The organism is Alteromonas sp. LOR (assembly GCF_000753865.1).
Taxonomy (GTDB): Bacteria; Pseudomonadota; Gammaproteobacteria; order Enterobacterales; family Alteromonadaceae; genus Alteromonas.
In genome coordinates, this window is record NZ_JQFW01000020.1 from 1 (window position 1) to 57,671 (window position 57,671).

The 57,671-nt window shown below is 45.1% G+C and carries 46 protein-coding genes; 32 read left to right on the plus strand and 14 right to left on the minus strand.

Annotated features, from left to right (window positions below; all coding sequences use genetic code 11):
* Nucleotides 1-147: 147 nt before the first annotated feature.
* The 6 genes from JV36_RS0108945 to glpK form a co-directional block, all read right to left on the minus strand.
* Nucleotides 148-2,277, minus strand: a complete 2,130-nt coding sequence (locus JV36_RS0108945) for an alpha-galactosidase (protein WP_032094789.1) — start codon at nucleotides 2,275-2,277, stop codon at nucleotides 148-150.
* A 205-nt stretch (nucleotides 2,278-2,482) separates the two neighbouring features.
* Entirely contained in the window at nucleotides 2,483-3,991 is a 1,509-nt protein-coding gene (locus JV36_RS0108950) for an SLC5 family protein (protein ID WP_032094790.1), read from the minus strand.
* 19 nt (nucleotides 3,992-4,010) lie between these two features.
* The gene (locus tag JV36_RS0108955; RefSeq protein ID WP_032094791.1) at nucleotides 4,011-4,775 is read right to left on the minus strand and encodes a SapC family protein; all 765 of its coding nucleotides are present in this window, start codon (nucleotides 4,773-4,775) and stop codon (nucleotides 4,011-4,013) included.
* Between the two features lie 12 nt (nucleotides 4,776-4,787).
* On the minus strand, nucleotides 4,788-6,320 hold the full coding sequence (locus JV36_RS0108960) for a tryptophan halogenase family protein (RefSeq protein WP_032094792.1): 1,533 nt from the start codon (nucleotides 6,318-6,320) through the stop codon (nucleotides 4,788-4,790).
* A gap of 108 nt (nucleotides 6,321-6,428) precedes the next feature.
* Entirely contained in the window at nucleotides 6,429-9,206 is a 2,778-nt protein-coding gene (locus tag JV36_RS0108965) for a TonB-dependent receptor (RefSeq protein ID WP_032094831.1), read from the minus strand.
* Between the two features lie 340 nt (nucleotides 9,207-9,546).
* Nucleotides 9,547-11,031 carry a glycerol kinase GlpK gene (gene glpK / locus JV36_RS0108970; protein WP_032094832.1) on the minus strand — a complete coding sequence of 495 codons (1,485 nt, stop codon included), beginning with the start codon at nucleotides 11,029-11,031 and terminating at the stop codon, nucleotides 9,547-9,549.
* A gap of 182 nt (nucleotides 11,032-11,213) precedes the next feature.
* On the opposite strand from glpK, the gene JV36_RS0108975 reads away from it, so the two are divergent.
* From JV36_RS0108975 to tldD, 28 genes are all read left to right on the plus strand, one after another.
* A complete protein-coding gene (locus JV36_RS0108975) occupies nucleotides 11,214-11,972 on the plus strand; it encodes a DeoR/GlpR family transcriptional regulator (RefSeq protein ID WP_032094793.1) in 759 nt (252 codons plus the stop codon).
* A 174-nt stretch (nucleotides 11,973-12,146) separates the two neighbouring features.
* Complete coding sequence (glpD, locus tag JV36_RS0108980) at nucleotides 12,147-13,682, plus strand: glycerol-3-phosphate dehydrogenase (protein WP_032094794.1); 1,536 nt, start codon at nucleotides 12,147-12,149, stop codon at nucleotides 13,680-13,682.
* Between the two features lie 222 nt (nucleotides 13,683-13,904).
* On the plus strand, nucleotides 13,905-14,420 hold the full coding sequence (locus JV36_RS0108985; protein ID WP_032094795.1) for a hypothetical protein: 516 nt from the start codon (nucleotides 13,905-13,907) through the stop codon (nucleotides 14,418-14,420).
* A 135-nt stretch (nucleotides 14,421-14,555) separates the two neighbouring features.
* On the plus strand, nucleotides 14,556-15,470 hold the full coding sequence (locus JV36_RS0108990) for a hypothetical protein (RefSeq protein ID WP_032094796.1): 915 nt from the start codon (nucleotides 14,556-14,558) through the stop codon (nucleotides 15,468-15,470).
* Nucleotides 15,467-16,093 (plus strand): PilN domain-containing protein, encoded by a 627-nt coding sequence (locus JV36_RS0108995; protein WP_032094797.1) that lies wholly within the window; start codon nucleotides 15,467-15,469, stop codon nucleotides 16,091-16,093. The genes JV36_RS0108990 and JV36_RS0108995 overlap by 4 nt, the downstream gene beginning before the upstream one ends.
* Nucleotides 16,068-16,715, plus strand: coding sequence for a type II secretion system protein GspM (gspM, locus tag JV36_RS0109000; protein WP_032094798.1), 648 nt, complete (start codon nucleotides 16,068-16,070; stop codon nucleotides 16,713-16,715). The genes JV36_RS0108995 and gspM overlap by 26 nt, the downstream gene beginning before the upstream one ends.
* Entirely contained in the window at nucleotides 16,693-17,025 is a 333-nt protein-coding gene (locus tag JV36_RS0109005) for a hypothetical protein (RefSeq protein ID WP_032094799.1), read from the plus strand. The genes gspM and JV36_RS0109005 overlap by 23 nt, the downstream gene beginning before the upstream one ends.
* Entirely contained in the window at nucleotides 17,009-18,784 is a 1,776-nt protein-coding gene (gene mshL / locus JV36_RS0109010) for a pilus (MSHA type) biogenesis protein MshL (RefSeq protein WP_032094800.1), read from the plus strand. The genes JV36_RS0109005 and mshL overlap by 17 nt, the downstream gene beginning before the upstream one ends.
* Before the next feature lie 2 nt (nucleotides 18,785-18,786).
* Nucleotides 18,787-19,686, plus strand: coding sequence for an ExeA family protein (locus JV36_RS0109015; protein WP_032094801.1), 900 nt, complete (start codon nucleotides 18,787-18,789; stop codon nucleotides 19,684-19,686).
* The gene (locus JV36_RS0109020) at nucleotides 19,683-20,966 is read left to right on the plus strand and encodes a tetratricopeptide repeat protein (protein WP_032094802.1); all 1,284 of its coding nucleotides are present in this window, start codon (nucleotides 19,683-19,685) and stop codon (nucleotides 20,964-20,966) included. The genes JV36_RS0109015 and JV36_RS0109020 overlap by 4 nt, the downstream gene beginning before the upstream one ends.
* Nucleotides 20,966-22,678 carry a GspE/PulE family protein gene (locus tag JV36_RS0109025; RefSeq protein ID WP_032094803.1) on the plus strand — a complete coding sequence of 571 codons (1,713 nt, stop codon included), beginning with the start codon at nucleotides 20,966-20,968 and terminating at the stop codon, nucleotides 22,676-22,678. The genes JV36_RS0109020 and JV36_RS0109025 overlap by 1 nt, the downstream gene beginning before the upstream one ends.
* The gene (locus tag JV36_RS0109030; protein ID WP_032094804.1) at nucleotides 22,678-23,910 is read left to right on the plus strand and encodes a type II secretion system F family protein; all 1,233 of its coding nucleotides are present in this window, start codon (nucleotides 22,678-22,680) and stop codon (nucleotides 23,908-23,910) included. The genes JV36_RS0109025 and JV36_RS0109030 overlap by 1 nt, the downstream gene beginning before the upstream one ends.
* 31 nt (nucleotides 23,911-23,941) lie before the next feature.
* Nucleotides 23,942-24,430: a hypothetical protein gene (locus JV36_RS0109035; RefSeq protein ID WP_032094805.1), complete on the plus strand. Its 489-nt coding sequence runs from the start codon at nucleotides 23,942-23,944 to the stop codon at nucleotides 24,428-24,430.
* A 32-nt stretch (nucleotides 24,431-24,462) separates the two neighbouring features.
* Nucleotides 24,463-25,050, plus strand: coding sequence for a prepilin-type N-terminal cleavage/methylation domain-containing protein (locus JV36_RS0109040; RefSeq protein ID WP_032094833.1), 588 nt, complete (start codon nucleotides 24,463-24,465; stop codon nucleotides 25,048-25,050).
* A 22-nt stretch (nucleotides 25,051-25,072) separates the two neighbouring features.
* Nucleotides 25,073-25,573, plus strand: a complete 501-nt coding sequence (locus JV36_RS0109045) for a type II secretion system protein (protein ID WP_032094806.1) — start codon at nucleotides 25,073-25,075, stop codon at nucleotides 25,571-25,573.
* 1 nt (nucleotide 25,574) lies between these two features.
* The gene (locus JV36_RS0109050; protein ID WP_032094807.1) at nucleotides 25,575-26,033 is read left to right on the plus strand and encodes a type II secretion system protein; all 459 of its coding nucleotides are present in this window, start codon (nucleotides 25,575-25,577) and stop codon (nucleotides 26,031-26,033) included.
* Complete coding sequence (locus tag JV36_RS0109055; RefSeq protein ID WP_032094808.1) at nucleotides 26,023-26,529, plus strand: type II secretion system protein; 507 nt, start codon at nucleotides 26,023-26,025, stop codon at nucleotides 26,527-26,529. Before JV36_RS0109050 ends, JV36_RS0109055 begins: the two co-directional genes overlap by 11 nt.
* Entirely contained in the window at nucleotides 26,529-27,266 is a 738-nt protein-coding gene (locus JV36_RS0109060) for a type II secretion system protein (protein ID WP_032094809.1), read from the plus strand. Before JV36_RS0109055 ends, JV36_RS0109060 begins: the two co-directional genes overlap by 1 nt.
* Entirely contained in the window at nucleotides 27,256-27,714 is a 459-nt protein-coding gene (locus tag JV36_RS0109065; RefSeq protein WP_032094810.1) for a hypothetical protein, read from the plus strand. Before JV36_RS0109060 ends, JV36_RS0109065 begins: the two co-directional genes overlap by 11 nt.
* Nucleotides 27,711-31,457, plus strand: coding sequence for an H-type lectin domain-containing protein (locus tag JV36_RS0109070; protein WP_052010052.1), 3,747 nt, complete (start codon nucleotides 27,711-27,713; stop codon nucleotides 31,455-31,457). Before JV36_RS0109065 ends, JV36_RS0109070 begins: the two co-directional genes overlap by 4 nt.
* 342 nt (nucleotides 31,458-31,799) lie before the next feature.
* Nucleotides 31,800-32,843 (plus strand): rod shape-determining protein, encoded by a 1,044-nt coding sequence (locus JV36_RS0109075; RefSeq protein WP_032094811.1) that lies wholly within the window; start codon nucleotides 31,800-31,802, stop codon nucleotides 32,841-32,843.
* A 37-nt stretch (nucleotides 32,844-32,880) separates the two neighbouring features.
* A complete protein-coding gene (mreC, locus tag JV36_RS0109080) occupies nucleotides 32,881-33,789 on the plus strand; it encodes a rod shape-determining protein MreC (RefSeq protein ID WP_032094812.1) in 909 nt (302 codons plus the stop codon).
* Complete coding sequence (mreD, locus tag JV36_RS0109085) at nucleotides 33,782-34,258, plus strand: rod shape-determining protein MreD (RefSeq protein ID WP_032094813.1); 477 nt, start codon at nucleotides 33,782-33,784, stop codon at nucleotides 34,256-34,258. Before mreC ends, mreD begins: the two co-directional genes overlap by 8 nt.
* Before the next feature lie 66 nt (nucleotides 34,259-34,324).
* Entirely contained in the window at nucleotides 34,325-34,915 is a 591-nt protein-coding gene (locus tag JV36_RS0109090; protein WP_032094814.1) for a Maf family protein, read from the plus strand.
* Entirely contained in the window at nucleotides 34,912-36,378 is a 1,467-nt protein-coding gene (gene rng, locus JV36_RS0109095) for a ribonuclease G (protein WP_032094815.1), read from the plus strand. The genes JV36_RS0109090 and rng overlap by 4 nt, the downstream gene beginning before the upstream one ends.
* Before the next feature lie 26 nt (nucleotides 36,379-36,404).
* Entirely contained in the window at nucleotides 36,405-40,403 is a 3,999-nt protein-coding gene (locus JV36_RS0109100; protein WP_032094816.1) for a YhdP family protein, read from the plus strand.
* Nucleotides 40,396-41,214: a carbon-nitrogen hydrolase family protein gene (locus JV36_RS0109105; RefSeq protein WP_032094817.1), complete on the plus strand. Its 819-nt coding sequence runs from the start codon at nucleotides 40,396-40,398 to the stop codon at nucleotides 41,212-41,214. Before JV36_RS0109100 ends, JV36_RS0109105 begins: the two co-directional genes overlap by 8 nt.
* Complete coding sequence (tldD, locus tag JV36_RS0109110) at nucleotides 41,207-42,649, plus strand: metalloprotease TldD (RefSeq protein ID WP_032094818.1); 1,443 nt, start codon at nucleotides 41,207-41,209, stop codon at nucleotides 42,647-42,649. The genes JV36_RS0109105 and tldD overlap by 8 nt, the downstream gene beginning before the upstream one ends.
* A 165-nt stretch (nucleotides 42,650-42,814) precedes the next feature.
* Here the strand turns inward: tldD and yjgA are convergent, their stop codons facing one another.
* A complete protein-coding gene (yjgA, locus tag JV36_RS0109115; protein WP_032094819.1) occupies nucleotides 42,815-43,372 on the minus strand; it encodes a ribosome biogenesis factor YjgA in 558 nt (185 codons plus the stop codon).
* 72 nt (nucleotides 43,373-43,444) lie between these two features.
* Here yjgA and pmbA point away from each other — a divergent pair, with 72 nt between their 5' ends.
* Nucleotides 43,445-44,776 carry a metalloprotease PmbA gene (pmbA, locus tag JV36_RS0109120; protein ID WP_032094820.1) on the plus strand — a complete coding sequence of 444 codons (1,332 nt, stop codon included), beginning with the start codon at nucleotides 43,445-43,447 and terminating at the stop codon, nucleotides 44,774-44,776.
* A gap of 48 nt (nucleotides 44,777-44,824) precedes the next feature.
* On the opposite strand, the gene JV36_RS0109125 is transcribed toward pmbA, so the two are convergent.
* Entirely contained in the window at nucleotides 44,825-45,688 is an 864-nt protein-coding gene (locus tag JV36_RS0109125; protein WP_032094821.1) for a helix-turn-helix transcriptional regulator, read from the minus strand.
* 133 nt (nucleotides 45,689-45,821) lie between these two features.
* On the opposite strand from JV36_RS0109125, the gene JV36_RS0109130 reads away from it, so the two are divergent.
* Nucleotides 45,822-49,004: a beta-galactosidase gene (locus JV36_RS0109130; RefSeq protein ID WP_032094822.1), complete on the plus strand. Its 3,183-nt coding sequence runs from the start codon at nucleotides 45,822-45,824 to the stop codon at nucleotides 49,002-49,004.
* A 192-nt stretch (nucleotides 49,005-49,196) separates the two neighbouring features.
* On the opposite strand, the gene arcA is transcribed toward JV36_RS0109130, so the two are convergent.
* From arcA to JV36_RS0109160, 6 genes are all read right to left on the minus strand, one after another.
* Nucleotides 49,197-49,904 (minus strand): two-component system response regulator ArcA, encoded by a 708-nt coding sequence (arcA, locus tag JV36_RS0109135; protein ID WP_032094823.1) that lies wholly within the window; start codon nucleotides 49,902-49,904, stop codon nucleotides 49,197-49,199.
* Nucleotides 49,905-50,061: 157 nt separating this feature from the next.
* Nucleotides 50,062-51,717, minus strand: a complete 1,656-nt coding sequence (locus JV36_RS0109140) for a sensor histidine kinase (protein ID WP_032094824.1) — start codon at nucleotides 51,715-51,717, stop codon at nucleotides 50,062-50,064.
* Nucleotides 51,718-51,823: 106 nt separating this feature from the next.
* Nucleotides 51,824-53,248: a glycogen synthase GlgA gene (gene glgA, locus JV36_RS0109145; protein ID WP_032094825.1), complete on the minus strand. Its 1,425-nt coding sequence runs from the start codon at nucleotides 53,246-53,248 to the stop codon at nucleotides 51,824-51,826.
* Nucleotides 53,249-53,406: 158 nt separating this feature from the next.
* The gene (locus JV36_RS0109150; RefSeq protein WP_032094826.1) at nucleotides 53,407-54,489 is read right to left on the minus strand and encodes a methyltransferase; all 1,083 of its coding nucleotides are present in this window, start codon (nucleotides 54,487-54,489) and stop codon (nucleotides 53,407-53,409) included.
* Nucleotides 54,489-55,208, minus strand: coding sequence for a tRNA (guanosine(46)-N7)-methyltransferase TrmB (trmB, locus tag JV36_RS0109155; protein WP_032094827.1), 720 nt, complete (start codon nucleotides 55,206-55,208; stop codon nucleotides 54,489-54,491). The genes JV36_RS0109150 and trmB overlap by 1 nt, the downstream gene beginning before the upstream one ends.
* Before the next feature lie 85 nt (nucleotides 55,209-55,293).
* The gene (locus tag JV36_RS0109160; RefSeq protein WP_032094828.1) at nucleotides 55,294-56,004 is read right to left on the minus strand and encodes an alpha/beta fold hydrolase; all 711 of its coding nucleotides are present in this window, start codon (nucleotides 56,002-56,004) and stop codon (nucleotides 55,294-55,296) included.
* Between the two features lie 140 nt (nucleotides 56,005-56,144).
* On the opposite strand from JV36_RS0109160, the gene mutY reads away from it, so the two are divergent.
* Together mutY and JV36_RS0109170 are read left to right on the plus strand one after the other, a co-directional pair.
* Nucleotides 56,145-57,200 carry an A/G-specific adenine glycosylase gene (gene mutY, locus JV36_RS0109165; protein ID WP_032094829.1) on the plus strand — a complete coding sequence of 352 codons (1,056 nt, stop codon included), beginning with the start codon at nucleotides 56,145-56,147 and terminating at the stop codon, nucleotides 57,198-57,200.
* A gap of 54 nt (nucleotides 57,201-57,254) precedes the next feature.
* Nucleotides 57,255-57,527 (plus strand): oxidative damage protection protein, encoded by a 273-nt coding sequence (locus tag JV36_RS0109170; protein ID WP_032094830.1) that lies wholly within the window; start codon nucleotides 57,255-57,257, stop codon nucleotides 57,525-57,527.
* The last annotated feature ends 144 nt before the right edge of the window (nucleotides 57,528-57,671 follow it).

Consider the following 57,671-nt stretch of genomic DNA (forward strand, 5'->3'; position numbering starts at 1 on the left):
ATGCTCATCGGATTTTTGCATCTATAAAAGATCGGTCAACCGATCGCTAAAATATTTCTTAACTGATCGGCATTAGGCTTAAAGCCGTTTTATTAAAAACAGCCTGAACGCAGTAAACATAACGTTCAGGCTGTTAGTTTTTTCGATTTACACCGCTTTCACTGAATAGATAAGCGCTGTTTCTGGGAAGAGCACGGGTAACTGCATGCCGTACTTCATTAGCACCTCACCAGTAAAAACCTTTCCATCTAGCTGTTGTAAGATAGAGGGCGTGTACTCTTTGAGTACCTCAGGCCACACTCTTTCAACCGCATATTGCTTATTGGCATCTAGCCCAGCAAAGTAGAAGCGAGTAGGGGTAGTACGACGGGTTTCTTGTACACTGTTATAAGCAAAAACACCTTCCTCTTTATTCTTAGACACATAACCAAACTTAACGTTGAGGCCATCGTCATCCATGCGGAACAAGTCGCCGCTATGAGTAAGGGGACGTATGCGCTTATAAAGTGAAATGGCGTCGGTAAGTACGCTTTCTTCGTGCTCAGTCAGTTCACGAGGGTCCATTTCAATACCCATGTGGCCAAACATTGCGACAGCAGAACGAATTTCGATGGGTAAGTGTCTACCGGTAATGTGGCAGTCACGTGGGCCTACATGGGCACCCATTACCTCTGAGGGGAAAAAGAATGAGCAGCCACGCTGAATATACAGCCTATCTAAGGCATCGTTTGAATCTGAGGTCCAAAAGCGATCAGTATGAGGAAGTATGCCTAAGTCGATACGTCCACCGCCCGAGCAGCAGCTCTCAATTTCAAGCCCTGGGTGTGCGCCCTTTACGCGGTCGATTAGCGCATATAGCGCTGCCATTTGGCCATGCATGGCAGGCTTGCCGTGCAGATTACCAGGGTGATTAACGTCGCGGTTCATATCCCATTTAATGTAGCTAATTTTAGGGTAGGCGGCGAGTATATCGGTAATCACCTTATACAGATATTCAACAACGTCGGTGTTGGTCAGATCAAGTACATACTGATTTCTAAACGGCACGTGAGGATTGTTTTCACTTTGCAGTGCCCATTCAGGATGATTGCGATACAGGTCACTATCTGGGTTCACCATTTCAGGTTCAAACCAAATGCCAAACTCCATTCCCAACCCCGTTACGTGGTCTATTAACCCGTCAAGCCCCTCTGGATAAATCTCTTCATCTACAAACCAGTCGCCAAGGCCTGCTTTGTCATGACGTCGGCCCTTGAACCAGCCGTCATCAAGCACAAAACGCTCAATCCCCAACGGCGCCACCTTGTCAGCAAGGGCTTTTAAGGTTGCTTCGTCGTGGTCGAAATAAATGCCTTCCCACGTGTTGTAATGCACAGGGCGAGGCTTAGACTCAGCGCTGTGCTGCAAAATATTGCTACGTATATATTGATGAAACTGCTGTGAAAGAGAGGAGAAACCATCACTGCCAAAGCCGGTGTACAAAACGGGGGTGGTATAGCTTTCACCTTCACAAAGTACGACTTCACCTGGGAACAATAATTCGCCAAACTGGACATAGCTTCTACCATCTGCCATAAGCTCTGCACGCAATTTGTGATTGGCTGATGCACCTAAGTGGTAGCCGTAACATTCACCCTGCAATTCCCCCGTGCCTTGAGGGTAGGCAATTAAACCTGGGAAGGTGTCGTGGGAGGTTTTACCGCGGCGGTTTTCTCTCACGTAACTGCCAAAAAAGAGGTCGTGATCGCTTGTTTGAAATTCTGCTGACCATCTACCTTCAAAGGTTTTAATTTTATTAACCAAAGTTGGAAGCGGCAGGCTTGCAGCATTTAAATAGCCAAGGTGAAGCGCTGTGTCACCCGTATTTTCTATACGCGAGCAAAAAGACGCTACGGTAGTATTGGCGTCTAAACTCACCGTTGTAACTAGTCGCATGCCTCTACGTTGGTCTTCACCAACAAATTCTACTGACGTGCCGTTCTGTTTTGTTTCTACAAGGCTAAAGCCGGCAGACCATTGGTCTTTATCGCCAGACACTTCAAGGCCTGGTTGTCCGGTCCATCCTTCACCATGAGTAGGCACCAAGCTGATAGGAGGCTCGATAACCGGTGCACACTTGGCTTCTTGACGGGTGTTTAAAATACTGAGCATTTCAGGCGTGGTGGAATCGCTGAGTGGGGCGCCGTAATAGATGACTTTTGGCATACGGCCTTGGCAGTCAAAGATGAGCGTTGTGAACTCATTACATAATCTTACGAATGAAGGTGAAGAAGACATATAAACCTCGGCGTTAAAAATAGGTTGAACACAGATGCTGGCGGATTAGCTATCCATTGTGCGAAAAAGAGAGCGAAATAGTACGTGGCAGTAACGTCAATCCAGCGCAAAAGTTCTCTAGCAACAACAAAGCATAGTTAATGCATCGCTTGATAAACAAAAGAGGGTACGCAGCGTACCCTCTTAAAAGATACTTACAGAAAAGCTAGGCGTTTTTGTTTTCAACAGTGCTTTGATTTTCAATAGTGCTTGCTTCAAAAGGACTATCGCTATTTAGCGCCATTGAAAATTCCGCTTTTTGTCTAAAGATGACCCTGTTCACAATGAGTGCGAATGACACACAGCCTATAAGCGTTGCAAACATAAGGTGGATATAATGCAAGCCAAATGGTGCGTAAAACGGCGATGCTTCAAAACTGACAAATGCATAAAAAGAAACGCCAAAGGTAACAGCGCCAATAGCAGCAAACGCATGAACGTTTCTAAACAAGAGACCAACAATGAACACAGAAAGGATTGGCATACTTAATAGACCATAAAGTTTCTGTACTAGATTGATAATACTGTCGGCCTGCTGATAAACAGGGATCAGCGCTAATGAAATTAAACACAGTAATACAGTAACGTAACCGCTTAATTTAGGTACGTTAGGCGTTTTGTTAACGTAACTCTCATGAATATCGCAAACATAAAGCGCAGTGGCTGAGTTCAGGTTGCTGTTAAAGGTAGTCAGTACTGCCGCTGCCATTGCCGCAGCAAATACACCGGATAACCAGTCTGGAAGAACGGTTGCTACAATCTTGCCGTAGGCACTATCGCCAATGTCGCCGAACAACTTGTAAGACACTATGCCAGGAATCACGATGATTGCAGGAACAATTAATAAACGAATGCCTGCTGCTGCGAATACACCTTTTTGCGCCTCTTTTAACGATGGCGCGGCCATCGCTCGTTGCGTAATTACCTGATTCGTACCCCAGTAAAACATCTGAATAAAAATCATGCCCGTTAGCAGGGTGTGCCATGGAATAGGGGAGTCATTATCGCCGATAAGCGTAAGGCGTTCTTGTGGAATACCGTCAAAGTTGTAATCAATGGCTTGTAACGCGAGAATCAAAACAATTACCGCCATGGTCAGCAGCAGAACACCGGAGTAAGTATCTGAAACGGCAACAGCTCGTAGGCCGCCAAAGATGGCATACAGTGCGCCAACAACCACAAAGATAACCGCGATATACATCAATGGTAGCTCTACATTAAACATTGATTGCATAAATAGGGAGCCAGAATAAATGACCGCTGGACAAAAGATAAGTGCGCTGCCCGCAAAAAATAATACGCTGATCACTGCACGAATGTGCTTATCGTTATACCGAAGCTCTAGCAATTCGGTAGTCGTAGTGCATTTAAACTTGTAGTAAACAGGAAGAAACACTTTTGCCAATACAAATAAACCAACCACCGCAGAAAACTCCCACAGCGAGAGAAGCGCCATTTGGTTTCCGTTCATACCAACAAGTTGATCGGTACTTAAGTTTGTTAACGTAATACTGCCCGCTATGAAATACCAGGCTAATCCGCCACCGGCAAGAAAGAACTCACGGTTTTGGTTTTGCGCATTTCTATTTTGTCCACGACAACTCAAATACGTTAAAAAACCAATTAGCGCGGTAACGAACACAAAAACAGACACTTGAATCGTGCTGGAAAACATTCACGTACTCCTAGAAAAATTACGGTTTGCTAATCTCGAACTTCACATTGCTTATGAGGCGAGTAGGGAATTTTGTGTTGTGGAGCCTAATAACACGGTTTATTTGAAACACTGAGCCCAGAATATTAAATAGAACTGAGAGCAACCCTTTCTTATTGAGAGCAGAGAGCGTTTCTGGTGAGAGCTGTTGGAGCCGTTCTTCGTTAAGCATGGCTAGGCCGCCAACGCGCTGCTGCGTTTTATCTGCATATTCAATCAGTAAGTCGGTAGGTTGAATAAGCGCTAACTCAGCAAGCTCACTTAACAAGGATGCAGTTTGCTGCATTGCATCAACGCGCTCTTTAAGCAGTTTTTGTTTATTATCTAAATAAGCAGTTGGACGACCACTTGATAAGAACAAGGCGTCTCCACTGTCTTTTTCAGTATTGTTTTTCGCAACTGCCGGTGAATCCATATCCAACAAGGTTTCGGGAGTCGTGGGGTTGCTTTCAAAACTCAAGGTGAAGGGCAAGGTACGCAAACTTATCGGTGTAACGTGCGCAAGCCATGTGCCTTGAGTTTCAAACACGTTTTCTTTCGGCGCAAAGCCGCAAAGTGCTGAAATAGTCCAGCGCTGCTGATTACTCACTTTACTGAAAAAAAGTGGGTATTCACTAGAGGCTTGAACCGCTTCTTTAATCTCTATATTAACTAAGTGGAAGTTAGCAAATGTCTTGGCTAACTTGTCTTCGTCGACACGAACATCGCTGTGTTTATCAGCAGTTAAAACTTCAAAATTTGGCATTCTTATTCTCTTTTAGCTAGCTAACCACTGCTCTATGTAGTCTCTATGATTCGGTAAGCTACTCAGTTTTTGCTGTGTTATCAGTTGATTCTGTTTCATGACTTTGTCAGCTAAGTCCCGTTCGGTATAAAAATGCGACTGCAGTGAGAAATCAGGTGAGAAGCCCATTCCATAAAGCACGTACTGATAGCTTGCAGCGGGAAATAGTTCTATTGCTGCTGAAAAATCAGCTATTTGCGGCCCACGATACTTCCAAATTTCGAGATCTTCTTTCAACGAATCAGGAATTGACGCAATGTCTCGATTGGCTTGCCAGTATGGCTCGTTACGTTGGTTGAAAATGTAGTGCAGCTTTAAAAAGTCGATAATACGTTGCCATCTGTACTGCATTTGTTTGTTAAAGCGCTGGCTAATTATTGGCATTGCTGAAGCTGGCGTCGGCATTTGCTCGGCAATATACCTCGCTGAGATTTCTATTAGCATAAGTGCTGTGGCTTCTAGAGGCTCAACAAAGCCAGCGGACAAACCAATACCGATACAATTACCTTTCCAAATTCTCTTTTTATAACCTGAGTCAAACCGAATAACACGTGCATTTAGCTTGCCCTTTTCATCACCCACATAGCGACGGAGCAACTCTTCAGCCCGCCCATCATCGGTAAAGTCAGTGGAGTAAACGTGACCCACGCCTCTTCGAGAAGAGAGGCCAATATCCCATATCCACCCGGCTTCCTGAGCGGTAGCTTGCGTGTATGGCTTAATCTCAAAGTCATCTTCGTAAGGTACATGTAGCGCGATTGCAGAGTTGTTAAACAGTACATCGTTTGCAGACACTACGGGCTCTTGAAGTGCTTCGCCTAGCAGCATAGAGCGAAAACCAGAGCAGTCTACGAAGAGGTCTGCATGAAGCGTGCTGTTGTCATCCAGCGTAATACTTTCTATATGCTCTGACGAGGTCGCCGACACTTGCTCAACGGTGGCAACTTTATGCTGCACGCCCAACTCTTCTTTGCAAAAAGACTTTAGCATGTCGGCAAATGCACCTGCGTCTAGGTGGTAGGCGTAGTTTGATTGTGCGCTACTGTATTCTTCTTCATTCAGCGTACGCGGCGCCATATTCTGCTCGCATACGTGCTGCTGGAAGTTGGTAGTATTAGCAAAGTCGGCAATGTTATTAATATAAGGTGCCATTTCAACACGGCCATACCCTAGCGGTACGGTGAAGGGATGATAATAAAAGTCGCCATTGCCATTTACCCAGTTAACAAATTTGCCGCCTTGTTTAAATGCTGCAGAGCATCGCTTGAATACTTCTTTTTCTGACAACCCTATGTCTTTCAACGTATTTCGCATGGTAGGCCAAGTGCCTTCGCCAACGCCTACGGTAGGAATATCGCTAGACTCAACTAGGGTGATGTCTAAACCACACTGACCTTTCGCCACTTTGTGTTTTGCCGCAACAATGGCTGCAGTTAGCCAACCTGCAGTGCCACCGCCAACAATGACAATACGTTGTTTGGATGATGTGTTGGTCGAAAAATTCATGAGAGATTACTGCCAATTTGTTTTGCTACATTTATTCATAAACTTATTCATTTTCCAATAAGCTTGTGAATAAAAGGCAGGGTTTTCACCCTGCCAAAACACACACTATTAGAATGAGCCTCGAATACCTACTGCGTAACGAGAGCCATTATCTTCAATTGAATAAATTTGATCTGGGAAGCGACCAACTTGAGTAAGTTCTTCCTCAGTCACGTTGATACCTTCAAAGAATACTGAGAAGTTTTCATTGATGTCGTAGCTAGCACTCACATCCCACTGACCGTAAGTTTCAGTAGTCACCGGCTCGCCAGTAGCACCGCCAACAGACGTGTTATCAAGTGCAAACAAGAATGACTCTCTGTTGTTGAATGCAACACGGGCTTGGAACGCGTCACGCTCATAGAACACAATGAGGTTTTGCGAATCACCAAGGCCTGGTAAGGCAAACGTTTGTGCAGTGTCGCCACTAACACCTATATCACTGTTTACTACCGTCGCGTTCGCAGTAACACCGAAACCGTTATCCCAAATGTGAGTTAGCGCAATTTCGTAACCGTTAACTGTTGCTGTTTCACCGTTTTGAGGACGAGTAACGGTATAAACCTCACTCTCGCCGTTCAATTCTTCAGTCTCTGCAACCACATCGCGGTCAGGGTTTTGCGCGTCTAACGATAAACCTTCAGCACAGTTTGCTTCTGCACAACGGTAACCATTAGCAGCGCTTCTATCAGTCATTGAATAAATTTCATCACCCGATAGCGTTACGATAAAGTTTTGAACGTCTTTGCTGAAGAATGCAAAAGAGAAAACTGAATCGTCACTGTAATACCATTCAAACGATAAATCCCAGTTCTCTGCTTCAAAAGGTTGCAGTCCAGGGTTACCGCCACTCGCCTGTAGATTCTGTCTACGCGGCTCGTTAAATGTTGTCGCTGGCGACATCTGTGCCATTGTTGGACGAGTTAGTGAGTCGTAGCGAGAGAAGCGAACCAACATATCTTCCTGCACTTCTAACTTCACGTTCAAGCTAGGTAGCAAGTTTGAGTACGACGAGGTACCGGTAATGTCATTAGCCGGAGCAAATCGATTCGCAAACAATGTTAAATCGGTGGTAGGTACAACATCCGAGATGAACGCTTGTACTGCTGATACTGCAACGTCGGTTTCTTCGTAGCGAGCACCGAAGTTCATAGTAAGCGGCATATCGCCAATGTCATAGCCGAACTCAAATTGTGCGTAAAGCGCCGTTACGTCTTCTTCAATGTTGTAGTAGTTTGGCTGTAATGTTGGGATTACTGGCGCACCTTGTGATGCTAAAAAGTCAAGGTATGCATCACCATCGTAGGTGTACCATGTATCAATTAGTCCGCTGAAGAAGTTTTGAGCCGTAAACGGACGGATGTTTAATTCATCAACTGGCGCAGGTGTCGCGTAACCACAGAATGCGCATTGTGAACCAAATTCTTGGTAAACATACTTCTCACGCTCAGATAATAAAATACCGAAGTCAGCTTTGCGGAACACATCTGAGTCAGAAATATAGGTGAAGTCTGCTTTGTATTCAGTCACTTCATCTTCAGTCGCTTGGGTATTCCCTAAGTCATTGTAGTGAAGACGGTTAAGAGAAATGTCAGGTAGTTGGCCATTACCAAAACCATCGTGTGCAACCGTTGGCGTACTGCCAGTTCCGTCAAACGAGTAGTTGTTAATAATACCTACAACGTTAAAACGGCCTTCGCCTGCAATGTCGTTTTCAGTTGTTGAATTAGAGATATCGAAGGTTGCTGATAATGCATCACTTACCTGCCATTCAACGTTGATACCGAAGCCTTCAGTAGTCACATCACGAACGCCACGGCTTGATGACACAAAGTCAGACGCTGGGTTACCGCTACCTTGGTGTAAGTCAATTTCTTGAGTGAACTGTATCGCAGTTCCATTATCAGAGATTTGTGCAGAGCCTACGCGATCAGGCTCAAACCATGATGCTAAATCTGTCACTTGTGAGTCTACTTCGAACTTAGACACAAAGCCGTCTAGTGTAATTGTTACGTCATCTGAAGGCGCGTATTGCGCAACAAGTGAAACGTTAGTACGTGTTCTGTCTTGCTGATCAACAAGCTGATCCCAGTTTCGAGGAAGGTATACGTTATCCGCAATAATGCCATCGTTTCTGTTAGACAGAGTAAGACCTGGACGCCAGCCTGCCGTTTGAATACGGTTTATCTGAACTTGGCGTTCTTGATGTGAAGCGGCAAGAAGTACACCAAATTTGTCATCAGCAAAAGTGTTGCTAACTAAAAACGAGGCTTGTGGCGAGGTTTCTTCAGAAAGGCTTTCGTACATGCCTTTCACCATACCAACCGCTTGGAAACCATCGTAGTTGAATGGACGAGCAGTAGAGATATTTATTGTTGAGCCGATACCACCAGATTGTAGGTTGGCAACAGCACTTTTATAAATACTTGCGCCCGTAATTTGATCAGCAGCAAGAATATCAAAGTTAAAGGCACGACCAGCTGCATCGGTTGCTAGCTGACGACCATTCACTAAAACTGTATTGAACTGTGGGCCAAAACCACGAACTGTTACTTGTTGGCCTTCACCACCGTTTCTGTCTATCGACACACCAGTGATACGTTGCAATGACTCTGCAACGTTAAGGTCTGGAAATTTGCCTAAGTCTTCGGCAGCAATGCCATCGGAAACGGCTAGGTTTTCTTTCTTGTCGGCCATTGCGCGTTTTAAACTGCTAACAATGCCGCGCACTTCAATAATTTCAACGGGTGCATCTTTTACATTTTGTGACGCAGAATCTTGCGCCAACACGATGGGCGAATGCAGGGCAGCAGCGATAGCAACACCCAATAGGGAGCGTTTTGCCATTGGGCTGAATTGTGATGTGTTTGTTTTATGTGTCACTGTGTTTTCTCCGTGAGTAGGCTACGTATTAACGTATTTTTCACTCAAATTACGTTTTAGTGCGCGCCTTTCGAGCTTGTTAACATTACTTTTACACATTGAGTGCTATATTTTTCTAATTTTAATTTTGTAACATTATGAAAAATATACGCTAATTTTTACAAGGTAATAGGTGAAACGTTTACCTTGTTTTCAATACTAGCACAAAAAGACAATGTAATTACAATGTTATAAAAACTTTTTTTGTATAAAAAAAGGACATCTTATTACAACGCTTTATTAACATTTGGAAAAATAAGGAGTTTTAGTTACAGCGAATTCGCTCTACAGCTTCTTTCCAACCACCATAGGCTTGATCCCGTTCTGCTTTCGATAAACGAGGGGTAAATACTCTGTCGCTTTTCCAGCACTGGGTTAAGTCATCGATGGAGTCAAAAATACCGTGTTGCAAACCAGCAAGGAACGCGGCGCCTAGTGCCGTAGTTTCAGTGACCTCGGGTCTTTCAACTTCTGCACCTAGCACGTCAGAAAGAAAGCCCATTACCCAATCGTTTTGAGACATACCGCCATCTACGCGAATGTTGGTAGGCCGCGCGCCATCACTTTCCATGGCTTTTTGAAGATCTTTGGTTTGATAGCAAACCGATTGCAAGCCTGCTGCGACAATTTCACTGATACCCGTATCTCGAGTAAGACCCAAAATTGCGCCTCGGGCATCCGGATCCCAATAGGGAGCGCCTAATCCAGTAAAGGCGGGTACTAAGAACACGCCGTTGTCTTGTCTTGCACGTTGCGCTAATGCCTCAGATTCTGCGGCATCGCCAATCAGCTTGAGGCCATCTCGTAGCCACTGAACTGTGGCTCCGGCCATAAAAATACTGCCCTCTAGTGCATAAGTGGTTTCACCATTAATGCGATACCCAACTGTAGTAAGCAGTCTGTTTTTAGACTGAAGGGGAGTGTTTCCTGTATTGAGGATCATGAAGCAACCTGTGCCGTAGGTGCTTTTCGCCATCCCCTTTTTAAAGCATGCCTGCCCTACAAGCGCCGCTTGCTGATCGCCGGCTACACCTTGTATAGGAATGGCTTTTCCTAAAATTTCCTCGTTTATTACGCCGTAGTCAGCGGCGCAATCCATTACCTCTGGTAACATGCTGCTAGGAATATTAAAGCGCTCTAGTAAACGTTTATCCCATTGCTGCTTATTAATATCAAATAGCATTGTGCGAGAGGCATTAGTGGCATCAGTCTTATGCGACTGACCATCGGTTAATCGCCATATCAAGTAGCTGTCTACCGTGCCAAACAACAAGTCTCCGTTTTCAGCCTGTTCTCTTGCACCTTCTACGTTGTCTAAAATCCACGCCACTTTTGTGGCTGAAAAATAGGGGTCTAATAGAAGCCCTGTGGTGGAGTTGATATAAGAGACAAACTCCTCATCAGTGCTTAAGTCTCGGCATTGCTGAGCGGTGCGTCGGTCTTGCCATACAATGGCGGGGTATACCGTTTTACCTGTCGACTTGTTCCACACTAATGTGGTTTCACGTTGGTTGGTAATGCCAATTGAGGCAATATCCGATGGCGCAAGTGAGCACTTTTTAAAAACATCTTTAAGAGTAAATAGAACGCTTTCCCAAATTTCCTCTGGTTCGTGTTCTACCCAGCCGTCTTTAGGATACTTTTGCGAAAACTCTTGTTGTGCGACAGCTTCAATCTTGCCACTAGAAGAAAAAATAATACTGCGAGAACTGGTTGTGCCTTGATCAATGGCAAGAAGATACTGACTCATGCTGTCACCTTTGAAAATAATTTTCATAGAGTTTGCATCATTTACTTCTATTTAACAATGCTGTGTTTTCGAAAACGAACATTGTGATGTTCGAACGAACGTATGAACTTACATTGGAACCACGTATACTATTAAGGTGGCATGTACAGGTAACAGTAGGGTGACCTACTTTAGGGAGCATAATGAACCAAACACAACGACACGAAAAAATAATCGCGCTAATAAAACAACACGGTTTTATGTCTATTGATGATTTAGTGTCTACCTGTGCCGTTACGCCTCAAACTATTAGACGAGATTTGAATCAGCTTGCTCACACGGGTGTGATCAGTCGTTATCACGGTGGCGCTGGATTAAATCGCAGCTGGGAAAATACGCCCTATCAAGAACGCAAGACTCAAAATAGCGATGTAAAAGAAAAAATTGCCGACGCAGTCGCTGCTATGATCCCAGATGGGGCGTCTTTATTTATCAATATAGGAACGACGACAGAGTTAATTGCCACTAAGTTACTCAACCACAGCAATTTACACGTTGTCACCAATAACATTCACGTTGCCACAATTTTATCTGCAAAAGAGGACTTTTCAGTCATTATTGCTGCTGGTGAAGTACGCTATCGAGATGGCGGTATCATTGGTGAGGCTACCTGCGATTTTATCAGCCAGTTTAGAATGGACTATGGCATTATCGGTATCAGCGGAATTAGCGCTGATGGCGCTTTGCTCGACTTCGACTTTCGTGAAGTAAAAGTATCTCAGGCCATTTTAGAGCATACTCAGCACGTTATTTTAGCCGCTGATTACAGTAAGTTTGAGCGCCGCGCTATGGTTGAGCAGGGTCATATCTCTCAAGTTGACTGCTTGGTTTGCGACCAAGCACCACCGCCAGCGATTAAAAAAATCATAGAAGAAAATAACATCAAATTTGTGAAAGCATAACTATCGAGCTATTGCCTTTTCATCCTGTACCACTCTCATTATTAGCAGTGAATAAATTCACACTGGTTCATCTACTTTTTCTTTTAATGTTCGTTTATGTTCGTTTTGTGTTGACATGATTTCTTTTTGGTTGTCAAATGAGCACATAGGCGATTCGTTCTTAAAGGGTAAGTGATGAGCAAGAGTAAAGAAGACAGTAACATTGTTGATGTATTAGTAGTTGGCGGGGGCGTAAACGGCGTTGGTGTTGCACTAGATGCAGCGGGTCGTGGGCTGTCAGTCACCTTATGCGAAAAAGGTGACCTTGCAGGCGCAACGTCTTCGTCTAGCAGTAAACTGGTACACGGTGGTCTTCGCTATCTTGAGCATTATGAATTTCGCCTTGTAAAAGAGGCGCTTGCAGAGCGCGAAGTACTACTTCAAAAAGCGCCCCATATAATGTGGCCATTGCGCTTTCGCTTGCCCCATCAAAAGCATTTACGCCCAGCGTGGATGATAAGAATCGGGCTTTTCCTTTACGACTCTCTTGCCAAACGTAACTTACTCGCCCGCTCTAAAAAGCTTAAAACATCAAGCGAAGGGCCGTTAGTCAAAGATATTTCTACGTGTTTTGAATATTCAGACGGTTGGGTGGACGATGCGCGCTTAGTGGTGTTAAACGCTATAGCAGCGCAAGATCAAGGCGCTACCATACACACGCGCACTGAGTGTGTGAGTGCTCAGAAAGAGGGGGCATTGTGGAACGTTGTTTTACGCAACGAACAAGGTAAAACGTTTACCGTGAAAGCGAAGTCGATTGTTAATGCAGCAGGGCCTTGGGCGGTATCGTTCCTCGACAGATTGGTGGATATTAAAAACCCTAACGCAATGCGCATGGTCAAAGGCAGTCATTTTGTTGTGCCTAAACTATACGACACCGATGAAGCCTATATTCTCCAAAACAAAGACGGTCGCATTGTTTTTGTTATTCCTTACGAAGAAGACTTCTCATTAGTAGGCACTACTGATGAAGATTTTCAAGGAAACCCATTAGATGCGGCGATTTCACAGGAAGAAACCGACTACCTAGTGGATGTAGTGAACACCTACTTTAAAACAAAAATTACTACCGACAATATTGTTCACAGCTACAGTGGCGTTCGTCCGTTGTTAGAGGAAAAAAATGCATCGGCGCAAGAGCTTACCCGAGATTATAAAGTTGAGCTTAAAGGTGAAGCAGGCGAACCTGTTTTACTCAACATATTCGGTGGCAAGATAACCACGTATAGAAAATTAGCTGAACACGCGGTAGATAAGCTGGTGTCTTGTTTTCCGCGAGCGAAAAAAGCGTGGACAAAAGAAGTACCTCTTCCTGGCGGCGCATTTTCTGATAAAGTCTCGCTGAAGAGCGAGCTGCAATCTAGCTATCCTTGGTTGTCAGCTTCGGTAATCGAGCGTTATGTCCGTCAATACGGACTGCTTTGTCACAAGTTCCTGACAGGCGTTTCGAATGTCGATGGCTTGGGTCAAGATTTTGGTGCACAGCTATATCAAGCTGAAGTAGATTATTTGATAAGTTTCGAATGGGCGCAAACCGTGGAAGACGTGTTGTGGCGTCGTACAAAGCACGGTTTGCGTCTTAGTGATGCACAAAAGCAGGTATTGTCTCACTACATCGAGGGGAAAGTAACATCACTGCAGCAGCGCAGTGAAATGCGAGAAATCGCGTGATTTAGTTTTAAATAAGGTTCAAATCAGGTTCAGATTTGATGCAGTCTAGGCCGAGCTTAGGTCCAAAGCAGACTAAGCTCAGGCCCCGTATCGATAAAGTTTCTACCTCGCTCAGACAGAACCTCGCTCTCAATCACTTTATCTTTTGGCTTAAGCGGCCGATAATCGTTTAAATAAGCAAATTGTAATTTGCGGGCATAAGATGGTTATTGGGCTAGAAAAATGAAAAAGCGACAAGATAATTCGCGTTCAACCGCATTCAAACTATTAACGGTAGTGGTATTTATTGGTGTATTGGTTTTTTTTATAAACAACCTGTATACCGGTGAGCCCGATACCACGCTAACGGCATTTTCAAAGCAAGCGCAAAAGTTTGAGCGCCACACCATCTCTTCTCACTATCAATGGCGAGTTCGCCAACCTACCTCCATGATAATGCTTATACACTTTGATGACACTGGCAGTGAAATAGACAGAAAGCCTGTCAGAATGAATCATAAAGGGTGGCCATCAGCACAGGACAGCGACGAGGGATGCGCAACTGTGTGGACATCGTTGGTGGGAAGTCCACTCAGGGTGGATGGCTTTAATGTAAAGGCGCGCTTTTACTCCACGGCTTCAAATGATGAAGCAGTTAGAAGAAATGATAACGAGTATTGGTGCCGTTATAGTATAAGTAAAGGTGGTGAATTCGATTACTTTCCAGGGTTGGGCAAAGTAACACAACCTCAACTTTAGGATAATAATAAATAGCGCATCTATTTGTTATTCATACATAATTAGTCTACTTTCTTTAAGTGCCTGTATACCTTGTCATTGTCGTGCGCTATGGTGGCAAAATGCTTGTGGGACCATTTACGTATAAGAAGGTATATGCTAACTCGATTCTTCTCTTCAGCAACAAAAAGCCATACTCATTTAGTGGGTATGTCTATTAGTGCATCTGCGCTTCATGTTGTTGCCATTGATATATCGGGAGATACGCCTTCACTGCATTCCTCTACATCACACCCGCTCGAAAAGGGAATGGCAATAGGTGAGCAGCTCAGTAAGTACCTTACCTCCTTTGACAAGCTTCATTGCCACGTGGCCATCGCGATAGAGCAAGACGCCTACCAGTTAGTACAGACCGATAAACCCGATGTGCCAGATGAAGATATACGCACTGCATTGCCATGGACTATCAGTGAGATGGTACCCTTTGATGCATCGAATATGGTGCTTGATTACATAGACTACCCTGCTGCCTCAAGAGGCGGGAAGAAAAAGGTAAATGTCTTTGTAGCAGAAAGAGCGCCTATGGCTGATATTGTATCCACATTAACTAAGCTAAAGGCGAAAGTGCTTACTCATATTCATGTGAAAGAAGTACTCGCTACATCTATGATGCCCGATGATGAATATGCCCGTTTGTTAATAATACAAGAGCCCGACAGTGAACCCTTTTTGCTGATTGTTCGCTCCCAAGTCATTTGGCTTGCAAGGCGACTTCGAGGTTTTGTAGATAAAATGCAGGGGCAGACAGACATGACGCAATTTAGCGATGCGTTAGGGTTGGAAATTCAGCGCTCAATGGATTTTTATGAATCACAACTTAAGCAGCCTCCGCTAAAAGAGGTGCTGTTTAAAACCCAATTCGATTGTGCGCCAGTTATTGAGCAATTAAAACCTTTCCAGCCAGCCGCAATGGCGCCATTTAAAACCGATTTGTTATTTTCCGATGTGGTGCATTCAGATAATCATTTCGCTTTGGCCAGTGCATTAGACTTGTTGGGTGAACGTCAATGAAACAGAGCGTTAACCTTTATCACCCCTCGCTGCTGCCAAGCAAAGAGCGCTTGCCGCTTAGCACCGTACTGTGGGTGAACGGCATTGCGTTATTGTTACTCTCAGTACTCACTGTTGGTATGGGCCAGTTTATAGCGCTTAAGCAACGAAAATCAGATGACGTTGCTGCGTCAGTCAAAGCCATTGATAAGGATATCAATACGCTAACAGATAAGTTAGCGGCCAAGCGAGATACTCAATCTTTGCAAAAAGACCTAGATGCACTGCGCGTGAAAGTTAAAAACCGCGAGCAGCTGCTTGACTATATGCAAACCGGAGAGTTGTCTTTGCGCACAACGCAATATCAAAATGTAATGGATGACTTGGCAAATTTTCATAATCCGAATCTCTGGCTCACGTCGATCACCATCACACGTGATGAGCTTCGTTTAACGGGTAATACGATAAAGCCGTCAGCTATTCCCCAGTGGTTACAGAAACTGCAGGGTTCAACTTTCTTTAAGGGCAAAACGTTCTCCACGGTAAAATTTGAGAATGAGAGTGACGATAGCGACGTAAAAACATTTACCCTTTCAACTGACTTTGATGGAGAGGCTGATGACACAGTGGCAAAAGCTCTCTAGCGCTTACGCTCAACTTCAGTTAAGAGAGAAGCAGCTCATTTTTTGGGTTGGCTTAGCCCTTATTGTGTATTTATTTTTTTGGTTTGGCATTTCCCCTCAATTAGACAAACTTGCCCGTTTAGACAAAGACCTTGTGCGCAAAGAGAGTCAGCTTAGTGCGCGGGTTATTCAAAAGGATGCTCTAAATCAAGCGCTTTCTATGGATTACGCGGCAAGAACAAAGCGTGAAATAGATATTGAAAACAAGAAGCTTCTCGAATTAGATACCCAATTATCCGCGTTAAACGATGGCTTTGTTGCTGCGGATAAAATGCCTGAGTTGCTCATCACCTTACTCAATGAGCAAGGCAACGTGAGAATGGTGGAATTTAATGTGGCGCCGAGGCAAACCGTGCAGTTTGGTGATGGGGAATTACAAAGCGCGGCGTTATTTAGGCATAACATGACGCTGAAAATAGAGGGTAGCTTTTTTAACTTGCGAGACTATTTGGCGAGAATTCAGGCATCTGATGAAAAAGTGGTTGTCACTAAATTCCGCTACACTGTAGAGGAATACCCTAACGCTATCCTCACATTACATTTGGCAACGGTAAGTAATAATGAAACCTTCATTTCTTTGTAAAATCTGGCTGCTGATGGTGTTAGCTGCCGTATTTTCAATGCCAGCTGCTAGCCAAGTTGACCCTACTAAACCTGCCATTTCTGGGGTGTCACAAAGAGCAACAAATGATGAGCAAGATGGAGCGCTTAGGCTTCAGTCAATTTTAAAGCGACAAGACAGTTTTACCGCCGTGATTTCCGGTCGGTCTTATCGTGAAGGTGATTCAGTGGGCGACCATCGCATCGTTAAAATTAATCCCAAAGATGTGGTTCTTGATGACGGACGACAGATAATGACGTTGAAAATGTATTCCTATGAAATTAAAAAATAACTTAGCTTCAACAGCAACATTACTTTTACTTGCTCTTGTTATCGCTGGCTGCCAAACCTACGGAGTGGGCGATGAAGTTAAGCCGCACATTCGCGACGAGCTAAGCGCTTCAAATAAGAGTGCTCAACCTGATGCCACAAAAAGCGCTTCAACTAGGCGAATGTCTCCCTCGCAGCTTAACAATGAGTTACTCGCTGGCGTAGAGCAATTTCAACTATTACCTGCTGTATCGCAGCAAAATACATTCGATGTTTCGGCAAATGCTATTGAAGTCCGTCCGTTTTTTGATGCCTTAGTGACTAACACGCCCTACAGCGTGGCGGTTCACCCTGACGTGTCGGGTCAAATAAGTCTTACGCTAAAAGAGGTTGCGCTAAGCGAAGTCTTGAAAATTGTTTCAAGAATGTACCCACTGGATGTGTTTTTAGAAGGAAAAGTTATACAGGTTATGCCTGCGCAACTTAAAACCGAATCAATTCCCGTTAATTTCCTAATGATTAAACGCTTTGGCGTATCAAATGTGAGCGTTATCGCCGGTGGTGTAAGCGAGCAAGATCAAAATAACGGCAACCAGAATAATGGCGGTTTAAACGGCATTAACGGCAACAATAATATTGGCGGTAATGGTCAAGCCGGAATGATGGGACAAAATGGGATGGCTGGAAATAATATTCAGCAGCTCAATGGCTCGAATATTCAGACCACCAGTGAAAACGACTTCTGGAAAGACTTAAAAGAGGCCCTTAAAGTGCTGGTAACGCCGACAGACGGGCGTCACGTTGTGGTGTCTCCTCAAGCTGGCTTGGTCACTATCAAAGCGCTGCCTAGCGAGATTGCGGTGGTGAAAGATTTCCTCATGCAAAGCCAGGAAAGTCTGCAGCGACAGGTTGTGCTAGAGGCAAGAATAATTGAAGTTACCCTAAACGATGGTTATCAGCAGGGCGTGCGATGGGATCGTATAGCGAGCGGCCTAACGGGAAGTCTTAATTTTAGTCTTAGTGGCGGCAGCGTTGCCACAAATTTTGCTGCAAATACCGCGGCGGGTATTAACCCAGCCATTAATGCAGTAAATGGTATTGGCAATAGTATTTCTACTGACATCGGCGGTGTATCTACCCTGCGTATTGCTCGCGGCGACTTCGACGGCGTGATTAATATGCTGCAAACCCAAGGTGATGTGCAAATGCTCAGTAACCCCAGGGTGACGGTAACCAACAATCAAAAGGCCGTCATTAAGGTAGGACAAGATGAGTATTTTGTTACCGATGTATCTACCAGTGAAGACTTAAACGCTACCGGGACGCAAAATGAAAACGATATCGAACTTACCCCGTTCTTTTCAGGTATTGCGTTAGACGTTACACCGCAAATAGATAAAAGCGGTTCGGTTATTTTACATGTTCACCCCTCGGTAACAGAGACGGCAGAACAAACGAAAGTTATTCAAGTAGGCGACCAGCAAATTCAGCTGCCCCTGGCACAAAGTAATATTAGAGAGTCAGACACAGTGATCCGAGCCCGCGACGGCGAGATTGTGGTTATTGGCGGTCTTATGGAAACAGTAACCAACGAGAAAGAGTCTAAAACGCCATTTTTAGGAGATATTCCCGTGTTGGGCAATATGTTTAAAAATATTGCTAAAACGCAGACTAAGCGAGAGCTCGTTATTCTTCTTCGCCCTTCCGTTGTGCAGCCTGACTCATGGGAAAAGCAGCGAATGCGCACTCAGTCTTTATTAGATAAGTGGTATCAAAACTAGCTATGTATAAGGACTTTTTTCACTTCAACGAAATGCCGTTTTCGCTTACGCCGAATACCGATTTTTTTTGTGCGTTAGCACCGCACAATGAAGCGTTAAAAGTTATCCTTACCGCGCTAAGCATGTCCGAAGGTTTTATAAAAGTGACTGGCGAAGTTGGGACGGGAAAAACGTTGCTTTGCCGCAAACTTATCAATCATTTATCAGACCGATTTGTAGCGTGTTATTTGCCAAATCCGTACTTGTCTCCTGACGAATTACGCATCGCTTTTGCCAAAGAGTTGGGAATTAAAACGGGTAAGACGAAAGAGCGGGTTAACCTGCACAACAATATTGAAGAAAAGCTGTTGAGCCTAAAAGCCGAAGGGCGTCAGGCAATTCTTATTATTGATGAAGCACAGGCGTTAAGCTGGGATTCGCTGGAAATACTTCGACTGTTTAGCAATTTAGAAACTGAGAAAAGCAAGCTGCTTCAAATCGTACTCTTTGGCCAGCCAGAATTAAATGACAATCTTGACAACCAAAGAGTGAGGCAGATTCGCCAAAGAATTACCTTTTCTTACTCGCTAAGAAAAATGACTCGCACTGAAGTAGACTATTACATTGGACACCGATTAGTGACAGCCGGCGGTGATGAAGGGCTGATCCCTCGTTATTTGCGTCCTTTCATTGCGTTTACCAGCTCAGGTACCCCGAGATTAGTGAATATTGTATGTCATAAACTCCTTCTCTCTGTATATGGAGAAGGAAAGACGGCGGCAACATGTAAACATTTGGTCAGCGCTATTTTGGACACTGAAGACTGCAGGCGACGGGTGCTGCCTCAAAAGCGTTTATTTTTTCTCTCTCTTGCGCTCGTTGCAGCGCTGGGCACTTGGCAAATGACGCTAGGTGGCTTATGAGTATTTTAAACAACACGTTAAAGTCGCTTGACGATAGAAATCAAGAAAGTGATTTTGGTTTACCGCCCACTGTACAGCTTCGTAAGTCTTTTTCTATACGCAAAGTATTCGCGCTAATTGCCGTGCTAGTTTTGGTGGTGTGGTCGGCACTTTACTTTATAGGTGATAAGCCAGAGAGCTCGCAAAATTCAACAATTTCCAAAGAGCCTTCTGCAAACGCTTCTGAAACGCCCTCCAAAATCGCTTCTGAAGCTCTTCCCCAAACGGCTTATGACACGTCCGACTCGTCGCCGAGTGAAGGCATGCAGAGCGTGCCTTTGTCTGATAAGGACAGAGCATTACTAGCCCAATCTACGCCCGTCGTTGAGCAAGTGTTTGAGCAAGAGTCTGAGCAAGTGTTTGAACAAGTGCCTGATCAGTTAGAACAAGACGCTTTAGAAGAAAGCCAAGCAGAGCAGTCAGCCTTTGATGATGAGGCCGAATACAGAAAGGCTAGAGAGGCGGCGATTCAAGAAGAAAGGCTAAAAGAGGCCGCTACCCAAGCTACGGCGAGTGTAACAGGTATAAAAACTGCCACTGCTGACAACAATGCGGATGATAGAGACGCTGTTGAGAATATTATTGCTGATAGAAAGAGAACGACAACAAACAGCACGGTAGTAAACAGCACACCCGCAATAACACCTAAAACTCAGAAACAGCAGAGTGCGGTTCACTTAGACGCCGGTTTAAACGCTTATCAATTTGGTATGTTTGAAGATGCCGAACAGAATTTTCTACTGGCACTTCAGGTTGAGCCTAAAAACCATGAGGCCCGCAAGCAACTTGCCGCTTTATACTTCGGACAAAATAATATTCCAATGGCGCTGTCTGTTTTATCAAAGGGTGTGAGCATTGAGCCTCAAAACCTAATGTGGCGAGAGCTAATGGGTAAAATTCTTATCGCAAAAAGTCGCTTCGAAGAAGCGTTAAGCGTTATGCCTGAAGCATTTAATCAACAGGCGGTAAAAGAGCAGCGCAGCGACTATCTCATTATTATGGGTACTGCCGCTCAAGCAATCAATAAGCCGGAGGTTGCGATATCAGCATTCTCTGCCATGACGGTCTTACAGCCACAAAATGGAAAGTGGTGGTTGGCCTTAGGGGTTAATTATGACCAGCTAGGGCAAGACGATGAGGCCATTAAGGCGTTTGAAGCCGCACTCGCCCAAGGAGGCGTTTCTCCTGCATCTAAGCAGTATGTCATCGAAAGGTTGAATGCATTAAAGGAGGTACGTTAATGCAACCACGGTTAAAAATGCGATTAGGTGACTTACTTGTTCATGAAAATATCATCACAAGCGAGCAGCTTAACCAAGCACTGTCAGCACAGCGAAGTACAGGGCGTAAACTGGGCGACACATTAATCGATCTCAATTTTATTGGCGAGCCACAGTTATTACGCTTTTTAGCGCAGCAGCTAAATGTACCGTTTTTAGATATTTCCCACCGCCAAATTACGCCGGAACATGCTCAGCTTTTACCGGAAACCTACGCTCGGCGGTATCGCGCGCTGGTACTTGAAGTAGACGATAAAACCGTATTGCTCGGTATGAGCGATCCTACTGATTTAGGCGGGCTTGATCAGTTAATGCCCCTATTCGAGCCACGTACTGTAGAGCTGGCTATTGTGCAAGACAATCAAATTGTTGAGGCATTCGACTCGGTTTACCGTCGTACGCAGGATATCGCTTCATTTGCAGAAAAGCTTCATGAAGAATACGAGGACGATGTTGAATTTGAGCTATCTGCGTTAGATGACAATACGTCAGACGCTACGGTGGTTAAATTACTGCATTCTATTTTTGAAGATGCAGTACAGGTGCGGGCGTCAGATATTCACATAGAGCCGGATGAAAATATATTGCGCATTCGCCAGCGCGTAGATGGTGTGCTGCAAGAGAACACCTTAGATCAGGTGAAGATTGCGTCGGCGCTCGTTCTGCGTTTAAAGCTGATGTCAGGTTTAGATATTTCAGAGAAGCGTATACCTCAGGACGGCCGTTTTAATATTAAGGTAAAGGGTCACACCATAGACGTGAGACTCTCAACCATGCCGGTGAGTAACGGCGAATCGGTAGTAATGCGTTTATTAGATCAATCCGCAGGGTTACTTACCCTTGATCAAACCGGTATGCCCGACGCAATGGTGCGCAAATTCCGCGCTGCCATACATCGCCCTCACGGGATGATTTTGGTCACAGGTCCAACAGGGTCCGGTAAAACAACCACTTTGTACGGCGCCTTAAGCGAACTGAACAAACCTGATTTAAAGATTATTACTGTCGAAGACCCCATTGAATACAGGCTGCCTCGAATAAACCAGGTACAGACTAACGCCAAAATAGGGTTGGATTTTGCCTCTATTTTACGGACTACGTTACGTCAAGACCCAGACGTTATCATGGTAGGAGAAATGCGCGACCAAGAAACCGTGGAGATAGGCTTGCGGGGCGCACTAACTGGCCACTTAGTGTTAAGTACGCTGCACACCAATGATGCAGTAACCAGCGCTATTCGTCTTATCGATATGGGGGCGGCGCCATATCTTGTGGCTACCTCGCTAAGAGGCATTGTGGCACAGCGATTAGTAAGGCGTATATGCGAAAACTGCAAAACCACCAGCGCCCCGAGTGTTCAAGAGCAAGCATGGGTTCGCTTCTTAATGCCTGAACTTGAAAACGCCACCTTTTACAAAGGAACCGGATGTAACACCTGTAATCATACGGGGTACAAAGGCCGTATTGGTGTATTTGAAATGCTGGAAATGAATGAAGATATGATGGAGTCGCTGCGGGAAAATAACACCCAGGGCTTTGTTGATGCCACAAAAGCGAATAAAGATTTCACACCGCTTTCTCATATGGCCCTCGATTATGCCGCACAGGGTAAAACGTCTCTTGATGAAGTGTTTAAAGTGGCGGAGTTCGTGCCAGAGGTAATTAATCACTAATGCCACAGTTTGAATATGCTGGTAAATCTGCACAAGGTAAACCTATGAAAGGTTTTATCGAAGCTGCCTCTCAACAAGGGGCGGCGCAGGCATTACTGGCGAAAAGAATTGTGCCGTTGACCATACAAGAATCGAAAAAACAGCCATCTAACTCTGGGCTTAATGTTGATGTAAGTGCTTGGTTTGAATCAAAGATTGGCCTTGATGAGATGATTATTTTCTCTCGTCAAATGTACTCTTTGTTAAAAGCGGGTATCCCTATTATTCGAGCCATAAGAGGGTTGTCTGAAAACGCATCGCACAAGCGTTTTCAAGCAGTATTAAAAGACATTGCGGAACAGCTTGAACAAGGAAGAAGCCTGTCATCAGCCATGTCCAAATATGAAAACATTTTTTCCAGGTTGTCTATTTCCGTTGTGGTAGTAGGGGAGAACACCGGTAAGTTAGACGATGTGTTTTTGCAGTTGGCCCTTTACTTTGAAAGAGAGCAGGAAACACGTAAGCGTATAAAATCAGCTCTGCGGTATCCCACCTTTGTGATTATCGCGTTGGTTATCGCCATGTTTATACTTAACCTGTTTGTGGTTCCCGTTTTTACGCAAATGTTCGCACGGTTTAATACTGAGCTGCCGTTGATGACGCGAATACTAATCGGTACTTCTGATTTGTTTGTTAACTACTGGTGGGTGATGCTGGCGGCCCTTGTTGGTGGAATAATTGCGGTGAAACAGTACCTTAATTCGACTAATGGACGGTTGAAATGGGACAAATTTAAACTAAAGTTGCCTATTGTTGGTGGCATTATTGAGCGATCATTGTTGTCACGTTACAGCAGAAGTTTTTCGATGATTTTGCGTGCAGGTGTACCACTAACCTCCGGTTTATCGTTAACCGCAGATGCTGTTGATAATGCTTATATGCGTACTCGTATTATCGAAATGCGAAAAGGCATCGAGAAAGGCGAGAGTCTGCTGCGGGTTTCTAAATCGAGTGAGCTGTTTTCAAATTTAGTACTGCAGATGGTGGCAGTAGGTGAGGAAACCGGTCGTCTAGAGCCGCTTCTTGATGAAAGCGCAGACTATTACGAGCGTGAGGTAGATTTTGATTTAAAAAGCCTCACCGCAAAAATTGAACCTATACTTATAGGGTTCGTTGCGGTGATGGTGTTAGTGCTAGCACTAGGTATTTTTACCCCAATGTGGGACATGATGTCAGCGGTAAAAGGCGGCTAACGTGATGAATACTCATGTGGTCAAACGTTAAGTGAAAGTGGCGCGAAGCGGGCTTCTCAACTTTATTACCATTGGTATTTTATTAGCGCTAGTGACGATGGCTTATGTCAACCACATGATGCCTGTTTTAGAGGAAGCTGAAACGGTAAAAAAAGAAGCGTTATTAGGTAATTTTCAGCGCATTGTTATGCAAGCCAGAGCGCAGTGGATAAGAACAAAAAGCTCACCCGTTTCTATTTATGAAACCCAGGTGGACCCCCGCGGCACGCTGTCACAAAACAAACACGCTGGAACGAGTGTGGCAATAAACACAAAGGGTTGGCCAATGGGTTCAGCGAAAGGCAGCACTAACCCATGTGACTATTTACTTTCGCTAGCCGGGGATGAAGTTGGCAGTGAGATGCACAGTAAGATGCGTAAGCAAAATGGATTCTTAGTGTGTGAATATTTTATCGATGAGCAACCGTGGTTTACCTATAGCGCTGAGAATGGCGCAATGAGAAATCACTATTCATATTAACGTTGGCGGGTTACCGCAAAAAAAAAGAGGGCGTGGCAGTGAAACAGCAAGGTTTTACACTCATTGAGTTGATCATTGTGGTCATTATTTTAGGGCTACTGGCGGCTACGGCATTACCTCGTTTTATTGATGTAACCGATGAAGCGCGAGAAGCCAGTGTTGAAGGCGTTGCTGGTGGCTTTGCTGCCGCTGTAGGGCTAGTGCGCGCGCAGTGGGAAGTGGAAGGTAGACCAAATGGCAATAACGGTAGTGCCAACGGAACAGCGATCACTTATGACCAAACCCCAGTGGGTGTGGATGGCACTGTGGGTTACCCAACGGGCAGTGCCGCGGGCAATACGCTGATAACGTCGGTAGACGTAAATCAGTGTAAAAACGTGTTCGACTTAATACTTCAGTCTGCACCTACCAATACTACATCAACTAATGATGCTGTTATTGCAGATTTTAGGTATGCAGTGCGTATTAATGGCTCAGGCGCAAATACGATATGTAACTATTATTTGGTGCAGTCTATGGGGTTACCCAATAACTCTGCGCCAGCTGACGGTGTACCAGATGGTACAACTAACGATGGATTTACTTACAACCCGGCCACTGGCCAGGTAACTGTTTTTTAAATAACGCATAGGACGTTAAATTATGCAAAAAGTATCAAAGCAACAGGGTTTTACCCTAATCGAACTTATCATAGTTATTGTATTACTTGGCATCCTTGCGGTTACCGCGGCGCCAAAGTTTTTAAACCTACAAGATGATGCCAGAGACTCTGTTCTGCAGGGAATAGCGGGCTCGCTAGAGTCTGCGTCATCGGTTATATATGGCAAAGCGTTAATCAATAATGAAGCTGCGGCAACTGGCGCAATTGATTTGAATGCTGATGGTAATGACGATATAACAACTGTTTTTGGGTATCCGGATGCAGGGGTTGTAGATAACATTACTAGTATCATCGATTTCGATTCATCTGAATATATTGCTGCGCTCGCCACAGACGAAGACCCAGGCACATTATTAATTTATTACACAGGTGCTCATGATACGGCTCCAACAACTGCGGGAGCCGTTTGTTCGGTAGTGTATACAAACTCCGCTGCTGAGGGCGAACGCCCAGCGATCACCGTTAACACGTGCGTTCAGTAATGTGAAAAAGTTAGGTTTTACACTTGTAGAACTTATCATAACCATATTGGTTATTGGGGTGCTGGCAGCTACTGTCGCGCCCCGTTTTTTAGGCAACGACAGCGAAGAGGCTACCGCCCTTCGAGATAGAACACTGCAAGTAGTGCGCAACATTCAGCTGCGTGCCATGCAAAATGTCAACGACACTAGCTGTGTTAAAATTACCCCATCTACCCTAGCGCCGCCTGCAGGACATGACTGTGGTAATGCTGTTTCTACTGCATTTGATAGCGACCAAGTTGTTAATGCCCCTTCCGGTTTTTCGTTTCAGACTATTGATGAGAATGACGCTGCGTTTACGCAAATTCAATTCGATAATATGGGAAAGCCAAGCAATATTGCGTGTAATAACCCGTGCAAAATTCAAGTAAAGAATGTGGCGGTATGCCTACAGCAAGAGGGCGCGATATATGCGTGTTAACTCTTTTGTGGCAAGTCGCGGATTTACCCTTCTTGAGCTGATAATCGGTATTGTTGTTTTTTCAATTAGTCTTACCGTTGTACTTTCCCTTATTGCTCCACAAGCAGCACAAACGGCTGAGCCTTTGCGGCAAGTCAAAGCAGCAAAGCTAGGTCAGTCATTGTTAAATGATATTTTAAGTCGCTCCTTTGACGAAAACAGTGACAGAAGCCCGCCATTTGAAACCTGTAACGAAAAAGGAAACTGTTCTACTACTCTAGGCCCTGAAGAAGCCAATGAGAGCGACTATGACGATGTAGATGATTACAACGGGTTTGCACTTGCTGATGTTGGAGGCATTTATGCAAGCTACAGCGTGAGTGTAGCAGTTGAATATGACAGCGATTTTAGCGACAGCACGGCAAATGACGGTGATACGTTTAAGCGCGTGGATGTTGCAGTAACCGCGCCCGATGGTCAAACCTATGGCTTTAGCGCATACAGGGGCAGCTATTAATGAGCGGGCCTTCTTCTCAAAAAGGTTTCACCCTTATCGAGCTAATCCTAGTGATAACTATTTTAGGCGTGATTAGCGTATCTATCGCTCAGGTTATTTCTTTAAGTGCGCAAATATATGTTACCGGTGCTGAGCGTACAAGATTAGTCTCTGAGGCGAGGTTTATCATCCTTCGCCTCGAAAAAGAGCTGCGAAATATAGTGCCTAACTCGGTTTCCTACGACCCGACTCTTGGCTGTTTAACCTATTACCCAATAAAGCAAAGTGGCACTTACGTGGATGATGCGTTCGACAACCCCATGCACGTGGTGGTGTTTAACAGCACTCTTGCTGTAAACGATACGCTGGTGGTATATCCAACTAACCCACAAAGTGTTACCGATAATGGCCGTACGATAGATGCTATCAACAGTGCCGCCGATGCCCCTACAAGCGTAAACCAATACGATCTAACCCTGAACACACCAGTAAATCAAACGTCACCGGGTAAGCGTTTTTTTGTACCTGAAGCTCAAGTTTCTGTGTGCAAAGCGACCAGCACCGCCGGAGAAGCGTTAGTAAGAACCCAAAACGGAACCAGTGGCCTTATTGCCACCAATGTGTCCCAATGGAGCGCAAATATTAGTACTGCAGGGTTACAGCAAAATGGCTTAATAGAGTTACAGTTAACCCTTCAAGCACGCGGCGACGAGCCCCTTTCAATATTGCACGAGATTCACTTTCCCAATGTTCCCTAGCCGAAGCGTATTGGCGCAGCGTCAAACATTACCCAAAAAGCAGCGTGGCTCTACAATTGTGGTGGCGCTTATTATAAGCATCGTGCTTTTAGGGTTAGGTATTGCACTTTCCAATCAGATTTCATCTACCGTTCGCCAGCAGTCTATCGAATATTACGGTGCAAGAGCTTACTTAACGGCGCAAAGCGCGTTGGAGGTGGCTATATTCCGGGTTGTCAGCGGCGGCAATCCACAGTGCAGTGTGGTCACTACACCCGTAACATTTAGTACCACGAATATGCAAAACTGTTCGGTCAGCCTCTCTTGCGAGGTTGAGATTAATGTGGATGAGCCAGAAGTGAGCGGTGGCGCAATAAGGGTTTATTCACTCGGGGCTCTTGCTGCTTGCAATAGTGGTCAACTCAATACGTCCCGTGAGCTGTTAGTAGAAATAAGGCAAGAAGAATGATGTACACCAAATTTCAATTGGCTTTGCGTTTGGCAGCCACGCTGACAGTTTTATTTTGCTTTAACGCTTTTTCGGTGCCTCAAATTGAGGGGCGTTTTATTGAATTGCAAAATACCTACAATAAAGCAGAGTGGACAACGATCAGTTTTTCTCAAGTTTACGACGAGCCGCCAGCAGTATTTATGCTCTCTACAAGCCAAGGGGCAAACCCTGCAATTGTTAAAATTCGTAACGTGACTCGAACTGGGTTTGAGGCTTTGCCCCTTGAGCCGTCAGGCGAAGATGGCCCGCATGTCACAATGGGGGCGCACTATCTCGCCATAGCCTATGGTGTTCATGAATTTCCAGACGGCGATATTGTAGAAGTGGGTAAGATACAGCTAGGGCCCGACACGATTCAGGCGGCCCCAAACTCTCCCTGGTACGGTGTAGGGGGGCTGACAGGGTCAGATGAGTCCCGTTATGCCCAGGTGCAATTAGAGACTGATTTTGGCGAACAGCCGGTATTCTTTCACTCCATCCAAACACTTAACAATCAAATAGACGTTAATGGAAAAAAACCGCCCAATGAGCACTTGTTGCCCTATTTAACCATTGCTGCCAAATACGATGCGGTTGGGAGTAATTTAACACCTGCGATACCGCTGCTCGACATGGCGTACTTTATCGCGCTGGAGGCGTCTGAAACTGAATTCGGGCCTGTATCTAGGGATGAAACCGTTGCCTACATGGCAACGACAGAAGGTTTTGGACGCAGCTTTTTTGATGATAGTGGCAAAGAAGTGGAGTGGGAAGCTGACTTTGCTGACACGCTTATTTCTGGTTGGGCCGATGGTTGCTTCCAAAATGACTTTAAAAATAATTATTCATTAACGCCGTTAGTAGCGGCAAGCAAAATAAGTCGAAATGGGGCTGATGGCGGATGGTTGAGAAGTTGCACCGTAAACAAGAATCGCCTAGGTCTAAGGGTTGATGAAGACAGAAGCGAAGATAGTGAGCGAAATCATTCCCCGGAAGAGGCGAGTATTCTGGCGATGACCTCAGAATTTGTGTTTAGCGGAAATCTTCCAAGCTGCGATGTTGCATTCCCCGGTGCACTGGCTACCTTTGGTGGTAGCGATATCTTTCTTTCTGCTTCATCACGAGTTATCGATGAAAACAATGGTGTGTTAACCACATTTGACTTAAGAAGCGATGTTGATAGAAGCGATGATAGTTTTCCTGACTGTGGTGTTAATGGCCAAAAATGCACTACTACCAACACCGATGCATTAACCGAATCACAATCCAGAGCTATTCCAACCCTTGCTATTCAGGACACTGGACCCGAGTTGGGCACTACGCTAGCCGGCGATTATTTTTTCAAGCGCCAAGCAGTGGTAATTGGGCCAGGAAATTATGATGTTGTTGCACCTACGAGAATTTATATTGCCGATGCTGGTGGCGTTATGCCAACGCTTCTCACTATCGCCGCTGCTTCGATTAATGTGGAAGATGGCGCGTATTTGGCGATTTATGTAGACGGTGACGTTGTCATTGATGGGGCAAACCCCAATGCACTCATTTTGGCTAAAGGACAAATCAGGTTTACTAATGTGCTAAGCGGTAACCTTGTCGGCCGATTTACCGCAGGTGCAGGGATTACGACCGACGACACGCTGCTGCTTACTGCGAATAATGTTCCTGCGTCTATTCCCGGAATTTGCGGGCGAGAAGTCATTGAGGTGCTTAACCATTACCGTTTTGAAATGGCCGATAACAAGGGAAGCAGTTGTGCAGCAAAAAGCGTGACGCTTAAAGCATGTGCTGACGTCGACTGCAATCTTCTTTATTCCCAACCCTCTACAGTCGGCTTATTGCCAGCGTCGGGTAACAACTATACGTGGTCTCCCGCTGATAACGTTTCATTTACTGGGCAGACAAGCCTTAATATCGAAAGCTTAAAAGGTAACGACCCGGTTTTAGCGACCTCTGGCGAAACACCATCTTCACAGCTGCGCTGTTTTATTGGCGGTAAAGAGGTGGCACTGGGAAGCTGCAAAATAAACTTTGAAAAAGACGGGATGGTCTTTAAAAATATCACCGATGGTAACGACGTTATTGTTTCTCAAATTTCCGGTAAGCCATCAGATGTTGGGTTTAATAAGAAGACGTATGCAGTTGAAGCCTGCGAAACTTCTGACTTGCTGCGAGATAAGGAAATTGAAATAGACATGAACTACAACTGCTCAAGCAGCGGCAATTGTTCAAATCAAATGCTCATTAGTAACAATAACAAAGACTTCACACTAGGACTCTCACCAACTGCCGTGCCGCTTTTATTTAATAGCGACTCACAAGCCATCATCACCGTGCAATACCCCGATGCTGGTGAGGTATCGCTGTCAGCAAGTATAACTGGGCGCTCAGGTGTGGCAGGCTCATCAAATTTATTTACGGTAAGGCCATTTGGCTTCGCTACTCGTGTTTTAAATAATGCTGGAACAGGCCCAAATGCGAATGCATATGCGTTTTCTGCTAATGACTCGTTGCTCGCGTTAACCGGTGAAGAATTTATTTTGGAGCTGCGAGCCACCCAATGGGTAGAGGGTGAAGATACCAATGAAGATGGCATACCAGACGATTTTAGTGCTCTTGATAACAATATATCGGCTGAGCATTTTTCTGGCACTGTATCTTTAGCACCCACCGCAATTCTGCCCGCAGCTGGCGTTACTGGCAACTTAGGGTTATCAGCATCAAGTACAGGAGGTACTGCTCAAGCAGTATTTAACGATGAGTCTGTTGTAAACGTAGGGCTTAACTACGATGAAGTTGGCACTGTTGTGATTAATGCAAGGGCGCCGTACTTAACCAGTACTCTAGTTCAGGGGCAAATAGCGAATGTGGGTCGTTTCGCTCCAGCAAACTTCGCACTTACGGGGAATGTGGATGCTGCCTGTGAAGTTGGCCAGAGATTCACTTATTTTGATCAACCCATTTCAAATGTGTCTTACACACTTTCAGCACTTAATCACAACGGACAGCGCACCAGTAATTATCGTGGGGGCTTTGATAAGCTATTCGGGCTAGAGATGGTTATTGAGTCTGATGGCGTGCTACTTGACCGTTTAGCTAATGTAGACGTGATAAGTTGGCCGCAATCAGGTACTACTGGGCAAATTAACTTTACCGACACTGACATCATCTTTACGCGCCTTGGCAGTGCTCAGTTGGACGGGGCGTATACGAACACCTCGCTGGTATTGAATATTGAACGTGGGCAATTAGAAAATGCCTTGGTTAACGGCAGCTCATGCTCAGGAGTCTGTTTGGCAACTGTTGATGCAGGCCTCGACTTTGCCTACGGAAGAGCCACGCTAGTGAATAATTACGGTAGTGCTAACGAACCATTACTACTGCCATTTTCTACCCAATTCTTTGATGGTCAAGACTGGCGTATAAACGCGAATGACAGCTGCACAGCGTATGATCACACTGGGGTTAACGATGCATCAAACGACTTAGCCACTGAAAATTCAGGCACATTATCGCAGGGGAGTTATGTGTCTGGTGAAGGTATTCGAATTACTTCGCCTAACGGCGAAGGTGAATTCTCTGTTACCTTTGATACCCCGCCGTGGTTACTGTGGGATTGGAGTAACAACGACGTGGCAGATGAACCTCCCTCGGCCACGTTAACCTTTGGTGTATACCGAGGTAATGACAACATTATTTATAAGCGCGAGAAAATAGGCAACTAGTGCGCGTGTTCACTCACGCCCTTATACACGCTTAGACAATTTCAACTTTTGACAAGGTATTAGGTTGATTATCTTTATACAGTAGTGAGTTTCCTACTACGGTTATGTGTTATTGTCGTGATAGTGCTGCGCTGTAACAATGCTGCGTGACATATGGCAAACATATTGGTTTCGCATTGATTTGATAAAAAATGAAGATATTTTAACGGTAACCATCGGCATTGCTTGCCGAAAATTGCCCCCATTGTTAAAGTGTGCGAAATTACATTCGACTTCACGTTAAAGCGTCGCCATCTCATCCTTGCAAATACGCGTTAACATAAAAACAGGAATACACTCTTCATGTTTAAAAAGCTTCGAGGCATGTTCTCTAACGATCTGTCCATCGACCTCGGAACAGCTAATACGCTGATTTACGTTAAAGACCAAGGTATTGTTCTCAACGAACCCTCAGTAGTTGCTATTCGACAAGAACGTGCAGCAGGCCCTAAAAGTGTGGCTGCAGTAGGTGCAGAAGCAAAGCGTATGCTAGGTCGTACGCCGGGTAATATCCGTGCAATTCGCCCTATGAAAGACGGTGTTATCGCCGATTTCTACGTGACTGAAAAAATGCTTCAGCATTTCATTAAGCAGGTTCACGACAATAACTTCATGCGACCAAGCCCGCGAGTTCTCGTTTGTGTACCTTGTGGTTCAACTCAAGTTGAACGTCGCGCAATTAAAGAATCGGCCCTAGGTGCCGGAGCGCGCGAAGTGTATCTCATTGATGAACCGATGGCAGCGGCTATCGGTGCAGGCCTACCAGTGTCAGAAGCCCAAGGCTCAATGGTGGTTGATATCGGTGGTGGTACTACCGAGGTTGCGATTATCTCACTTAATGGCGTGGTGTACTCGTCTTCAGTGCGCATTGGCGGTGACAAATTTGATGAAGCAATCATCAACTACGTTCGTCGTAATTTTGGCTCGCTTATCGGTGAGGCAACAGCAGAGCGTATTAAGCACGAAATTGGCGCGGCTTACCCTGGTGAAGAAGTACGTGAAATTGAAGTGCGTGGACGCAACTTGGCTGAAGGTGTGCCTCGTGGTTTCACACTTAATTCAAATGAAATATTAGAGGCACTTCAAGAGCCGCTAACGGGTATCGTTTCTGCGGTCATGGTTGCATTAGAGCAATCTCCACCAGAGCTTGCATCAGATATTTCTGAGCGCGGTATGGTGTTAACCGGCGGTGGTGCACTGTTAAAAGATTTAGATCGATTGTTGATGGAAGAAACCGGTATTCCGGTGGTTATTGCTGACGATCCACTTACTTGTGTAGCGCGCGGCGGTGGTAAGGCATTCGATATGATTGACCTCCATGGTGGCGACTTGTTTAGTTACGAGTAAACAGGTAAGGCAACCTTAAGGTTGCCTTCTTTGTATCATGGATACTATATTTACTCGCGGTCCCTCATTAAACAACAGACTGACACTGGCACTTGTGCTGTCGGTGCTGTTGATATTCGTCGACCATAAATTAGAAGGGTTTAAGTCTACCCGCGTATACTTAAACTCTCTTATGAGTCCCATTCAGTATTTAGCCAATCTTCCTGGCCTCATTTTAAGTGAGAGTGCTCAAAGACTGACGTCAAAAGAGCAGCTTCTTGCAGAAAACCAAACTATGTCTAACCAATTGCTGTTGATGAGCGAGAAGCTTCAGCAGTTTGATGTGGTGGTTAAAGAAAACGAACAGCTTAGATCCCTGTTACAAGCTCCCATGCGACAAGAGTCCCGCAAAATGGTGGCAGAGCTTATGGCGGTAGATAAAAATCCCTACAGCCAGCAGGTGGTCATTAACAAAGGCGCCATTGACGGGGTGTATTTGTCTCAACCTGTCATAGACGACTCGGGTATTGTGGGACAAGTGATGGAGGTTGGGTCGACCAACAGCCGTGTTTTACTTGTCGCGGATGTAACCCATGCCATTCCAGTGCGTTCATTGCGCAACGATATTCGTTTTATCGCTACAGGCAGCGGCTCTCTCAATGAGCTATACGTTGAACATGTTCCTCATAGTGTTGATATTCAAGAGGGCGACCTTTTAATATCGTCTGGTTTAGGAAGCATTTTTCCTGAAGGCTACCCAGTTGCCCGGGTGACACAAGTGGTGAGAGATGAAAGCCGTCCTTTTGCTCGGGTTATTGTTACGCCTACGGCAAGTCTTGACCGACTGCGTCATCTGCTGTTGCTGTGGCATGAAGACGATGACGACGGTGGAACAGGTGATGAAATTGACGGTGAAAGTGAAATAGAGCCCGAAGACAACGTGGTAGAAGAGTCAGAAGATGCGTAAACGCAACGTTATTATTTGGGGCAGCATTATTATAGCCTTGGTGTTGCAAATTGTGCCACTGCCCATCCAAGCCGATGTTTATCGCCCTGATTGGGTGTTAGTGGTTTTGGCGTACTGGAGTATGGCATTGCCTAATCGGGTAAACGTGGGGGTTGCGTTTATCACCGGTGTGGCAATGGACATTTTAATGGGCACGACGTTAGGCATTCATAGTCTTGGCCTCAGTGTGTCGATATACATTTTGGCGGCTAACTATCAACGCTTGAGAAACTATTCAGTGTGGCAACAAGCGATTATTATCGGGCTACTGTCTTCGCTTTATCATTTGCTGACTTTTTGGGTTCAACACCTTCTTACCGATATCTACTTCCAAGTTGATTATCTGTGGCCCGTTGCGGCATCTATGGTGCTGTGGCCCTGGGTGTTTTGGTTACTACGCAAAACGCGAAGACAGTTTTCCATCATGTAACAATGCCGGTTGTGCGCGGCAGACGTCATGTTATGCCGTGTATATCTACATAATAAGGTTTTGCCAATGCATTCTCACCTCATACTTGCCTCTGCATCGCCTCGGCGCACTGCACTGTTAACTCAAATGAATGTGGCTCACACCATTTGTCCTGCCGATATCGATGAAACACCCAAACTAGGTGAAAAGCCAGATGATTTAGTTGCGCGCCTTGCTAGCGAAAAAGCACAAGCCGTGATGAAAAAGCTCGAAAAGCAAAAGACTTTGCAAGACAACACCGTGGTGCTGGCAAGCGATACACTGATTGCCTTTAATGGCGAAAGCCTAGGCAAGCCAGAGGATAAAGCTGACGCTATTCGCATACTCACCATGTTGTCGGGGCAAACGCATCAGGTGCTAACCTCAATTAGTGCCCTTAGCCAGTTAAAACACGTAACCCGTACAGTGGTGACAGCGGTTACTTTCGCCTCACTAACTAAACAGCAAATCATCGATTACTGGGAAACTGGCGAGCCAGCCGATAAAGCAGGCAGTTATGCTATACAGGGCATAGGTGGTGAATTCGTCGTTTCTATTAACGGCAGTTCAAGTTCTGTAGTAGGATTACCCTTGTATGAAACGCGTCAATTGCTCAACGAATTTGGAGTTGTGAAGTGAGTGCTGAGCTATTAATTAACGTTACACCGTCAGAGTCTCGAGTTGCCCTTATTGAAAACGGTATTTTGCAAGAAATACACGTTGAGCGGCACACTAAAAAAGGGCTGGTGGGAAATATCTACCGCGGAAAGGTAAGCCGTGTATTACCGGGTATGCAGGCCGCATTCGTGGATATAGGGTTAGAAAAAGCGGCATTTCTTCATGCTTCCGATATCGTTATTCATAACGAGATTGCCGAGGAAGTATCAGCAAGCCACATTCAAAAACAAGATATTCGAGAGTTGGTACGCGATGGACAAGACATCGTTGTGCAGGTGGTTAAAGACCCTATTGGCACTAAAGGCGCTCGTTTAACCACAGATATCACCATTCCTAGTCGGTACCTTGTGTTTATGCCCTCTGTGACTCATGTGGGCGTGTCGCAGCGCATTGAGGAAGAAGTAGAGCGAGAGCGCTTAAAAACCCTGGTACAAGAATTCTGTGATGAAAACGGCGGCTTCATTCTTCGTACGGCTGCTGAAGGCGTGGGTAAAAGTGAACTGCAGCAAGACGCCGCCTTTTTGCGTCGACTGTGGGATAAAATTCAATCTCGGATGAAAAAACGCAAGTCTAACGTGCTGTATGAAGATTTGCCGCTGGCGCGAAGGGTACTTCGAGATTTTGTTGGCACTGAGCTAGATAGAATTCGTATCGATTCCAAGTTGTCGTTTCAAGAGCTGTTTCAGTTTACAAAAGAATACGTACCTGAAATGAATGGGAAGCTGGAGTATTACACCGGCGATAGACCAATTTTTGATTTGTATGATGTTGAAAATGAGGCGCAGCGTGCGCTAGAGCGCCGTGTAGACCTAAAATCCGGTGGCTACTTAATCATTGATCAAACCGAAGCAATGACCACTATCGACATCAATACGGGGGCCTTTGTTGGTCACCGCAATCTAGAAGAAACCATCTTTAACACCAATACTGAAGCTACTCAGGCTATCGCTCGTCAACTGCGTTTACGCAATCTAGGTGGCATGATCCTTATCGACTTCATCGATATGATTGAACCTGATCACAAACGACGGGTCTTACATTCATTAGAGGTAGCGACAAACAAGGATAGAGCCAAAATCAATATTCACGGTTTTACCGCGCTGGGGTTGATAGAAATGACCCGCAAGCGAACCCGTGAAAGTATTGAGCATATTTTGTGTGGTGAGTGCCCAGTGTGTAAAGGGCGCGGCACCGTGAAAACAATAGAGACAATTTGCTTTGAAATTATGCGTGAAATTGTGCGCGTAAACAGAGCCTATGATGCTGACAAATTTGTTGTTTATGCGTCCCCCAAAGTTGCTGAAGCGCTTATGGGAGAAGAGTCTCATATGTTGGCTGAGTTAGAAGTGTTTGTAACGAAACAAATTAAAGTGCAAACCGAAACATTGTACAACCAGGATAAGTACGACGTCGTTATGATGTAACGCTTTAACGTTAAGAAAGGCATAGTGTGACAAAATTTTCGTCGGCAGCTTCGTACTTATTGAAGAAGTTTTGGTTGCTGCTCGCCGTATTACTTGTTCTTTTTGCTCTGGTATTAAGTGCTGCAAGGTATGCCTTGCCTCACATCGAGCACAACAAGCATTTGCTAGAAGATTATATCAACGAGCAGTACGGCGTAAATTTATCTATTGATACGATCCATGCGGTCTGGGAGCGCAGCGGGCCGAGTATTGTGCTTAATTCAGTGTCGTTAGCAAAAGACGACGCATCCCCTGTAGAACTCAATATTCGACAAATTTACGTAGAGCTAGATTTCTGGCAGTCCCTTCGTCAACGGCTTATCTCTTCCCCTCGATTTGAATTGCGCGGGTTGCATCTGGATATCGATGCCGACCGCGTTTCAGGCAGTAGCAAAAATAAGTTTCCAGTCATCAATGCGTTAGAGCGTCTCTTTTTAGAGCAACTGCAAAGCTTCTCTTTAGAAGAGGGGAAAATATCACTAACCCGAAATGGCGATACCAATAGCTTTAATATCGACAGTCTGTCTTGGAATAACCGTGAAGAGCGTCACCAAGGGTTAGGGCGCATGAAAGTTGACGGGGTATCTGCAAACTCTGCGTCTTTTGTTATTGATATTAATGGCTACAAAGATGAGTTTGATGGCGTGTTTTACGCTAAAGCAGAAGACCTAGATATCTCGCCATGGGTAAGTGATTTAATTAAAACTAAACGTCCTTTGGCGCAAAGCAGAGCGAACTTGGAGGTATGGGCAAACTTTTCTGAAACCGCGATAGGCTCGGTTCAAGCTGAACTGAATAACAGTTTGTTCCAATGGGGAAATGAAAGGGTTAAAACCGTAACAGGTATCACGGGAGGGAGCTTACAAGCGATGCCTTCAAGGGATGGCTGGAATGTTCGCGTGGACCAATTAAAACTTAACTCAAGTAGCGCTACGTTAACAACGGACGTTATTGGCCATGTATCCAATAATGGTAACGCAGTTTTTAACACCGTTAAGCCCGTAGAAATAAACCCTTTTTTATTGCTGCTACCGCTGTTTCTTGATGACACCAATGAAGAAGAAATACGGGCACTCGATCCCAAAGGTGAATTAGCCACGCTACAAGTGCAATGGCAAAATGGTGCTCCTGCGTTAGCGGCTAAAGTGTTAGATTTAACATGGACAAAGACAGCCTCTATCCCAGGGCTCTCGTCACTGGATGCTGACTTTTTTTGGTACAAGCACAATGGGGCAGTATTTTTAGAATCAAGTGACAGTAAGCTCTCTAGCCAGGGCATTATCAAAAAAGATATAAACGTCAATAAAATCGCCGCAGACATCTACATATATCCCCTCTATGAAGAGTCTTCTGACGATGCTGTTATAGAGGGGGCAGCTGACGAACGTGCAACCGTTGCCACAGCGAAGAAGCCCGCCGCAGCGAAGAAACGCACGGCATCGGCCCGTCAGTGGGTGCTCAAAGGTGAGAATATTATTGTAGATACCGACAGCGTAGCGCTTACGTCGGCATTTAGCCTCAATACATCTACTAGCCACATGTCGTTGTTCGCAGATATCGACCCCCTGTCTTTAGGTACCGTGAGCGAGCTATTCCCATCTCCGGTAATGAGCGACAATTTAGATAACTATTTAACACGAGCGTTTACTGGTAAAGGCAGTATCGATAAAGCGCGCATTTTGTGGTTTGGAAAAACGAAAGATTTTCCTTTCACCGAAGGACAAGGCGTATTCCAAGCTTACGTGGATATTAAAGACAGTGACTTCTTGTTTTCATCGAAATGGCCCGCGTTAAACGAACTCGACCTTTCCCTGCGCTTTGTGAATGACGGTCTCTATATGTCGACCTCTTCTGCCAAGCTTGCCGATGTGCGAATTGGCGATATGACGGCCAGTATTCCAAAGTTCAAACCCGGCTCAATTCTAACAATCGATGCCACGGGCGAGGGCACAGGTGAGGGGCTCACCCAACTTATGATGGCGTCGTCTATTCAAGATTCGTTGGGCAATGTATTGAACCAAGATGTGCAGGTTTCAGGGCCTCTATCTGCCGATATTCATTTGCATATTCCGCTTAATGGTGAGCAAGTAAGAGCCACAGGTACCGCGGCTTTAGTTGAGAACACCGTATATATCCCTACAACGAAAATGCGCTTTAAAAAGGCCAGCGGGGACATTGCTTTTGATAATGGCAATATTAGCGCGACAGGTTTGTCGGCCCAGTTTTTGAGTCAAGCAGTGTCCATCGACCTTAGTGGCGTTCAAGAGAAAGACTACTCATTAAATGTTCAATTAGCGGGCCGGTGGCATGTTCACCCTCTTGCCAATTATGTGAACACTGAACTTACTGACTACATTGACGGTGAAACTCAGTGGCAAACATCGGTAGATTTAACCTTGGCCAAAGATAGCTTTTCTTACGCCGCTGAATTAACCGCTGACTTAACCGCGACACAAAGTATATTGCCTGCGCCTTTTGAAACTCCGGCGGGTACAAGTTTGCCTTTGTATATTAAAAGCTCAGGAGATCGCCAAGCTTCAAATGTAGTAGCAACACTCGGTAACGATATTCGATTCACTGGCACATTACCTCATCAAGAGATGCAGTTTTCCCGTGCTCACTTAGCGCTGGGCGAAAGTGATATTGCGAATATAGGGACTGGGTTTAGTATTGCGGCGAACCTGGAAAGTGCTAACGTTGCAGAGTGGTTTACCACGGTTTCTATGCTGACATCAGGGGGACAGAAAAATAGAAATGACGCCACTGCAGACAAAGATAGCGAAAGCGGTACCACTAAAGGCGGTATTTTCGGCACTCCCTCAAGAATATTTGCAAAGACTGCAGAGCTGACCTTCGCCGGTCATTCCATTAAAAATGTGCAGATGAATGCACAAGAACGAAATGAAGATTGGTTGCTCGATATTGGTTCTGCTGCTGCACGAGGCACCGTTCGAGTGAATGGAGATTTAGCGCAGCAAGGTATTGAGATAAACGCTGATTACCTCAATTTACCTAAGCCCGACGATAGTGTGCAGGAAACAAAGAGCGACCCTTTTGAACTCGATCCACGCTCGCTTCCGCCAATGTACTTCTACTGTGAAAGCTGTGTATATCACGGTATTGATTTAGGTAAAGTCACGGTTGATATAGCAAAAACGAATAACGGACTGCATGCACGCCAGCTGATGATACGTTCTCCAGAAACTCACGTTACCGCAACGGGGTTTTGGCATTACGTGAACGGTGCTGTTGAGACGAGTATTGAAGGAAGTCTCACATCGCCTGATGTGGGGCAAATGTTGAAAGAGTTTGAAATAGAGTCGGGGATAAAAGACTCTGAAGCCGACGTGGCATTTAATTTCAGCTGGCAAAATTCGCCCATGGACTTTCAACTTGGAAAACTGCAGGGCGATGTAGAATGGTCATTATCTGACGGCTATTTAACTGAATTAAGCGACCAAGGCTCCCGTATATTCACGCTCTTTAGTTTAAATTCATTGGTTAGAAAATTGAGTTTAGATTTCAGAGACGTATTTGCGAAAGGCTTCTTTTACGATGATATGGGCGGTACGCTGAACATTGTTGATGGCAGAGCTTATACCGATGACACGTTAATTGACGGCGGTGCAGGGGAAATTGAAATTACCGGCCTAACTGACCTCGGTACCGGCGGGCTCAACTACAATGTGTCATTTGCGCCAAACGTCACCGGTAACCTGCCTTTCTTAGTTTATTTTTTGGCAACGCCGCCTACCGCCTTGGCTGCGATTGCTATCGACCAAGTGCTTACGTCAGCAAAAGTCATTTCAAATGTGAATTACCGCGTAACAGGCACTATTAGCGAGCCAAAGTTTGACGAGGTAGACCGCAACAGCAAAGATATAAGTTTGCCTGCGCAAAATGTGCCTATCGAAAAAGACCCGTTAGACAGACCGCTAACGCAAGATGATGTACGGCGAATCAAAATGGAGGTGATTGATGGTTAACCTAGTTGCACTGCAAATGACATCTACGCCAGATGTGGATGAAAACCTGGCTGCGGTGTCTAAAGCCATGTCAGAGTCGGACATTGCACCGGAAAGCCTTGTAGTGCTGCCAGAATGCTTTGCGTGTTTTGGCGGTAAAGACAAAGGACAGTTGTCTGTAGCAGAAGCAAAAGGGCAGGGGCCAATACAGGCGCATCTGTCAGCGCTAGCAATACGCTATCAATGCTACATTGTGTCTGGCACTTTCCCGGTCAAAACAGCCAATCCAGATCAGTTCTCTGCTGCATGTATGTTGTTTGGACCTGACGGAGCGCTGCTCGCTGATTATCGCAAAATACATATGTTTGATGTATCGGTAAACGATGCCACAGGCAGCTACAAAGAATCGCGCTTTACAGAAGCGGGGAGCGAGGTGGTGAAGGTAAACACACCAATTGGCAACATCGGTCTTGCGGTATGTTATGATATTCGCTTTCCAGGTTTATTTACTGCCATGGCGGATATCGACATATTGGTATTGCCAGCGGCATTTACGCAAAAAACCGGTGAAGCCCACTGGCACGCCTTATTAAAAGCGCGAGCAATTGAAAAACAGTGCTTTGTCGTTGCCGCAGGCCAGGTGGGAGTCCACGCCAATGGGCGTGAAACCTATGGCCACAGCATAGTGTTATCTCCGTGGGGAGAAACCATAGCAGAGCGTGCTGCAGGCAAGGGCGTATTAAAAGCCAGTGTAGATATTGCAGAACGAGAAACCATTAAACAAAATATGCCGGTTGCCGAACATAACCGATTCAGGAGTCACTTTGTCTAAATCTGTAGAGCGTCATTTATTATCAGACTCAGGGCTTGATATTACCAAGCTTGAGAGTGCATTAGCGACAATACATCGCCATGACACTGACTACGCCGATTTGTATTTCCAGTCTAGCCAGCATGAAAGCTGGGTGTTAGAAGACGGTATTATCAAGGAAGGTAGTTACAATATTGAGCGCGGTGTAGGTGTGCGTGCAATCAGTGGTGAAAAAACGGGCTTCGCGTATTCTGACGAAATCAGTGAAGACGCGCTAATGAAAGCGTGCAAAGCGGCACGTGGTATTGCACCTAGCGGCGGTACTCAGCAAGTATCAGCATTAGGTGAAAAGCCTCTTACCGCCCGATACAGCGAGAATAACCCAATTCTTGCTATGCAAGATGCTGAGAAAATATCGTTACTTAGGTCGGTCGATGCCTACATTCGCCAACAAGAGCCATCGGTTAATCAGGTGGTGGTCAGTATCAGTGGTGTATATGAAGAAATATTAGTGGCCGGAAGTGACGGCACACTGGCTACCGATATCCGTCCGTTAGTCCGTCTTAACTGCTCTGTATTGCTTGAAAATGGCGATCGTCGTGAGCGTGGCTCTTCTGGTGCGGGTGGTCGTTACGCCTATGCTTTTTTCCAATCAGATGAAAATGGCAAGCCGCTTTACGAAAACTTAGCTGATGAAGCACTTCATATGGCCCGCGTTAATATGCAGGCTGTGGCAGCGCCAGCAGGTGCTATGCCGGTAGTACTCGGAAATGGCTGGCCAGGTGTACTGCTTCACGAAGCTGTGGGGCACGGTTTAGAGGGTGACTTTAACCGTAAGGGTGCGTCAACATTTAGCGGTCGCATTGGTGAGCGTGTGGCAGCAAAAGGCGTAACAGTTGTTGATGATGGCACGTTAAGCGATCGCCGAGGCTCACTGTCGGTAGACGATGAAGGCACAGCAACACAGCACAACGTACTTATTGAAGACGGCATTTTAAAAGGCTACATGCAAGACAAGCACAATGCTAAGTTAATGGGTGTAGCGCCTACAGGCAATGGCCGCAGAGAGTCTTATGCACACTTGCCCATGCCGCGAATGACAAACACTTACATGCTAGAAGGCCAGCACGATCCACAGGAGATAATTGCATCTATCGAAAGAGGTATTTACGCTCCTAATTTTGCCGGTGGTCAGGTAGACATTACGTCGGGTAAATTTGTATTCTCAAGTGCCGAAGCTTACCTCATTGAAAATGGCAAGATTACCGCGCCTGTGAAAGGGGCAACCCTTATCGGAAATGGCCCAGAGGTTATGCAAAAAATCTCAATGATAGGTAACGATGTCGCCCTAGATAAAGGCATTGGTGTGTGTGGTAAAGACGGACAAAGCGTGCCAGTGGGCGTTGGGCAACCTACGCTTAAAATTGATGAACTTACGGTAGGTGGTACGGCATAGTTTTGCTGTGAAATATTTAAGCAAGACACGTTAGAACAAGACACATACTTAGGCCAGAAATAGCATAAGTGACAACCTACACAAAAAAGCACATAGCAAAAAAGGCTGGTAACGAAAGTTATCAGCCTTTTTTATCACTGCTACCGTCTAACTGCGTTAGACATATCAGCTGTCTTGGACAGTGTCCTTTATATATTGAAAAAGCTCTCTAAAGGCTTTTGGCGGCGCATTCTTCTCTCTTTCTTTTTTTACTTGGCGGCTGAATTGACGCAGCTTTTGTCTATCGAACGCGGGGTAGTCTTCAATTAAGCGTTGAATAGCTGGATCGCCTTCTTCAATAACCGACTCTCTCGCTTTTTCAAGCTGATGAAAAGCCGCATTACTTGCTTGATGCTGATGGGCTATTTTTGACAGCGCCTCTTCAATATCGTGGGTATCGCGCTGACGAAGCAATTTACCAATAAACTGCAATTGTCTGCGATAGCCATCTTTTTTCTTATTCACAATACGCGCTATCGCGACTGCATCGGCTAATTCTTCATCCATTGGGATAGTTGCCACATGGGCATCGGTTAACCCTACAATGGTTTCGCCAAGCTTCTGATGCTCCTTTGCCTGACGCTTTAATTCCGTTTTACTAACGAAATCTTCGTCTTCAGACGTGGTTGCTTTGGCGCCTTCAAAGTAAGGATCTTGTGGAGAATTCTGTTTCTGATCACTCATTTCAAACTCATTAGTGTTACACTTTAGCCAAATTGTAACTATCACAGTCGAATATAGACAGCGAAACTTACTATGCAAATTGAGCAACAGCTATCAGAAATTCAGAATGTCGTTGATGATGTACTGAAAATGGCCTTATCAAAAGGCGCAACACAAGCCGAAGCAAGCATGTCTAAGGTACAGGGTATTGCGGTATCCTCACGCATGCAAGAAGTTGAAAACGTTGAGTTTACCAACGACGGCGGACTAGGCATTAGCGTTTACGTAGGTAAGCGCAAAGGCAGTGCATCCACTGCCGACTTAAGTAAAGCGGCGCTTACATTAGCCGTTGAAAAAGCGGTGGATATTGCGCGCTATACCAGTGAAGATCCTTGCACCGGTCTTGCCGATGCAGAGCTTATCGCTACTGAATTCCCAGATTTAGACTTATATCACCCACAAGAGCTTGATACAGAGAAAGCCATCAAGACCACCATCGAAACTGAAGCGGCGGCGATGAATTACGACCCTCGCATTACAAATTCAGATGGCGCGTCGTATAACGCTAATTTAGGTATGCGTGTGTACGGTAATACTCATGGCATAAATACCGGCTATCCCAGCAGTCGTTACAGTTTAAGCTGTATGGTCATTGGCTCTCAAGATAACGATATGCAGCGTGATTATGCCTATACCGTTGACCGCCAGGCGCCGTTGCTTAAATCTGCTGCGTTTGTAGGCCAAGAGGCTGCCAAGGCCACGGTAGACCGTTTAGGTGCTCGCAAAATCAATACCGCTAACGTGCCTGTACTGTTTCATAAAGATCTCGCTTCAAGCTTGTTTGGTCATTATGTTGGCGCCATCAGTGGGGGGAGTTTGTACAGACGCTCGTCATTTTTGCTCGACAGTTTAGACAAGCAGGTATTTCCTGAGTGGATGAATATTGAAGAGAAGCCGCTTATTAAGTCAGGGCTTGCCAGCTCAAGCTTTGATAACGAAGGGGTATCGTGCTCTGATATGACCATTGTTGATGGCGGTCGCTTAGCCACTTATCTTTATACAACCTACTCGGCGCGCAAACTCAATACCGTGTCTAATGGTCATGCTGGCGGCATACATAACTGGATTGTTGGTGATACGGGACACAGTGATGCCGACTTGCTAAAAGAAATGGGCACAGGACTATTTGTCACTGAGCTTATGGGGCAAGGCGTAAACATTGTTACCGGCGATTATTCACGCGGTGCAGCAGGTTTTTGGGTAGAAAATGGCATTATTCAATACCCAGTTCACGAAATTACCATTGCAGGCGATTTACGTGACATGTTCAAAAATATCGTCGCCATTGGTAAAGACAAAGATGTGCGCGGTAGTGTTCAAACTGGTTCAGTGCTGGTTAATCAAATGAAGATTGCTGGCAACTAGGGCGTGTTGATCACCGCTGCAAAAATGTACAGCAAAGATCAACACACCCTACTGTTTGTCTGAAATGCTAGCCTCGCGAAATTCGCGAGGCGGTTTTCCTACCGACTTTTTAAACCGCTTAGAAAATGTAAACACATTTGCATAACCCACGTAATGGGCAATATATGAAATAGGCCACTGTGTTTTTAACAGCAGGTTTCGCGCCCGCTGCATGCGCAAATAAATGACCTGCTGCATGGGACTTCTCCCAAAGTACTTAAGGCATAAGCGATGCAAATGAGGGGCAGAATAATGGGCTTTATTACTTAAGCTCTCAACGCTCCACTGAAACTGTAGTTGATTCTCAACCGCGGCAAATAAAGACTGAAGCCTAACGGCATGTCTATCATTACTCTCATCTTCACTATTTTCTTGGTCGTTTTGGCTTATCACTTGCCGCAGATGACGCCCTATAATTTGTATGGCAGCTTCACGGTTTCTATTATCTTGCTCTAAATACAATAACTCCATAGCGTGATGTAAGGCCGCTAAATTAATATTGCTGATAACCCTTGGATGTTGTTTCGAAAGTCCCTTCCATTGCTCTGTATCTGATAGGTTTAGCCAAATAATATCCCACTTATCACTAGCAATACTCACCTCGAAGCTTTGATAGGCGGGTAGCGTGATAAGCTGACCACCCGTTAAGCTAAACGAGCCATGTGGTGTGCGAAAGCATCCTTCCCCTGATAGCGAGTAAAACAGCGTATGGTTTGGCGGCATCACTCTGCCAACAACGTATTCACCTGATAAGTTTGAACATCCCGCTAGCTCAATATCTAACGCCATTATTTCTGGCGACGTACTACTATCAATAAAGCGCTCGAAGCACTGTTGGCCTATATTAATAATATCCGAAAAAGGTGACTGCATTTATGTTGTTCTGCTTTTGGTAAGGGCGTGTTGATAGTTTTGGATAAAAGTACGAGAGGTTTAAGCATAAAGTAATCAATGCATTTTAGCTATATTGTGATGTATCAAATGCGTTTTCACACAGGAGCCATGCATGGCTGACATCGAACAAGTTGTTTCACAGAAAGATTGGCAGAATCCCCTCGTATATCAACGTAATCGAATCAATGCCCATGCGCCACACAATGGCTTTGTTACTGAAGACGATGCAGTTCAAAATCGAAATGCCAGTAAGGTTAGCCTAAACGGTAAATGGATGTTTAGGCTATACCCGTCACCGGAGGCTGTCAGCGATGAGTTAATCGCGCAAGCGCTAACAGAAAATGAGGCCAAACAGTGGCAGCCCATTACTGTGCCTTCAAATTGGCAAATGGAAGGCTTCGATAAACCCATTTACTGCAATGTGAAATACCCCTTTGATGTGAATCCCCCTGTAGTGCCAGCAGATAACCCCACAGGATGTTATCGCACAACATTTACCCTAACTGAAAGCAGTCTTTTAAAACGCAATCACATTGTTTTTGAGGGCGTAAATAGTGCATTCCATTTATGGTGTAACGGCAGTTATGTAGGCTACTCACAAGACAGTCGCTTACCTGCTGAGTTTGATTTATCTGCATTGCTTGTAGTAGGCGAAAACCGTTTATCCGTGATGGTGATCAGATGGTCAGACGGTAGCTATTTAGAAGATCAGGATATGTGGTGGCTAAGCGGTATCTTCCGAGATGTAAACCTAGTAACAAAGCCTCGGCATCACATTCAAGATGTGTTTGTCACGCCCACGCTAGATGCATGTTACCGCGATGGTGCACTGTCTGTTCGCACGGCAATTAATGCCCCAGCAAACTATCAGGTTGGCATTCAGTTATTTGATAAAGCACACGCCGTTACCGAACGAGCTGTTGCAGGGACTAACAATAAGCGCGTCGATGAAAAAGGGGGGTGGGATGATGTGGTGTTCCAGAGCTTAGAGGTAAAAGAGCCTAAGCACTGGACCGCGGAAACGCCTTACTTATACCGAATTGTAGTGTCGCTAATTGATGAAGCTGGGCAGGTGGTAGACACAGAGGCCTATCAGATTGGCTTTCGCACTGTACAAATGAAGGCCGGACAGCTGTGTGTGAATGGGAAACCTTTACTTATCCGAGGGGTAAACAGACACGAGCATCATGAAACAAAAGGTCATGCCATAAGCGAAAGCGATATGATTGAAGATATTTTGCTACTTAAGCAAAATAACTTTAATGCCGTTCGTACGGCGCATTATCCTAATCATCCGCGATGGTATGAACTGTGTGACGAATATGGTCTGTACGTTGTTGATGAAGCAAACATTGAAACCCACGGCATGTTTCCCATGGGTCGCCTATCAAGAGATCCATTGTGGACAGGGGCGTACATGGCCCGCTTCACTCAAATGGTAGAACGCGATAAAAACCATCCTTCTATCATTATTTGGTCGCTGGGGAACGAGTGTGGTCACGGTCCAACTCATGATGCCATGTACGGCTGGGCAAAATCCTTTGACCCATCAAGGCCTGTGCAATACGAAGGCGGAGGGGCCGATACCACGGCTACCGATATTGTAGCGCCAATGTATTCTCGAGTAGATACCGATGTTCTTGACGATGCAGTGCCAAAGTGGGCGATTAAAAAATGGCTGTCTATGCCAAACGAGACAAGGCCGGTGATATTGTGTGAGTACGCCCATGCAATGGGAAATAGCTTGGGAAGCTTTGACGAGTATTGGAAAGCATTTAAAGCCTATCCTCGTTTACAAGGGGGCTTTATTTGGGATTGGGTTGACCAAGGCCTGAAGAAGCATACCGACAGTGGCGTTCCTTATTGGGCTTATGGCGGCGACTTTGGCGATACCTACAACGACAGGCAGTTTTGTATTAATGGTCTCTTATTTCCTGATAGAACGCCTCACCCAGCGTTGTTTGAAGCGAAATACTGTCAGCAACACCTCAGTTTTGAATTATCAGACAAAGCCGGTAGCGAAGGGAAGGTGTATGCGCTTTCTATTTCTAGCGATTATGTATTTAGAACAACGGACAATGAATTATTGCAATGGAGCGTATTAGAAGACGGTGAATGTATTGCGCAAGGTGAGCAGCGTCTATCTATAAATCCTCAGCAAACCAATACCCTTGAGATTACGACGAACGTCACGCACAAGCGCGGTGCTAAATACCACTTAAATGTAGACGTTGTTACCGCAGAAGATTGCCAATGGGCAAAGGCCGGTCACGTGCTCGATACCGAACAGCTATCCATCAAAAACACGGCGGGTATCACACCGTTTACATTGACGTCCCGGCAAGCAAGTTGCAGCGCAGCTTCAGGAGTGGAGCTAACAACAAACGATAGTTTGTTAACCATTACCATTGGAAGTCATGATATTTGCTTTAATAGTGAAAGCGGTCTGCTGACCTCTTGGTTAGTTAACGGTAGCGAAACAGTGAGCGCACCACTAGAAGATAATTTTTTCCGAGCGCCTCTTGATAATGATATTGGTGTTAGCGAAGTGGATAACCCTGATCCTAATGCTTGGGAATCGCGATGGCGACGGGCTGGCATAGGGAAGTGGATACGAAAGTGTACTGGGGTAGAAGTGCTGCAGGGCACCCACGATGTGCGGGTTATATCGCTCTTTGAATACAGTGTTGATGGCGTAATCACGGCTGCAACAAAATGGATTTACACTTTGAATTCTGACGCCGCGTTATCTATTGATATTGAAGTTGTTTTAGCTGATAACCTGCCACCTCTTCCTCGTATTGGTGTGCAGTTTGCCGTACCAAGACAGTCTTTTGTTGAGGATAATAACGATAGCCAAGGTGAAAGCAGTACTTGCGAAAGCGAATTCGAACAGTTTGAGAAGGTGACATGGAAAGGTCTTGGACCATTTGAGAACTATCCAGACAGGCAAGCCGCAGCGAGGTTTGCTCTGCATCAACTCACGATTAAAGACATGCACACCGACTATATTTTCCCCACCGACAATGGCTTGCGAAGCCAGTGTTCAATGTTAAACATTGGCAATACAACGGTTACTGGAGATTTCTATTTCTCAGTAAGTGAATACGGCCAACCGCAGTTAGATGCTGCAAAGCATACTTGCGACCTTAGCCCACGTGACTGTATTTTTGTATATATTGACCATGCACATATGGGGGTAGGCGGAGATGATTCTTGGAGCCCAAGTACGCATAAAGAGTTTCTGCTTGAGAAGAAGCGGTATTCATATTCACTCACGCTTACTGCCAATTAACAAAGACAATAAGTGACTGAGGGAGGCAAGAGTCTAAGGAAGATAAAAGGCTAAGGAGGATATAAGTTACTGAGTCCTTCGAACGCCAAGAAGAGTCTGCAAAATAAAAAAGCCGCTACATAGTAGCGGCTTTCTCGTTAATCAGATTGGTAACAACGTACCTTTCTAATTGTTCTATCAGTTCAGTGGCGATTAGCCATCTACCTGCCCGCAAAAGCGATATCCTTCACCGTGGATAGTCACAATCAGTTCTTCTTCAGAAGGATGTGATTCAAAGTGCTTGCGGATACGTCTAATGGTGACATCTACGGTACGGTCATTAGGGCGCAATTCGCGACCGGTCATTTCCATAATAAGCTGCTCGCGAGTAAGTATTTTTCCAGGGTTGCTTAAAAATAAATGCAACGCACGGAACTCACTGCGAGGTAAACGGAACTCTTTGCCGGTAGGCGAGATAAGCGAGCGGCTGTCGCCGTCTAGTATCCAGCCGTTGAAATTAACGCGGCTTGGTAAATCATCATCTTCAGAAGAGTTTGTTGTTCTAGACAACAAATTACGGGCTCTTATGGTTAGCTCTCTTGGGTTAAATGGCTTAGTAAGATAATCATCTGCACCAATTTCCAAACCTAGAATGCGATCTACGTCGTTGTCGCGACCCGTTAGGAAAATTAATCCAACATTTTTACGGTCGCGCACTTCTCGCGCTAATATAAGGCCATTTTTACCCGGTAGGTTGATATCCATAATGACCAAATTGATTGCGTGATTCTCGAAGAAATCGTGCATTTGGTTGCCGTTTTCAGCTTCAAATACATTGTACCCTTCCGCTTCAAATAAACTTTTTAGCGTGGTACGGGTTACCACTTCATCTTCAACAATTAACACATTTGGCGTTTGCATGGTGTTCTACACTCTTTCAAAAATACGGTTTAAGCAACTAACTGGTTAAAGTTTAATATTCATACACTTATTTGCAAGTAACTTATGAATATCGCTACTGTTAGGATTTTGGGGTTAGCCAACAAATTTCAACAAAAGTTCATACTTTATACAGTGACTACACATTTTTCGCATCAGAAACGGGGAATATAATTACAAATTCCACTCCGTTGCCTTCTTCGCTCGTTAAGGTAATAGAGCCAAGAAGTGCTTGTGTCACTAAGTTGTATACGAGATGCATACCTAGACCGGAGCCACCTTGTCCACGCTTCGTTGTTACGAAGGGATCGAAGATACGCTTGCGGATCTCAGGCGGTATGCCTTTACCATCATCGGAATAAACTAATTTTAATTTGTCGTCACTAACTAATTCAGCACGAATATTTATCGTGCCTGTTTCCATGAATTCAAATCCATGGATAACGGAATTCATTATTAGATTAATCAATATTTGATTAATTGGGCCAGCCTTGGTTTCAACGCTTAAGGTAGGGTCGCATTTCACGTTGATGTTGTGTTTTAATTTTTTGAGCCGAGGCTGTAACGAGAGTAGTATCTCATTAACTAGCTGTTCAACGCAAAAACTTCGACTATTTTCTGAAGATTGGTCTACCGCGACCTGTTTAAAGCTCGATATAAGCTCAGCTGCGCGGTTTAAATTGCGATATATGATGTTTAAGTTCTCGTTGCTTTCATCAATAAAGCGTTTCATTGCGCTTGCTTTCAACGTTTTGTCTTCGAAACCTTTCTGAATAACTGCTAATCGGTCTAACATCATGGTTGAGGCAGTAACCCCTAACCCAATTGGCGTATTCACTTCGTGTGCCACTCCAGCTACCATATCGCCAAGTGACGCCATCTTTTCATTCTGTACAATTTGTCTTTGGAATTGATGCAGCTTTTCTAAGGTTTGTATAAGTTCGCGATTCGCGTCTTTAAGCGCAGTGGTTCGTTCATTAACCATCTCTTCTAAACTTGAATTAAGCTTGCGATGACGCTCTTCAGCCTGCTGCTGCATCTCCATATACTCTTGCATTCGATAAAGCATAACGTTTATCGCATCAGCTAACGTGTCTAACTCTTGTATTTTTGACCCTCTCGCACGAGATGAGTAATCTCGGTGACGTGAAGTTTGCTGAAGAAAGTGAGTTAATGACTGAATTGGACTCGAAATGCCTAATTGCATTTTAAATGCGGTGTAAAAGGCAATGAACAGCAGTATGACAACCGCAGTAAGATGGGTAAATATGGCGCTTTGTGTAAGGCTATTAAACTCTCTTGTAGAGAGTCTCAGGTATACCCAACCCAAGTGTATGCCGGTTTCTGCATCAAACGACTTCGTACTGACTTCTAAATAATCCCCGGTATCCGAAATGGTAGGGTTTAGCAGCAGTGACTCTAATTGTGCTTCTTTACCGCCGGTCATGAGCTGACCTACTTTGTTATATGACGCAAATATTTGCGGCACTTCCACATTAGCCTGCTGCCGATTCTTTTTACGGTATACATGTGCATTGAGTACATAAGGGGCCGCAACGAGATGGCCCAACTCTTTTGCTATGCCTTCGTCTTTATTATTGAAAATATATTGGGAAGAGGTTCTGGCGACAAGGTCAGACAGCACAAAGGCTGTGTTATTGAGTTCGTTGCGATAATTATCTATTTGCATGTACAAAGACAAACAAGACAGTATCGCAAGCGACACAGTGACCACAGACATCACAGTCCACAAAAATACGTTGCGTATAGAAAGCTTGCTTGCTTTGTCTGTCATGTCCGTTTTATTTTCAATCCACTTTGCTATGCCATTTTAATATTGGCGCATATCTTGGCAAAAAGAAAGGTAAGTAGACACAATAATTTATGTGTTACTCAGCGCATTAATTCCACATGCTGCGGTACAGTTTTTGGTAATTCTGCGCCGCAGTGTGCCATGTAAAGCGTGTTTTCATTCCTCGAATTTGCATTGCCCTAAAAGCGTCCCTATCTTCATAAAAGGCAAGCAATGCTCTGCGAATGCAGCTAAGCAACGCGGTAGGTGATGGTTCATCAAACACGAAGCCAGTGCGCAGGCTGTTGTCGCCGGTATCGACAACGGTGTCTTTCAATCCACCTACTGAGCGCACTATGGGTATAGTGCCATATGCAAGGCTGTACATCTGATTTAAGCCGCAAGGCTCAAATTGAGATGGCATTAAAAAGAAGTCTGCGCCTGCTTCAACCAAATGAGCATGCTCTGAACTAAAACCATTGATGAACGCAAACTGATTAGGGTGCTGCTGCGCAAATTCGCCCAAGTCCATACACACCTTTGGATCGCCCGTGCCCACAATAACCATTTGAATATTATGCGCAATCAGGTCGTCGAGAATAGGGAGTATATAACTGAATCCCTTTTGCTCAGTGAGTCGACACACCATGCCGATAAGAGGCACGCTAACGTTCTCTGGTAAATCAGATTTTTGTTGCAGCACTTTTTTACAGGTTTGCTTGGCGTGTAAATTATCTACCGTGTAGTTTTCAGGCAGAAATGAATCTGTTTCGGGGTTCCACTGGGTGTAGTCACATCCGTTTAATATACCGCTTAAATCATTTTTGCGATTTACCAATCGCTCGTGGAGCCCGTGACTGCCTAGGTCAGTGAGAAGCTCAGTAGCATAGTTGGGACTTACGGTAGTGACCTTGGTGGCAAATTCAATGCCGCTTTGTAGCATATTGATATAGCCGCCATGAACCTGACTACCAATATCGGGATGATGACGCAAAAACGGAATAGCATCTAGTTTATGTACGCCCTGAAATGCGGCATTGTGAATAGTAAAAACGGTTTTGGTATTATCGAAATAGTCAGTTTTTTCATTCGACAATAAAAACGGAAGCATCGCCGTATGCCAATCATGGCAATGAATGACTTGGGGCTTAAGAGAAAGTGCTTTTAGTGCATGCAGCACCGCGCCACTGAAAAAACTAAACCGCTCGCCATTGTCGCTGAAGGCATCGTATGCGTCGGAATAAAGGCCGTCGCGCATGAAAAAGTCTGGGGCGTCGATGAAGTAAATCGGTATGCCGTGCCACTGAAGGTGCTTTAGCTTGAAATGATACACTTTACCTTCGGTGAAAAGGGTGTGTACCTCCTCGTCTTCAGGTAAGTCTAACTGTTCTTTCAGCGTCTTGTAGTACGGCATAACAATACAGATGTTTTCATCGAGCGCCTGTAATGCCAAGGGGAGTGCTTTACCTACGTCAGCGAGACCACCCGTTTTTACGAGTTCCTCTACTTCCGAGATAGCAAATACAATGTCCACGGGTTATCCCTTCTATAATCACTGCTAAAGTGTCAACGGTTACGTATGAGCAAATATACATTGCTTCGTTTAACTAACAAGCTACCAGTACGATATAAATTGTTTAACTAGGATGCAAAGCTTATCCGTTTTTTATTTTACTCCCCCCAGCTTAGTCCTTATAGCGATGCATCATAAATTGAGAACTGCGATGTTTGCGCTTTGGTGTAAACCGTTGCAAACTCCTCTGCCAACAACCCCGGATAGGGCAGAAAACGGTTGGCAACCATTTGCAATGTCCCTTTAGAGGTAAGCTGTTTTTTTGCATCAGAAATAAAACGCTTTGTAATGGTGTAATCGGTTTTTATCCCGGTGTGGAATGGCGGGTTTGTTATAATATGCTGCACCTTTTGAGATACACCATGTAAGCCGTCGGCCGCAAAAATCGTAGCGCTTAGTTCATTTTCCGCAAGAGTCAGTGCGCTGCAGTAGAGGGCTAGTGCGCTAACGTCAGATAAGAAAAATGTTAAGTGAGGGTATTTGAGCATAAGGTAGCTAGCTATAACACCTGCACCGCAGGCAAAGTCTAGTACGTTGCCCCGCATAGACGTAGAGTGCTTTTGAAGCAGCAACAACGTGCCGGCATCGAGCTCTTTATGGCTAAACACGCCAGGCATTGACGCTACATTCCACGAGGTTTCGTCTACTTCATAAAGATTAACGTCTACCCAAGCATCAGGCTCAAAAGCGCCATGGGTTTGTTCAAGTACCACGGTAACTAAACTGCAGTGTCGAGCAGAGTCAATTTTTTGAGGAGAGCCATACTGCTGCATGAGCTTCGCGGCGCTCTTTATTCCACCTTTATTTTCACCAACAACATGAATTCGCCCGTGCTCTCCCACCATACCTGCAGCCATGCGCAGTAGCAATTGGAAGTGGGTTTTCGCCTTTGGCAAAAACAACATGACATCGGTAAATGCATTTTCAGTGGTAACAAAAGGTGCAAAAGTATGCGTGTGGTTACCAACCTTTTGTGTTACTTCAAAACCCGACTTGTCGATATCTCGGCTGTCTAGAGTTACAGAAGGTATTACCCTGACACTTTCTGCAAAAATATCAAAATACTGATGAATAACCGTAATGTCGGATGACTTCAAACCATCCAGAAAGTAGGCATCTGAAGGATTAACAAACGCCCATTTTCCTTCTTCAAATAATGAGATGTTTCGCTCAAGAAGTTGGCTTTGAGGAGATAAAATCATTAAGAGGTTCGCTCATAAATAAGATCCCAAACGCCGTGACCTAACTTTTGTCCGCGGGTTTCAAATTTAGTGATGGGGCGGTAGTCAGGGCGAGGCACGTAATCGCCTTCAGGTGCTGTATTGGTATAGCCTTCGTTGGCATTGGCAACTTCAGCCATATGCTGCGCATACGGTTCCCAATCTGTTGCCATATGCAGGTGTCCGCCTATCGCTAGCTTGGTTCGTATTAATTCTACAAACTCAGCTTGTACAATTCGACGTTTGTGGTGGCGCTTTTTATGCCAAGGGTCGGGGAAAAATAGTTGCAGGCGCGACAAGCTCTCCTGGGGTAGCATATTTTTGAGAACTTCAACCGCATCGTGTTCCATTACGCGAAGATTGGTTAGTCCTAGTTCACCTGCATCTCCTAAGCATGCGCCTACGCCAGGTCGGTGAACCTCTATACCGATAAAGTCTTTCTCTGGTGAAGCTGCAGCCATCTCAACCAGCGACTTACCCATGCCGAAACCTATCTCAACGACTACAGGTGCCTCGCGGCCAAACAGCTCAGACAAAGAAATAGGCGTATCACAATAGTCTATTCCCATGGTTGGCCAGTGTTCCTCTAGCGCTTTTTCTTGTCCTTTTGTAAGCCGACCTTCGCGCTTAACGTAGCTTTTTACTTTACTGATATATACACCGGCAGCTTCTGCTTCTGCCTGACTTTTGAATTGCCTCATTTGCAATGCCTTTCATACCCAATTTTATGCTGGCGCATTATCCACTTACCCACCTTATATGCAACGCTAGAATACAAATTCTGTGTTATTTTTGTACGCCAATGCACTTGCCAACAATAGTCGCTAACTGGCTGGTTTGTTCAAGTGGGATCATGTGCCCCGTGTTTTCAAATTCATACAGTGATGCATTAGGTAGCGACTTCGCTGCGTACCTAAGCGAATCTATGTGTGCAATATTGTCATCAATTGCGCCTACAAGTGTTACTGGCGCATTAATCTTTTCTAGTAATTTAAGTGTATTCTCTCTTGGTGTCGTGGCAAGTGTGTGCGCTAACAACGTGCTTTTTCCTAAATCTTTAGCCATGGACGTAACGACTTCAGTCACGTTTGTGTCTGCTAAGCGGGAAGGGTGGATAAAGCGAGCAAGATAGTTGTGGTTGTCAGGTTTAAATTGCCCTTTTTTAAGGCTTTTGACCATGGTTTCACGCTGGCTTATTTCATTTGCCGACAAACCAGCAGGATCGTATGCAATTAGCGTGATAGAAGCGATATTCGCCTTATTTCGAGCGGCGATAAGCGAAGCGATGTAGCCACCCATGGAATAGCCAACAAGGTGCACTTTTTCATCAGCAAGTATTCGGTCTTCGCTTAGTGCAAGCATGTCGTCTTTCGAGGTTGCCCACTGCAGAGGAACAAAGCGACGTTGGGCTATAGAAAGCTGCCGCCAGAGGGGCATAAAGATGCGTTCGTCACAAAGAGTTCCGGGGAAAAATAATACGGGGGCTTGTGCAGACACGCGATACCTTAAATAAAAACGAAGAAGAGCGTACATGCTACCATAGCGCACAGTGAATAGAATGTTTATTCAAACTGGTAAATGAAGGTGTTTTAGCAAGTGAATAATACACAAGGTATAGACGTAAGTTTCAGAATAATATGACAAAAACAATGCACAATAACAGTTTTGCACAACGGGTTTTAGCGTGGTTCGATGAGCATGGTAGAAAGCATTTACCGTGGCAGCAAGATGTGACGCCCTATAAGGTGTGGGTATCTGAAATCATGCTGCAGCAAACGCAGGTTGCCACCGTTATCCCATACTTCAATCGATTTATGGCGTCATACCCAAGCGTATTCGAGCTAGCCAATGCATCGCAAGATGACGTGTTGCATCATTGGACGGGGCTTGGCTATTACGCTCGTGCTCGAAACCTGCATAAAGCGGCTAAAACACTGGTTGATGATTACGAAGGCGTTTTTCCTCCCACACTTGACGAAGTGGTGTCGCTTCCCGGTATAGGCCGCTCTACCGCGGGGGCCATACTTTCGCTATCAAGAGACGAGCGTTATCCCATTTTAGATGGCAACGTAAAGCGTGTGTTAGCGCGTTATTATGCTATTGAAGGATGGCCCGGGCAAAAAGCCGTAGAGAATGCCCTGTGGGAAGTGGCTGAGAAAAATACGCCACAAAATCGCTGTGCGAACTACACTCAGGTGATGATGGATTTAGGTGCCATGGTCTGCACCCGCAGCAAGCCAAAGTGTGATGAGTGCCCTTTACAACGTGATTGCGTGGCTTTTGCACAAGGTAAGCAAACTGACTATCCGGGTAAGAAACCTAAAAAAGTAACGCCGGTTAGACAAACCTACATGCTCATCCCTATGTTTGGGCAGCAAGTGTTTCTAGAGCAGCGTCCTCAAAGTGGTATCTGGGGAGGCTTATACGGGTTTTTAGAAGCGCAATCTGCTGAAGAGGGTATATCGTTACTTGCTCAAAGGGGCATTGAAGTAGAGGAAATACAGCAACTAGATGAATTCAGACACACATTTAGCCATTTTCATTTAGATATAACCCCGCTTATCGCCGTGGTAAACTCAACGCCACAAAAGCGGGTGGCAGAAAATGAGTCGAGATGGTTCTTGCTTGATGAGCCTATTGAAGTGGGTTTAGCTGCCCCAACAACAAAGATAATCAAAACACTGGCAAAATAAGTCGCGCACACTGTCGCGATTGGTGTTTATAAGATAAGACAATAGAGGTGCATGATGGGTAGAACGGTTTTTTGTCATAATTTGCAAAAAGACGCCGACGGTTTAGATTTTCAACTTTATCCAGGAGAGCTAGGTAAGCGGATATTCGATAACATATCGAAAGAAGCCTGGGGCAACTGGCAGAAAAAGCAGACTATGTTAATTAACGAACATAAGCTGAATATGATGGAGCCAGAAGCCAGAGCGTTTTTAGAAGAAAGAATGTCGGCATACTTGTTTGACGGCGTTGAACCGACAATTGAAGGCTATGTTCCGCCGGAAAAATAACCAAAATGCCACATTTTGTGTAAACAATGTGCAAACGGTCACAAAAGTGAAAAAAAAGCGGGTAAAACGGTTGACTTGTTAGGCCGAAATCCGTTTAATACGCACCCATAGCAGCACAGGCCGAAAACGCTTGTAACGCAAACG

Bases quoted from the DNA above. Each gene is read 5' to 3' on its own strand.
- JV36_RS0108945 (WP_032094789.1), bottom strand. From the start codon at position 2,277: ATGTCTTCTTCACCTTCATTCGTAAGATTATGTAATGAGTTCACAACG.
- JV36_RS0108950 (WP_032094790.1), bottom strand. From the start codon at position 3,991: ATGTTTTCCAGCACGATTCAAGTGTCTGTTTTTGTGTTCGTTACCGCG.
- JV36_RS0108955 (WP_032094791.1), bottom strand. From the start codon at position 4,775: ATGCCAAATTTTGAAGTTTTAACTGCTGATAAACACAGCGATGTTCGT.
- JV36_RS0108960 (WP_032094792.1), bottom strand. From the start codon at position 6,320: ATGAATTTTTCGACCAACACATCATCCAAACAACGTATTGTCATTGTT.
- JV36_RS0108965 (WP_032094831.1), bottom strand. From the start codon at position 9,206: ATGGCAAAACGCTCCCTATTGGGTGTTGCTATCGCTGCTGCCCTGCAT.
- glpK (WP_032094832.1), bottom strand. From the start codon at position 11,031: ATGAGTCAGTATCTTCTTGCCATTGATCAAGGCACAACCAGTTCTCGC.
- JV36_RS0108975 (WP_032094793.1), top strand. From the start codon at position 11,214: ATGAACCAAACACAACGACACGAAAAAATAATCGCGCTAATAAAACAA.
- glpD (WP_032094794.1), top strand. From the start codon at position 12,147: ATGAGCAAGAGTAAAGAAGACAGTAACATTGTTGATGTATTAGTAGTT.
- JV36_RS0108985 (WP_032094795.1), top strand. From the start codon at position 13,905: ATGAAAAAGCGACAAGATAATTCGCGTTCAACCGCATTCAAACTATTA.
- JV36_RS0108990 (WP_032094796.1), top strand. From the start codon at position 14,556: ATGCTAACTCGATTCTTCTCTTCAGCAACAAAAAGCCATACTCATTTA.
- JV36_RS0108995 (WP_032094797.1), top strand. From the start codon at position 15,467: ATGAAACAGAGCGTTAACCTTTATCACCCCTCGCTGCTGCCAAGCAAA.
- gspM (WP_032094798.1), top strand. From the start codon at position 16,068: ATGACACAGTGGCAAAAGCTCTCTAGCGCTTACGCTCAACTTCAGTTA.
- JV36_RS0109005 (WP_032094799.1), top strand. From the start codon at position 16,693: ATGAAACCTTCATTTCTTTGTAAAATCTGGCTGCTGATGGTGTTAGCT.
- mshL (WP_032094800.1), top strand. From the start codon at position 17,009: ATGAAATTAAAAAATAACTTAGCTTCAACAGCAACATTACTTTTACTT.
- JV36_RS0109015 (WP_032094801.1), top strand. From the start codon at position 18,787: ATGTATAAGGACTTTTTTCACTTCAACGAAATGCCGTTTTCGCTTACG.
- JV36_RS0109020 (WP_032094802.1), top strand. From the start codon at position 19,683: ATGAGTATTTTAAACAACACGTTAAAGTCGCTTGACGATAGAAATCAA.
- JV36_RS0109025 (WP_032094803.1), top strand. From the start codon at position 20,966: ATGCAACCACGGTTAAAAATGCGATTAGGTGACTTACTTGTTCATGAA.
- JV36_RS0109030 (WP_032094804.1), top strand. From the start codon at position 22,678: ATGCCACAGTTTGAATATGCTGGTAAATCTGCACAAGGTAAACCTATG.
- JV36_RS0109045 (WP_032094806.1), top strand. From the start codon at position 25,073: ATGCAAAAAGTATCAAAGCAACAGGGTTTTACCCTAATCGAACTTATC.
- JV36_RS0109055 (WP_032094808.1), top strand. From the start codon at position 26,023: ATGCGTGTTAACTCTTTTGTGGCAAGTCGCGGATTTACCCTTCTTGAG.
- JV36_RS0109060 (WP_032094809.1), top strand. From the start codon at position 26,529: ATGAGCGGGCCTTCTTCTCAAAAAGGTTTCACCCTTATCGAGCTAATC.
- JV36_RS0109065 (WP_032094810.1), top strand. From the start codon at position 27,256: ATGTTCCCTAGCCGAAGCGTATTGGCGCAGCGTCAAACATTACCCAAA.
- JV36_RS0109070 (WP_052010052.1), top strand. From the start codon at position 27,711: ATGATGTACACCAAATTTCAATTGGCTTTGCGTTTGGCAGCCACGCTG.
- JV36_RS0109075 (WP_032094811.1), top strand. From the start codon at position 31,800: ATGTTTAAAAAGCTTCGAGGCATGTTCTCTAACGATCTGTCCATCGAC.
- mreC (WP_032094812.1), top strand. From the start codon at position 32,881: ATGGATACTATATTTACTCGCGGTCCCTCATTAAACAACAGACTGACA.
- mreD (WP_032094813.1), top strand. From the start codon at position 33,782: ATGCGTAAACGCAACGTTATTATTTGGGGCAGCATTATTATAGCCTTG.
- JV36_RS0109090 (WP_032094814.1), top strand. From the start codon at position 34,325: ATGCATTCTCACCTCATACTTGCCTCTGCATCGCCTCGGCGCACTGCA.
- JV36_RS0109105 (WP_032094817.1), top strand. From the start codon at position 40,396: ATGGTTAACCTAGTTGCACTGCAAATGACATCTACGCCAGATGTGGAT.
- yjgA (WP_032094819.1), bottom strand. From the start codon at position 43,372: ATGAGTGATCAGAAACAGAATTCTCCACAAGATCCTTACTTTGAAGGC.
- pmbA (WP_032094820.1), top strand. From the start codon at position 43,445: ATGCAAATTGAGCAACAGCTATCAGAAATTCAGAATGTCGTTGATGAT.
- JV36_RS0109125 (WP_032094821.1), bottom strand. From the start codon at position 45,688: ATGCAGTCACCTTTTTCGGATATTATTAATATAGGCCAACAGTGCTTC.
- JV36_RS0109130 (WP_032094822.1), top strand. From the start codon at position 45,822: ATGGCTGACATCGAACAAGTTGTTTCACAGAAAGATTGGCAGAATCCC.
- arcA (WP_032094823.1), bottom strand. From the start codon at position 49,904: ATGCAAACGCCAAATGTGTTAATTGTTGAAGATGAAGTGGTAACCCGT.
- JV36_RS0109140 (WP_032094824.1), bottom strand. From the start codon at position 51,717: ATGACAGACAAAGCAAGCAAGCTTTCTATACGCAACGTATTTTTGTGG.
- JV36_RS0109150 (WP_032094826.1), bottom strand. From the start codon at position 54,489: ATGATTTTATCTCCTCAAAGCCAACTTCTTGAGCGAAACATCTCATTA.
- trmB (WP_032094827.1), bottom strand. From the start codon at position 55,208: ATGAGGCAATTCAAAAGTCAGGCAGAAGCAGAAGCTGCCGGTGTATAT.
- mutY (WP_032094829.1), top strand. From the start codon at position 56,145: ATGACAAAAACAATGCACAATAACAGTTTTGCACAACGGGTTTTAGCG.
- JV36_RS0109170 (WP_032094830.1), top strand. From the start codon at position 57,255: ATGGGTAGAACGGTTTTTTGTCATAATTTGCAAAAAGACGCCGACGGT.